Origin of the sequence: Microbacterium sp. oral taxon 186 str. F0373, from assembly GCF_000411455.1 — a bacterium.
Lineage (GTDB): Bacteria > Actinomycetota > Actinomycetes > Actinomycetales > Microbacteriaceae > Microbacterium.
In genome coordinates this window covers 1-57,001 of the sequence record NZ_KE150457.1, presented here as the reverse complement: position 1 = coordinate 57,001, position 57,001 = coordinate 1, and the positions used below count along the sequence as shown (strand labels likewise).

The 57,001-nt window shown below is 68.5% G+C and carries 49 protein-coding genes and 3 rRNA genes (1 of these 52 cut by a window edge); 41 read left to right on the top strand and 11 right to left on the bottom strand.

All coding sequences use genetic code 11. The annotated features are described in order from the left end of the window. Both HMPREF1529_RS00260 and HMPREF1529_RS00255 read right to left on the bottom strand, forming a co-directional pair. A protein-coding gene (locus tag HMPREF1529_RS00260) for a FecCD family ABC transporter permease (RefSeq protein ID WP_016463246.1) crosses the window boundary here: on the bottom strand, nt 1-640 show its 5' portion. It extends 407 nt beyond the left edge of the window; the window shows 640 of its 1,047 coding nt (coding positions 1-640); it begins with the start codon at nt 638-640; the stop codon falls past the left edge of the window. Then, on the bottom strand, nt 637-1,701 hold the full coding sequence (locus HMPREF1529_RS00255) for an ABC transporter substrate-binding protein (protein WP_016463245.1): 1,065 nt from the start codon (nt 1,699-1,701) through the stop codon (nt 637-639). Before HMPREF1529_RS00255 ends, HMPREF1529_RS00260 begins: the two co-directional genes overlap by 4 nt. Nucleotides 1,702-1,854: 153 nt before the next feature. Here HMPREF1529_RS00255 and miaB point away from each other — a divergent pair, with 153 nt between their 5' ends. From miaB to dapF, 3 genes are all read left to right on the top strand, one after another. Then, nucleotides 1,855-3,405 carry a tRNA (N6-isopentenyl adenosine(37)-C2)-methylthiotransferase MiaB gene (gene miaB / locus HMPREF1529_RS00250; RefSeq protein ID WP_016463244.1) on the top strand — a complete coding sequence of 517 codons (1,551 nt, stop codon included), beginning with the start codon at nt 1,855-1,857 and terminating at the stop codon, nt 3,403-3,405. An 8-nt stretch (nt 3,406-3,413) separates the two neighbouring features. Then, the gene (miaA, locus tag HMPREF1529_RS00245) at nt 3,414-4,328 is read left to right on the top strand and encodes a tRNA (adenosine(37)-N6)-dimethylallyltransferase MiaA (RefSeq protein ID WP_005048872.1); all 915 of its coding nucleotides are present in this window, start codon (nt 3,414-3,416) and stop codon (nt 4,326-4,328) included. A 69-nt stretch (nt 4,329-4,397) separates the two neighbouring features. Next, nucleotides 4,398-5,261, top strand: coding sequence for a diaminopimelate epimerase (gene dapF / locus HMPREF1529_RS00240; protein ID WP_016463243.1), 864 nt, complete (start codon nt 4,398-4,400; stop codon nt 5,259-5,261). Between the two features lie 22 nt (nt 5,262-5,283). On the opposite strand, the gene HMPREF1529_RS00235 is transcribed toward dapF, so the two are convergent. Continuing rightward, nucleotides 5,284-5,925 carry a class I SAM-dependent methyltransferase gene (locus tag HMPREF1529_RS00235; RefSeq protein WP_005048876.1) on the bottom strand — a complete coding sequence of 214 codons (642 nt, stop codon included), beginning with the start codon at nt 5,923-5,925 and terminating at the stop codon, nt 5,284-5,286. Nucleotides 5,926-5,994: 69 nt separating this feature from the next. On the opposite strand from HMPREF1529_RS00235, the gene hflX reads away from it, so the two are divergent. Continuing rightward, on the top strand, nt 5,995-7,518 hold the full coding sequence (hflX, locus tag HMPREF1529_RS00230) for a GTPase HflX (RefSeq protein ID WP_005048878.1): 1,524 nt from the start codon (nt 5,995-5,997) through the stop codon (nt 7,516-7,518). Nucleotides 7,519-7,525: 7 nt separating this feature from the next. Here the strand turns inward: hflX and HMPREF1529_RS00225 are convergent, their stop codons facing one another. After that, complete coding sequence (locus HMPREF1529_RS00225; RefSeq protein WP_005048880.1) at nt 7,526-9,442, bottom strand: alpha/beta hydrolase family protein; 1,917 nt, start codon at nt 9,440-9,442, stop codon at nt 7,526-7,528. Nucleotides 9,443-9,591: 149 nt separating this feature from the next. Here HMPREF1529_RS00225 and HMPREF1529_RS00220 point away from each other — a divergent pair, with 149 nt between their 5' ends. Beyond that, complete coding sequence (locus HMPREF1529_RS00220; RefSeq protein WP_232212020.1) at nt 9,592-10,566, top strand: methylenetetrahydrofolate reductase; 975 nt, start codon at nt 9,592-9,594, stop codon at nt 10,564-10,566. 10 nt (nt 10,567-10,576) lie between these two features. On the opposite strand, the gene HMPREF1529_RS00215 is transcribed toward HMPREF1529_RS00220, so the two are convergent. Beyond that, on the bottom strand, nt 10,577-11,584 hold the full coding sequence (locus HMPREF1529_RS00215) for a hypothetical protein (protein WP_005048884.1): 1,008 nt from the start codon (nt 11,582-11,584) through the stop codon (nt 10,577-10,579). 2 nt (nt 11,585-11,586) lie between these two features. Continuing rightward, on the bottom strand, nt 11,587-12,252 hold the full coding sequence (gene lexA / locus HMPREF1529_RS00210; protein WP_005048887.1) for a transcriptional repressor LexA: 666 nt from the start codon (nt 12,250-12,252) through the stop codon (nt 11,587-11,589). Nucleotides 12,253-12,562: 310 nt separating this feature from the next. On the opposite strand from lexA, the gene HMPREF1529_RS00205 reads away from it, so the two are divergent. From HMPREF1529_RS00205 to HMPREF1529_RS00180, 6 genes are all read left to right on the top strand, one after another. Then, nucleotides 12,563-12,943 (top strand): LysM peptidoglycan-binding domain-containing protein, encoded by a 381-nt coding sequence (locus HMPREF1529_RS00205; protein WP_016463242.1) that lies wholly within the window; start codon nt 12,563-12,565, stop codon nt 12,941-12,943. Nucleotides 12,944-12,977: 34 nt separating this feature from the next. Beyond that, the gene (locus HMPREF1529_RS00200) at nt 12,978-14,084 is read left to right on the top strand and encodes a histidinol-phosphate transaminase (RefSeq protein ID WP_005048892.1); all 1,107 of its coding nucleotides are present in this window, start codon (nt 12,978-12,980) and stop codon (nt 14,082-14,084) included. A gap of 58 nt (nt 14,085-14,142) precedes the next feature. Then, nucleotides 14,143-14,754, top strand: coding sequence for an imidazoleglycerol-phosphate dehydratase HisB (gene hisB, locus HMPREF1529_RS00195; protein ID WP_005048894.1), 612 nt, complete (start codon nt 14,143-14,145; stop codon nt 14,752-14,754). Next, complete coding sequence (gene hisH, locus HMPREF1529_RS00190; protein ID WP_005048896.1) at nt 14,751-15,449, top strand: imidazole glycerol phosphate synthase subunit HisH; 699 nt, start codon at nt 14,751-14,753, stop codon at nt 15,447-15,449. The genes hisB and hisH overlap by 4 nt, the downstream gene beginning before the upstream one ends. A gap of 63 nt (nt 15,450-15,512) precedes the next feature. Continuing rightward, nucleotides 15,513-16,259 carry a bifunctional 1-(5-phosphoribosyl)-5-((5-phosphoribosylamino)methylideneamino)imidazole-4-carboxamide isomerase/phosphoribosylanthranilate isomerase PriA gene (gene priA / locus HMPREF1529_RS00185; RefSeq protein ID WP_005048898.1) on the top strand — a complete coding sequence of 249 codons (747 nt, stop codon included), beginning with the start codon at nt 15,513-15,515 and terminating at the stop codon, nt 16,257-16,259. Continuing rightward, the gene (locus tag HMPREF1529_RS00180; RefSeq protein WP_016463241.1) at nt 16,243-17,037 is read left to right on the top strand and encodes an SseB family protein; all 795 of its coding nucleotides are present in this window, start codon (nt 16,243-16,245) and stop codon (nt 17,035-17,037) included. The genes priA and HMPREF1529_RS00180 overlap by 17 nt, the downstream gene beginning before the upstream one ends. A gap of 15 nt (nt 17,038-17,052) precedes the next feature. Here HMPREF1529_RS00180 and HMPREF1529_RS00175 read toward each other — a convergent pair whose 3' ends face one another. Beyond that, nucleotides 17,053-17,451 (bottom strand): DUF1844 domain-containing protein, encoded by a 399-nt coding sequence (locus tag HMPREF1529_RS00175; protein WP_005048902.1) that lies wholly within the window; start codon nt 17,449-17,451, stop codon nt 17,053-17,055. Nucleotides 17,452-17,685: 234 nt separating this feature from the next. Here HMPREF1529_RS00175 and infC point away from each other — a divergent pair, with 234 nt between their 5' ends. From infC to pheT, 10 genes are all read left to right on the top strand, one after another. Continuing rightward, entirely contained in the window at nt 17,686-18,354 is a 669-nt protein-coding gene (infC, locus tag HMPREF1529_RS00170; RefSeq protein ID WP_005048905.1) for a translation initiation factor IF-3, read from the top strand. Between the two features lie 75 nt (nt 18,355-18,429). Further along, nucleotides 18,430-18,624 carry a 50S ribosomal protein L35 gene (rpmI, locus tag HMPREF1529_RS00165; protein ID WP_005048908.1) on the top strand — a complete coding sequence of 65 codons (195 nt, stop codon included), beginning with the start codon at nt 18,430-18,432 and terminating at the stop codon, nt 18,622-18,624. A gap of 30 nt (nt 18,625-18,654) precedes the next feature. Further along, a complete protein-coding gene (gene rplT, locus HMPREF1529_RS00160) occupies nt 18,655-19,035 on the top strand; it encodes a 50S ribosomal protein L20 (protein WP_005048911.1) in 381 nt (126 codons plus the stop codon). A gap of 76 nt (nt 19,036-19,111) precedes the next feature. Continuing rightward, nucleotides 19,112-19,912 (top strand): TrmH family RNA methyltransferase, encoded by an 801-nt coding sequence (locus HMPREF1529_RS00155; RefSeq protein ID WP_005048914.1) that lies wholly within the window; start codon nt 19,112-19,114, stop codon nt 19,910-19,912. An 88-nt stretch (nt 19,913-20,000) separates the two neighbouring features. Next, nucleotides 20,001-20,789 carry an amino acid ABC transporter ATP-binding protein gene (locus HMPREF1529_RS00150; RefSeq protein WP_005048918.1) on the top strand — a complete coding sequence of 263 codons (789 nt, stop codon included), beginning with the start codon at nt 20,001-20,003 and terminating at the stop codon, nt 20,787-20,789. A 64-nt stretch (nt 20,790-20,853) separates the two neighbouring features. After that, nucleotides 20,854-21,768, top strand: a complete 915-nt coding sequence (locus HMPREF1529_RS00145; protein WP_005048921.1) for a glutamate ABC transporter substrate-binding protein — start codon at nt 20,854-20,856, stop codon at nt 21,766-21,768. Nucleotides 21,769-21,852: 84 nt separating this feature from the next. Continuing rightward, on the top strand, nt 21,853-22,500 hold the full coding sequence (locus HMPREF1529_RS00140; RefSeq protein ID WP_016463240.1) for an amino acid ABC transporter permease: 648 nt from the start codon (nt 21,853-21,855) through the stop codon (nt 22,498-22,500). Beyond that, entirely contained in the window at nt 22,497-23,447 is a 951-nt protein-coding gene (locus HMPREF1529_RS00135) for an amino acid ABC transporter permease (protein WP_232212019.1), read from the top strand. The genes HMPREF1529_RS00140 and HMPREF1529_RS00135 overlap by 4 nt, the downstream gene beginning before the upstream one ends. 57 nt (nt 23,448-23,504) lie before the next feature. Further along, the gene (gene pheS, locus HMPREF1529_RS00130; protein WP_016463239.1) at nt 23,505-24,545 is read left to right on the top strand and encodes a phenylalanine--tRNA ligase subunit alpha; all 1,041 of its coding nucleotides are present in this window, start codon (nt 23,505-23,507) and stop codon (nt 24,543-24,545) included. Continuing rightward, a complete protein-coding gene (pheT, locus tag HMPREF1529_RS00125; protein ID WP_005048931.1) occupies nt 24,545-27,070 on the top strand; it encodes a phenylalanine--tRNA ligase subunit beta in 2,526 nt (841 codons plus the stop codon). The genes pheS and pheT overlap by 1 nt, the downstream gene beginning before the upstream one ends. A 17-nt stretch (nt 27,071-27,087) precedes the next feature. Here the strand turns inward: pheT and HMPREF1529_RS00120 are convergent, their stop codons facing one another. Next, nucleotides 27,088-28,218, bottom strand: a complete 1,131-nt coding sequence (locus HMPREF1529_RS00120) for an AAA family ATPase (RefSeq protein WP_016463238.1) — start codon at nt 28,216-28,218, stop codon at nt 27,088-27,090. Nucleotides 28,219-28,315: 97 nt separating this feature from the next. On the opposite strand from HMPREF1529_RS00120, the gene HMPREF1529_RS00115 reads away from it, so the two are divergent. From HMPREF1529_RS00115 to HMPREF1529_RS00075, 9 genes are all read left to right on the top strand, one after another. Further along, nucleotides 28,316-29,086, top strand: coding sequence for an ABC transporter ATP-binding protein (locus HMPREF1529_RS00115; protein WP_005048936.1), 771 nt, complete (start codon nt 28,316-28,318; stop codon nt 29,084-29,086). Beyond that, nucleotides 29,068-30,648, top strand: a complete 1,581-nt coding sequence (locus tag HMPREF1529_RS00110) for a hypothetical protein (RefSeq protein WP_016463237.1) — start codon at nt 29,068-29,070, stop codon at nt 30,646-30,648. Before HMPREF1529_RS00115 ends, HMPREF1529_RS00110 begins: the two co-directional genes overlap by 19 nt. Beyond that, entirely contained in the window at nt 30,645-31,625 is a 981-nt protein-coding gene (locus HMPREF1529_RS00105; protein ID WP_016463236.1) for an NAD-dependent epimerase/dehydratase family protein, read from the top strand. Before HMPREF1529_RS00110 ends, HMPREF1529_RS00105 begins: the two co-directional genes overlap by 4 nt. Nucleotides 31,626-31,845: 220 nt before the next feature. Then, the gene (argC, locus tag HMPREF1529_RS00100) at nt 31,846-32,895 is read left to right on the top strand and encodes an N-acetyl-gamma-glutamyl-phosphate reductase (RefSeq protein WP_016463235.1); all 1,050 of its coding nucleotides are present in this window, start codon (nt 31,846-31,848) and stop codon (nt 32,893-32,895) included. Beyond that, entirely contained in the window at nt 32,892-34,049 is a 1,158-nt protein-coding gene (gene argJ / locus HMPREF1529_RS00095) for a bifunctional glutamate N-acetyltransferase/amino-acid acetyltransferase ArgJ (RefSeq protein ID WP_005048946.1), read from the top strand. The genes argC and argJ overlap by 4 nt, the downstream gene beginning before the upstream one ends. Continuing rightward, nucleotides 34,046-34,948, top strand: a complete 903-nt coding sequence (gene argB, locus HMPREF1529_RS00090; RefSeq protein ID WP_016463234.1) for an acetylglutamate kinase — start codon at nt 34,046-34,048, stop codon at nt 34,946-34,948. Before argJ ends, argB begins: the two co-directional genes overlap by 4 nt. 56 nt (nt 34,949-35,004) lie before the next feature. Beyond that, complete coding sequence (locus HMPREF1529_RS00085) at nt 35,005-36,243, top strand: acetylornithine transaminase (protein WP_036282871.1); 1,239 nt, start codon at nt 35,005-35,007, stop codon at nt 36,241-36,243. Further along, nucleotides 36,240-37,163: an ornithine carbamoyltransferase gene (gene argF / locus HMPREF1529_RS00080; RefSeq protein ID WP_016463232.1), complete on the top strand. Its 924-nt coding sequence runs from the start codon at nt 36,240-36,242 to the stop codon at nt 37,161-37,163. Before HMPREF1529_RS00085 ends, argF begins: the two co-directional genes overlap by 4 nt. Nucleotides 37,164-37,188: 25 nt before the next feature. Then, nucleotides 37,189-38,277, top strand: a complete 1,089-nt coding sequence (locus tag HMPREF1529_RS00075; protein ID WP_016463231.1) for a DUF418 domain-containing protein — start codon at nt 37,189-37,191, stop codon at nt 38,275-38,277. 5 nt (nt 38,278-38,282) lie between these two features. Here the strand turns inward: HMPREF1529_RS00075 and HMPREF1529_RS00070 are convergent, their stop codons facing one another. Continuing rightward, complete coding sequence (locus HMPREF1529_RS00070) at nt 38,283-39,347, bottom strand: hypothetical protein (RefSeq protein WP_232212018.1); 1,065 nt, start codon at nt 39,345-39,347, stop codon at nt 38,283-38,285. A 233-nt stretch (nt 39,348-39,580) separates the two neighbouring features. Between HMPREF1529_RS00070 and argH the strand changes: the two genes are divergently transcribed. After that, entirely contained in the window at nt 39,581-41,017 is a 1,437-nt protein-coding gene (gene argH, locus HMPREF1529_RS00065) for an argininosuccinate lyase (protein WP_005048958.1), read from the top strand. A 47-nt stretch (nt 41,018-41,064) separates the two neighbouring features. Next, nucleotides 41,065-41,712: a SatD family protein gene (locus HMPREF1529_RS00060; RefSeq protein ID WP_005048961.1), complete on the top strand. Its 648-nt coding sequence runs from the start codon at nt 41,065-41,067 to the stop codon at nt 41,710-41,712. 14 nt (nt 41,713-41,726) lie between these two features. On the opposite strand, the gene HMPREF1529_RS00055 is transcribed toward HMPREF1529_RS00060, so the two are convergent. Beyond that, on the bottom strand, nt 41,727-42,320 hold the full coding sequence (locus HMPREF1529_RS00055; RefSeq protein ID WP_016463230.1) for a hypothetical protein: 594 nt from the start codon (nt 42,318-42,320) through the stop codon (nt 41,727-41,729). Nucleotides 42,321-42,423: 103 nt separating this feature from the next. Between HMPREF1529_RS00055 and tyrS the strand changes: the two genes are divergently transcribed. The 6 genes from tyrS to HMPREF1529_RS00025 all read left to right on the top strand — a co-directional run bounded on the left by tyrS (nt 42,424) and on the right by HMPREF1529_RS00025 (nt 49,844). After that, the gene (gene tyrS, locus HMPREF1529_RS00050) at nt 42,424-43,755 is read left to right on the top strand and encodes a tyrosine--tRNA ligase (protein ID WP_016463229.1); all 1,332 of its coding nucleotides are present in this window, start codon (nt 42,424-42,426) and stop codon (nt 43,753-43,755) included. A 28-nt stretch (nt 43,756-43,783) separates the two neighbouring features. Continuing rightward, the gene (locus HMPREF1529_RS00045) at nt 43,784-44,554 is read left to right on the top strand and encodes a DUF4184 family protein (protein WP_005048970.1); all 771 of its coding nucleotides are present in this window, start codon (nt 43,784-43,786) and stop codon (nt 44,552-44,554) included. A gap of 24 nt (nt 44,555-44,578) precedes the next feature. Further along, a complete protein-coding gene (locus tag HMPREF1529_RS00040) occupies nt 44,579-45,646 on the top strand; it encodes a LacI family DNA-binding transcriptional regulator (protein WP_016463228.1) in 1,068 nt (355 codons plus the stop codon). A gap of 141 nt (nt 45,647-45,787) precedes the next feature. After that, nucleotides 45,788-47,335, top strand: coding sequence for a multiple monosaccharide ABC transporter ATP-binding protein (mmsA, locus tag HMPREF1529_RS00035; protein ID WP_005048976.1), 1,548 nt, complete (start codon nt 45,788-45,790; stop codon nt 47,333-47,335). Further along, entirely contained in the window at nt 47,332-48,675 is a 1,344-nt protein-coding gene (gene mmsB, locus HMPREF1529_RS00030; RefSeq protein ID WP_005048979.1) for a multiple monosaccharide ABC transporter permease, read from the top strand. Before mmsA ends, mmsB begins: the two co-directional genes overlap by 4 nt. Nucleotides 48,676-48,722: 47 nt before the next feature. Then, nucleotides 48,723-49,844 carry a substrate-binding domain-containing protein gene (locus HMPREF1529_RS00025; protein ID WP_005048981.1) on the top strand — a complete coding sequence of 374 codons (1,122 nt, stop codon included), beginning with the start codon at nt 48,723-48,725 and terminating at the stop codon, nt 49,842-49,844. A 55-nt stretch (nt 49,845-49,899) separates the two neighbouring features. Here the strand turns inward: HMPREF1529_RS00025 and HMPREF1529_RS00020 are convergent, their stop codons facing one another. Beyond that, on the bottom strand, nt 49,900-51,168 hold the full coding sequence (locus HMPREF1529_RS00020; RefSeq protein WP_016463227.1) for a CoA transferase: 1,269 nt from the start codon (nt 51,166-51,168) through the stop codon (nt 49,900-49,902). A gap of 590 nt (nt 51,169-51,758) precedes the next feature. Between HMPREF1529_RS00020 and HMPREF1529_RS00015 the strand changes: the two genes are divergently transcribed. From HMPREF1529_RS00015 to rrf, 3 genes are all read left to right on the top strand, one after another. Then, nucleotides 51,759-53,281 (top strand): 16S ribosomal RNA (locus tag HMPREF1529_RS00015). A 385-nt stretch (nt 53,282-53,666) separates the two neighbouring features. Continuing rightward, nucleotides 53,667-56,773, top strand: a 23S ribosomal RNA gene (locus HMPREF1529_RS00010). Nucleotides 56,774-56,882: 109 nt separating this feature from the next. Then, nucleotides 56,883-56,999 (top strand): 5S ribosomal RNA (gene rrf, locus HMPREF1529_RS00005). The 16S, 23S and 5S rRNA genes sit together here, the layout of an rRNA operon. The last annotated feature ends 2 nt before the right edge of the window (nt 57,000-57,001 follow it).

The following is a 57,001-nucleotide window of genomic DNA, read 5'->3' as shown; positions in this document are numbered from 1 at the left end:
CGATGGCGAGCAGCACGTGGTTCCATCTCATCCCCTCGAGGGAGCCGAGGAGCCAGAACATCACGCCGCGCGTGGCATCGGAGTCGGCGAAGGCGAACACGATCAGCGAGGTCACCGCAGAGAAGAAGTGCGTACCGGCCACGCCCGCAAGGATCACGCCCGACGTTCCCGCCGCTGCGGCGCGCGCGAGCACCAGCACGAGCGCGAATGCGACGAGGGCGCCGATGAATGCACCCGCGGACAGCCCCAGCGCACCGGAGCCGAGGCCGAGCACCGCGACCAGAACCGCTCCGGTGGACGCGCCGGACGAGACGCCGAGGATGAACGGGTCGGCGAGCGGGTTGCGCAGCAGCGCCTGCATCACGACGCCACACAGCCCCAGCCCGGCCCCGCAGGCGGCCGCGACGAGCGCCCGGGGCAGCCGGTCCTCCCAGACGATCGCGTTCGCCGCCGGTCGCACCGGGATGTTCGCCAGACCGAGGTTGTTGAGGATGATGTCGCGCACGCTCACGAGGGAGACGTCGGCCGCTCCAAGCGTCATGGCCGCCGCGATCGACGCGACGAGGGCGACGACACCGAGCGCGATCACCAGCGCGGCCGGCAGTCGAACGGTGCGCCGCGGCGTCAGGCCCGCGGTCATCCGCGGCCCTGCTGCGCGTCCCACCAGGCGCGGATCTTCTCGAGCCCGTCGACGAAGCGGATGGAGGGGTTGAGCTCCGCGCCGTGGAGGGCGATGATCGCGTTCGTCGAGACCGCCGGAATGGTGCGGGCGAGAGGATCGCCGGTGAGGAAGGCCATCTTGTCGTTCAAGCGGTCGCCGGGGAACCGGTCGCGCTGCAGGTCACCCACCACCAACACGCTGGGCTGAGCCTCGACGAGCGATTCCCAGCTGACGGCCGGCCAGTCCTCGACGCGGTCCGCGTAGACGTTGGTCATACCGGTCATCGACGCGAGCAGCTGGGTCGATCCGCGGCCGCCGCCGACGTACGGCGTCTTCGTGTCGGCGAACCAGAATGCGACGGTGCGACCGGACAGATCCATCCCCGCGATGGCGGCGGCGGCGCGGCGTTGGAGGCCTGCGATCAGGGCATCGCCGCGGCTGGGCACGTCGAAGATCTCCGCGAGCTCTCGGATCTCCTGGTAGAGGGTGTCGACGGTCAGCGCCGTCGAGCGTTGTCCGGTGCCGCCGTTGATGCTCTTGCCGTTGTCGCAGTCGGTCGGCGACAGGTAGGACGGGATGCCGCTCGAACTCAGGCGATCGCGGGTGACGACGCCACCGTCCTTGAAGTGGCGCCCGAACGACGCGGTCACGAAGTCGGGTTCGGCGCCCATCAGGACTTCGTACGTCGGTGCGTTGTCCGCGAGGCGCGGCACGCGCGCGTTCGCCTCCGCGAGGGAGGGCAGCACGGGATCGGTCCACGACGCCGTACCCACCATGCGCTCTTCCAGTCCCAGGGAGAGCAGGATCTCCGTCGAGTCCTGATCGAGCGAGACGGTGCGCTCGGGTGCGGCCGCGAAGGTGACCGCGACGCCGCAGTTCTCGATCGTCAGCGGGTACGCGGTGCGGCCCTCGCCCACCGCCCCCGTCGACACGGCCGGCAGCGGCTCCGAGGCACCGCAACCCGTGAGGGCGGTGAGGGTCGCGACCGCCGCGGCGGTGAGGGCGATCGTGCGCAGGGCGCGCGGAAGGTGGGCTGCCATGGGACTCCTTCGGTTCTCCGAGCCCCGTGGATGCGGGGTGACGCAGGAAAGGCTACCCTAACTCGGTGCGGGATCCCGTGCGAGATCCCGTGCGGGGCTCCGCGCGCCCGTCCCCGGCCCCGTTCCCGCGGCGGATCGTAGAATGAACGCATCATGACTTCTCCGTCCGCCACGCCCACGCTGATCGCGCCTTCGGTCGCCGCCGTCACCGCCGACGGCCGCACCCGCACCTACGAGGTGCGCACCTTCGGCTGCCAGATGAACGTCCACGATTCCGAGCGGCTGTCGGGCTCGCTGGAGAGCGCGGGATACGTCCGCGCCGAGGCCGGCGCCGAGGCCGATGTCGTCGTGATCAACACGTGCGCCGTGCGCGACAACGCGGCCGGCAAGCTCTACGGGACCCTGGGGCACTTGAAGAGTCGCAAGGACCGCCACGAGGGCATGCAGATCGCCGTCGGCGGATGCATGGCGCAGATGGACAAGGACGCCGTGCTCGACAAGGCTCCGTGGGTCGACGTCGTCTTCGGCACGCACAACATGGGCGCGCTCCCGAGCCTGCTCGAACGTGCGCGGCACAACGGCGAGGCCGAGCTCGAGATCCTCGAGGCGCTGGAGGTGTTCCCCTCTACCCTTCCGACCAAGCGCGACGCCGTGCACAGCGGATGGGTGTCCATCTCGGTCGGCTGCAACAACACGTGCACGTTCTGCATCGTGCCGAGCTTGCGCGGCAAGGAGAAGGACCGCCGCCCGGGCGACATCCTCAGCGAGATCCGGCTCCTCGTCGAGGACGGCGCCGTTGAGGTCACCCTCCTCGGCCAGAACGTCAACAGCTACGGCGTCGAGTTCGGCGACCGTCAGGCATTCGGCAAGCTGCTGCGCGCGGCGGGTCAGATCCCGGGCCTGGAGCGCATCCGCTTCACGAGCCCGCACCCGGCGGCCTTCACCGACGACGTCATCGACGCCATGGCCGAGACCCCGCAGGTGATGCCGCAGCTGCACATGCCGCTGCAGTCGGGGTCCGACCGCATCCTGCGCGCGATGCGGCGCTCGTACCGCAGCGACCGCTTCCTCGGCATCCTTGACCGCGTGCGTGAGCGCATCGCGCACGCGGCGATCTCGACCGACATCATCGTCGGCTTCCCGGGCGAGACCGAGGAGGACTTCGAGGCCACGATGCGCGTCGTAGAGCAGGCGCGTTTCGCGAGCGCCTTCACGTTCCAGTACTCGATCCGCGAGGGCACCCCGGCAGCCACCATGCCGGACCAGGTGCCCAAGGCCGTCGTCCAGGAGCGCTACGAGCGCCTGGTCGCCCTTCAGGAACGCATCAGCCTCGAGGAGAACCAGGCCCAGATCGGCCGCGAGCTGCAGGTGCTGGTCTCGACCGGCGAGGGCAAGAAGGATGCCGAGACCCGCCGCCTCACGGGGCGCGCCGAGGACAACCGTCTCGTGCACTTCGAGCTGCCCGAGGGCTCTGTCGTCCCGCGGCCCGGCGACGTCGTCACCGTGACGGTCACCCACGCCGCTCCCTTCCACCTGCTCGCCGACAGCACCGACGGCGCCCCGCTGCGCATCCGCCGCACCCGCGCCGGGGATGCGTGGGACCGTGCGCAGGCCGAGTCCTGCGGCGTTCCCGCGCCCGCGGGCGCGGAGGGCGGCGCGCCGCGCGCGGTGTCGCTGGGCCTTCCGACGCTGCGTCTGGGCTGATCCGCCGCGTGGCCTCCCGTCTCTGGGCCGTCGTCGGAGCGACGGGTACCGGCAAGACCGACCTGTCGCTACGCCTCGCCGAGGCGCTGATCGCCCGCGGGCGGTCGGCGGAGATCGTCAACGCCGACGCGATGCAGCTCTACCGCGGGATGGACATCGGTACCGCGAAGCTGCCGGTCGCCGAGCGCCGCGGCATCCCTCATCATCTCTTCGACGTGCTCGAGGTCACCGACGAGGCCGCCGTCGCGGCGTATCAGGATGCCGCGCGCACCGCGATCGGCGACATCTTCGACCGTGGTGGCGATGCCATCCTCGTCGGCGGCTCGGGGCTGTACGTGTCCAGCGTCGTCTACGACTTCCGTTTCCCGCCGCACGACGACGCGGTGCGCGAGCGGCTCGAACAAGACCTCGCGCAGGACGGCCCCGGCGCCCTGCTCGAACGCCTCCGCCTCCTGGATCCGACGACGGCCGAGCGCATCGACGCCCGCAACGGGCGTCGGATCGTCCGTGCGCTCGAGATCGCTCTGCAGGGCGACCGCGGACACGGCGCGGCACTGCCCGAGGAGCCGGTGCTGTGGCATGAGCCCACGACGCTCGTCGGCGTCGAGCTCGAGCGCACGCAGCTGGTCGCACGCCTCGACGAGCGCGTGGAGCGCATGTGGCGCGAGGGTCTCCTCGCCGAGGTCGAGGCGCTCCGCGCGCGGGGCCTCGAGCGCGGGGTCACGGCCAGCCGTGCCATCGGGTACGCCCAGGCCGTCGACCAGCTCACCGGACGCATCGACCAGGCCGACGCGATCGCACAGACCCAGGCGCTGACACGGCGCTACGCGCGGCGCCAGGTGTCGTGGTTCCGTCGGTACCCCGGCATTCACTGGGTCGCGCCCGACGCGGACGCCGCCGCGCTGGCAGACTCGATGGCGTGAGCGCCGTCGAGACCCGGAGCTTCGGGGGCTGACGGCGACCCGTCCGGGTGCGGACCGTAGACTGACCGGGTGGCAGAGCCGATCGCATTCACCAAGGGTCACGGCACCGGCAACGACTTCGTGATCGTCCCGGATGACGAGGGCGTCCTCGAGCTGTCGGACTCTCAGGTCGCCGCGCTCTGCGACCGCCGTTTCGGCATCGGCGGCGACGGCATCCTGCGCGTCGTCCGCAGCGCCCGCATACGCGAGGGCGAAGCGACGGCGGATGCCGAGTGGTTCATGGACTACCGCAACGCCGACGGATCGGCCGCCGAGATGTGCGGCAACGGCACGCGTGTCTTCGCGAAGTACCTCGTCGACACGGGTCGCGCCGACATCGACGCGGCACCGCTGCGCATCGGCACGCGCGCCGGCATCAAGACCCTGACGCGCAGCGACCTCGGGTTCGAGGTGGACCTCGGCGTCTTCGCCATCGACGGCGAGACCGTCGTCAAGGCGCGGGGACTCGACGTCGCCCGCCCCGGCCAAGGCGTCGACGTCGGCAACCCGCACGTCGTCGTGGCGCTCTCCAGCGCGGGCGAGCTCGAGGAGCTCGACCTCACGGTGCAGCCGTTGCTGCATCCGGAGCCGGTCGCCGGGGCGAACGTGGAGTTCGTGGTGCCGGCCGATCCGCTCGTCAAGAACGGCGTCGGCAGCATCCGCATGCGGGTCTTCGAGCGCGGGGTGGGTGAGACGCTCTCCTGCGGCACGGGTGTCGCAGCAGCGGCGCTCGCCGTCCGCCATTGGGCCGGACCCGCGGCGCCCGATCGTTGGAGTGTCGAGGTGCCCGGCGGCGTCCTCGGCGTTCGCATCGTCGCCGACGCCGACGGCGACCACGTGCTGCTGTCGGGTCCGGCGACCCTCGTCTACTCGGGCGAGGTGCGCCTGGCCTGACGCGCGGTCGATCGCGGGCGACTCAGGGCAGTTCGATCGCGCCGGTCGGCACGGCGCCGTGCCGGCGCACCTTCAGCACCCGGAAGCCGCGTCCGGTCGCCGCACGCGTCACCGAGTATCCGTCGTCGAATGTCGCCGCCAGCCACCGCTGCAGGGAGTCGGACCCGAGGTTGCGCTGCACGACCAGCCACGCGTCGCTGCGTTCGTCCAAGCGCGGCAGCCACGTCTCCAGCAGACCGTGAAGCTCGTTCTTGCCGACGCGGATGGGGGGATTGGACCGGATGCCGCGGAAGCGGACGTCGCCCGGAACATCCTCGGGACGCACCGCGTTGATGTTGGTGAGACCCCACTCCTGCGCGTTTCGTCGCACCAGGTCGAGAGCGCGGTCGTTCACGTCCACCGCCCACACCGTGGCGTGCGGCGACTGCACGGCGAGGCTGAGCGCGATCGGCCCCCAGCCGCAGCCGAGGTCGAGCAGGTGGCCGCCCGGAGGGGGCGGCGGAGTATTCGCGAGTAGCACCGCCGTCCCGCCGTCGACGTGGTCGGGGCTGAACACCCCGCCCGCGGTCGTGACCTCGCCGGTGCGCCCGCCGAGGGACACGCGGATGCGACGGAGGTTCTCGGCGCTGGACGGGGAGGCGCTGAAGTAGTGGTCACTCCCCATCCTGCGAGCGTACCGGAGCCACCGGCCTGTGCGGGAGGCTAGACTGCAAGGCTGACCTGGAAGGAATCCATGACCCACACCACCGAGACCACCGACGCGCACGGCGAGGACACGCCGCTCGATCCGGTGGATCGCGTGCTGGCACGTGCCGAGGGCCGCTCCAGCGCGAACGTCTTCGGTGCCGCCCAGGCGCTGCAGGATGCCGCGACCGTCGCCTATGGCGACACCGACGGCGATCAGTGGGACCGTGAGGAGCGCGCGGCGCTGCGCCGCGTGCCGGGTCTGTCCACGGAACTCGAAGACGTCACGGAGGTCGAGTACCGCCAGCTGCGGCTGGAGAACGTCGTGCTCGTCGGGGTGTACCCCCAGGGCTCGCAGGAAGACGCGGAGAACTCCCTGCGCGAGCTCGCCGCGCTCGCCGAGACCGCCGGCGCGGTCGTGCTCGACGGGGTGCTGCAGCGACGTCCGCACCCCGACCCGGCGACCTACATCGGCCGCGGCAAGGCGGCGGAGTTGCGCGACCTCGTCGCCGCGGTCGGCGCCGACACCGTCATCGCCGACACCGAGCTCGCTCCGAGCCAGCGTCGCGCGCTGGAGGACGTCGTCAAGGTCAAGGTCATCGACCGCACCACCGTCATCCTCGACATCTTCAGCCAGCACGCCAAGAGCCGCGAGGGCAAGGCGCAGGTCGAGCTCGCCCAGCTTGAGTACTTGCTTCCGCGACTGCGCGGATGGGGTGAATCGATGAGCCGTCAGGCCGGTGGCCAGGTCGGCGCCGGAGGCGCCGGCATGGGCTCACGCGGACCGGGCGAGACCAAGATCGAGCTCGACCGCCGGCGCATCCGCACGAAGATGGCGCAGCTGCGCAGGCAGCTGCGCGACTTCGCGCCCGCCCGCGAGGCCAAGCGCAGCGAACGCAAGCGCAACACGATCCCGTCCGTCGCGATCGCCGGCTACACCAACGCCGGCAAGTCGAGCCTGCTCAACCGGCTCACGAGCGCCGGCGTGCTCGTGGAGAACGCGCTGTTCGCGACGCTGGACGCGACGGTGCGCCGTGCCCAAGCGGCCGACGGGCGCGTCTACACCCTGACCGACACGGTCGGCTTCGTGCGGAACCTGCCGCACCAGCTCGTCGAGGCGTTCCGCTCCACGCTGGAAGAGGTGGGCGACGCCGACGTGCTGGTACACGTCGTGGACGGCTCCCATCCCGACCCCGCGGCGCAGCTCGCGACCGTACGCGATGTGATGGGCGACGTGGGTGCGCGCTCGACGCGCGAGATCGTCGTCTTCAACAAGGCGGACCTCGTCGACGACGACGCGCGGCTGGTGCTGCGCGGTCTCGAGCCGAGCGCGCTGTTCGTGTCGTCGCGGACGGGGGAGGGCATCGATCAGCTGCGCACCGTCATCGAGGACGCCCTGCCGCTGCCGGCGGTCGAGGTGCGCGCACTCGTGCCGTATGAGCGTGGAGACCTCATCAACGCGGTGCACGAGTCGGGGCACATCGTCTCGACGGCCCACGAGGAGGGCGGTACCGCCGTGCACGCGCACGTCTCGGAGCGGCTCGCGGCGGAGCTCGCGCCCTACGCGCTCTGACGCACGCCTAGCCTGCCGTCAGCTCTATCGCCGGCACGCCGGGCGTCGGAAAGCCGAACACCTGGCCGAGGAAAGCGAGCTCGCTCTCCAGCGCGTGCACGACTGCCTCAGCGCCGCGGAACCCGTGTCCCTCGCCCTCGTAGAGCACGTAGGCGTGCGGGATGCCGCGCGCGGCGAGAGCGTCGCGGATCGCTTCGGCCTGCGACGGAGGCACGACCGCGTCATCCGCACCCTGCAGCAGCAGCACGGGCACGCGGAACCCGTCGATATGCGTCAACGGGGAGCGCTCGATATAGAGCTCCTCGGCCTCCGGCAGGGGCCCGATGAGTCCGTCGAGATACCGTGACTCGAAATCGTGCGTATCGGCGGCCAGGGTTCGGGCGTCGCCGACGCCGTAGCGGGAGATGCCCGCGCGGAACACATCGGTGCGCGCGAGCGCCGCGAGCACCGTCCAGCCGCCTGCCGATCCGCCCTTGATCGCCAGGCGGCCGCCATCGGCGGCGCCGGTGGCGGCAAGGCCGGAGGCGGCTGCCGCGACGTCCGCCACGTCGACGACGCCCCATTGTCCGCGCAGACGCTCCCGGTACGCGCGGCCGTATCCGGTCGAGCCGCCGTAGTTCACCTCCAGTACTCCGATGCCGCGACTCGTGAAGAACAGCGTCTTCGCATCGGCGACGCCGCCCTCGTGGCCGGTCGGTCCGCCGTGCACCAGCACGAGATAGGGCGGGCGCTCTGCATCGGATGCCGCGACACGCGGATGGTGAGGGGGGTGCACGAATGCGTGCACCGTCCCCGTCGGACCCTCCACGGAGAACGGGCGCGTCTCGGGAAGCCACGCATCGAGATCCTCACCCGCGATCTCCGCACGGTGTCCGACGATGAGGTCGACGTGCACCGTCGCCCCCTCCGCATCGAACTCCACCAGCCAGATGCCGCTCACGCCCGGTGCCATGCCGGAGACCAGCGCCCGGCGGCCGACGACCGCCTCGACGGCGAGGGATGCGGTGGCGGGGATGTCGATCACGGTCTCGGTGCCCGCGGCATCCCGCCAGACGAGCTCATCCGAGCCGTTGGTGCGGACAGCGATCACCCCGCCGTCGGACGTCACACCGAACCAGCGGCTGCCGAGTGACCACAGCGGGCCCCCCGTGTCCGCATCGGCCGGGGCGAGAGGCGCCCGCGGCAGGTCGGCATCCAGGCGTAGGCTCCAGAGGTTCCACCGACCCGTCGCATCGTCCAGGTACAGCAGGTCGTCCTCGTCGGTCCATTCGGGCTGGAGCGCTGCCGTGCTGCCGTCGGTCACGTCGGTCCACTCGACCACGGCGCCGTCCTCGAGACGACCGATACGCAGGGTCGTGCGGTCCCACGGCATGTCGGGATGATTCCAGGCCACCCACGCGAGCCGGTCCCCGCGCGGGGACAGCGCGGGCTGAGCCACGAAATCGCTGCCCGCGACGAGGTCGTTTGCTCCCGCACCGTCGAGGTCGATGCGCACGATCGCTCGCTCGCGGCCGCCGCGCTCGCGGATGCCGAGCAGCATCCCGCCGGTCGCGCGAAGTCCGCCGTAGCGGACATCCGCATCGTCCGTCAGGGGACGAGGGTCCGAGCCGGGCTCCTGCACCCACACCTGCTGGTCGCGGCGTTCGACGAAGAACAGCCGACCGGCATCGTCGACCGCCCACGACCCGCCGCCGTACTCGTGGACGCCGGATCGGGCGTTCCACGGCGCCGGCAGGACGAGGTGCACCGTGCCGGTCGCATCGCGCCGGAACACGGCCGTGCGGCCGGCCTCTTCGGCCACCGACTGCGCCCACCACACCTCGTCGCCCACGAGCGCAGCGCCGTCGACCCGGGGAGAAGCCGAAGAAGCCCACGCGGCGGTGAACGGGGAGGGCCAGGATCCATAAGGGTGCACATCGACCATGGCTGCCACGCTACGCGTGTGCGACCTGCCACGTCGGCAGGCACGTGCCGTCACACGCGGGTGAGGGCACCGCCGTGGCTCTAAAGTGGGGCATCGAGGCCGGGGCCGACCGGCCGCACGACCCCGACCCGAGAGGGAACCGAGCGAAGATGGCCCACGAACCTCGCGTCGGCGCTCCGGCGGCCGCCGTCACGGCCTCGCCGCGGGTACCGTTCTCGTTCGAGATCTACCCTCCGCGCACCCCCGAGCAGCTGCCTGCTCTCTACGAGACCATTCGCGTGCTCGCCGCCGCCGGTCCGCGCTTCATCTCCGTGACGTTCGGAGCGGGCGGCTCGACGACCGACCGCTCGCTCACCGTGCTGACGCACATCCTCCGCGAGACGACCGTTCCGCCCGTCGCGCACGTGACCTGTGTCGGCAGCAGCTACGCCGAAGCCACGACGGTCATCCGCGACTTCCTCGATGCCGGCATCACCCGCTTCCTGGCGCTGCGGGGCGACCCGCCCGTCGGCATCGGCGAGGACGACATCGTGTTCGGCGATCTGGAGTCGGCCGCTCAGCTCGTGCAGCTGATCGGCCGGGTGCAGGCGGAGCGCTCGCCGTATCGGGAGCGTGAGATCCCCGGGCTTCCGGGAGCCGTGCAGGTCACCGACGGCGACCGCGTCCAGATCGCCGTCGCGGCGTTCCCGAACGGTCACCCGCGTTCGCGTCACCGCTACGAGGACATCGACGCACTTCTCGCCAAGCAGGCCGCCGGGGCGACGTCCGCCCTGACACAGCTCTTCTTCCACGCCGACGAGTACCTCGACTTCGTCGAGCGCGCCCGTGCGGCCGGGGTCGTCATCCCGATCGTGCCCGGGATCATGCCCATCACCTCTCCGGGGCGACTGCGCCGAGTGCTCGAGCTCACCGGAGATGCGCGCCCCGACGCTCTCGCCGCGGCGCTCGAGTCGGCTCCGGATGCCGCCGCGCAGCGCGCCGTCGGCCTCGCCCATGCCGCCGACCTCGCGCGGTCCGTTGTCGCCGGCGGCGCCGACGGCATCCACCTCTACGCCTTCAACAACCACGACACCGTTCTGGGCGTGCTGCGCGCCGCAGAGCTGATCTCCGAAGCGAGCCCCTGACGCCGTCCGCTCAGTCGGAGGACTCGTCCGCCGCCGCGCGGCGAAGACCCCAACGACTCCACGCGCGGCGAAGAGCCGCCGCGCGCACGGACTGACCGGCGAGCCACGCGCCGGCGGCGACGGCGAGAGCGATCGCCAGAGCTGCGCCGGTCGCGCCGACCGCCGCCGCCAGCAGCTGGTCGAAGACGGCGGCGGCCGCGGCCGGCGTCAGCGCCGTCCCGGCTGCGGCGGACGACACCGCCGCCCGCCCCGCGGCAGCCGCGATCAGCAGCGCCCCGAGGCACGCCGCCGCCGCGAGTGCGGCCCGCCGGAGGGCGTTCAGGCGTCGCCGCGCGAGCGCGATCCCGCTGAGGAACAGGATGACGGTAGCGACCGGCATCCACCATCCCACCGTCACGCCGAGCGCATATCCCGTTCGAACGGCGGCGAGGGTGTCTCCGGAGCCGATGACCACGACGTGATCGACGGAGGGGATGAGCGTCGCCCACGCCACGCCCTGCGCGCTCAGACGTTCCTTCACGCCCGCCACCACGGCGCCGACCTGGATGCCGAGTCCGGCCTCGGTCTGCACCACGACGCCGGCGCCATCGGAGGTCGCGGCGAGCGTGAGCGCGCGATGAGACTGCCGGAGAAGCTGTTCCCACAGCGACCCGAAGCCGTCTGAGCGGATCGCGTCGGCGATCGTGTCGTGCACGAGAGTCTGCACGGCGGCGGCGGCAGGCGCTTGCAGTCGCCGCAATGCGTCCGCGGCCCGGTCGCCGACGCCCAGCCCGATGATGCCGTCGACGATCGAGCCGGTGAGGGCGTCGGCGTCGAGCCTCGCGTCCACCGCGTCGGCGGATGCCGCGATCAGCGCGTCCTGCACGGTGGTCGAACGGGCCAGCGGCACAAGCGTCGCGGTGAACGCGTCTTCGTCGACCAGCTGCACCCGCGCCCAGACGCTCAGGATGGACAACGGGAGGCAGACGACGGCCAGGACGATCGCGACGGCCGATGCGAGGGCGCGCGCCCGCGACATGATCAGATCGCGCGCAGGACGGCCACGACGCGACCGAGGACCACCGCGTCGTCGCCGAGGATGGGCTCGAAGGAGGAGTTGCGGGGGAGCAGCCACGTGTGGCCGTCCCGCTGCCGGAAGGTCTTCACCGTCGCTTCGCCGTCGAGCATCGCCGCGACGATGTCGCCGTTGTCCGCGGTCGGCTGCGATCTCACGACGACCCAGTCGCCATCGCAGATGGCGGCGTCGATCATCGACTCGCCGCTGACCTTGAGCATGAACAGGTCGCCCTTGCCGACGAGCTGGCGGGGGAGGGGGAAGATCTCCTCGACCTGCTGGTCTGCCGTGATCGGCACGCCCGCCGCGATGCGCCCCACCAGAGGGACCAGCGCCGCATCGCCCACGGCCGGAGCGAGGTCGGCGGGATTCTCGGCGGCGGCACCCGGCAGGTCGATGAGAACCTCCATCGCGCGCGTCTTGCCGGCGTCGCGGCGGAGGTAGCCGCTCAGCTCCAGCTGGTTGAGCTGATGGGTGACGCTGGACAGCGACTTCAGGCCCACGGCGTCGCCGATCTCGCGCATGCTCGGCGGGTAGCCGTGGCGCGCGATGGAGGTCTGGATCACCTCGAGGATCTTCAGCTGCTTGTCGCTGAGGCTCTTCCGCCTGCGTGTCTGAGGCTTCTCGGCCATGTCGCGCGCTCCTTCGATCGCGTCCCCGGAAGGCAGAGCCTTCGAATGTCGGAGGTTGGTGATGGGGTCGTCTTGTCGAAACCGTATCCGGTTTTCGCACGGTCGGACGGCACGCGTGCGCGTGTCGGATTCGATTCATCTGCGAGAACCGTATCGCTTGACACTCGAACACTATCGAAGATAGGTTCGGAACAGAGATTCGCATCCGGCTCTCCCGGCCGAGAGGCGGATGCGAATCTCGACTCGAATCTTCGAGGTGACGCTCTCACCCCCGACGCCGCGGCGCGGGACACGTCTCAAGGAGGAACCCATGACCACGATCGACATCCTCGGCGCCTCGCCCCGCGGCCGTGTCATCGCGGCGGCCCCCGCCACCCGTCTGCGCCTGACGGTTCGTGGTCGCCGGGTGCTCGCCTTCCTCGCCTCGATCCCCGTCATCGTCGCGCTCGGTATCGGCATCGTGTCCGGCGGCGGCGCGCTGGCCTCCAATGAGGGATCCTCGGGAGTCACGTTCACCCACGTCACGGTTCAGCCGGGCGACACGCTCTGGTCGATCGCACGCGCGGTCGCACCTGACGTCGACCCGCGCGACGCCGTCGACGCGATCGTTCGACTCAACGCCTTGGACTCGGGCAGCCTCGATGCCGGACAGAGCATCGCGATCCCGGCCGAGTACTCCGCCGGCCACTGATCAGCCTCGTCCGCTCAACACGGCGACCTCTACGATGGTGAGGGTGAGCGTTCGACTCGATGACCTTCCCCTCAGAGACGACCTGCGCGGCCTGACGCCCTACGGCGCTCCCCAGGCTCCGCTGCCCGTCGCGCTGAACGTCAACGAAAACACGCATCCGGTGCCCGAAGCGGTCGCGGACGACATCCTCGACAGCATCGCCCGTGCGCTCCGGGAGGTGAACCGCTATCCGGATCGCGAGTTCACCGCCGTGCGGGAGGGCTTCGCGGAGTACCTGGGTCATGGCCTGTCGGCCGCGCAGATCTGGGCGGCGAACGGATCGAATGAGGTTTTGCAGCACCTTCTGCAAGCGTTCGCCGGCCCCGGTCGGACGGCCTTCGGTTTCGCACCGACTTACTCGATGTACCCGCTGCTTACTCGTGCCACTGGCGCGACGTACGTGAGCGGGACGCGCGGCGTCGACTACACACTCGCCCCCGAAGACGCGGCCGCTCAGGTCGACCGGGCGCAGCCGGATGTCGTCTTCCTGTGCGCGCCGAACAACCCGACCGGAACGCCACTCGGACTCGATGTGATCGAGGCCGTCTATGACGCCGCACCCGGCATCGTGATCGTCGACGAGGCCTACCAGGAGTTCGCGCCCCGTGATTCCCGGTCGGCGCTGACGCTGCTGCCCGATCGGCCGCGGCTGGTCGTTTCTCGCACGATGAGCAAGGCCTTCGCGTTCGCCGGCGCTCGCGTCGGCTACCTCGCCGCCGACCCCGCCGTCATCGATGCCCTGCGTCTGGTGCGGCTGCCCTACCACCTCAGTGCGCTGACGCAGGCGGCGGCATCGGCCGCGCTGCGTCACGCACCGGCGATGCTCGCGATGGTCGACGAGATCGTCGCTCAGCGCGACCGTATCTCCGCGACACTCGACGCGCTGGGCTACCGCCCCTTCGAGAGCTGGACGAACTTCGTGCTCTTCTCCGGTGTGGAAGATCCTGCGGCGACGTGGCAGGGGCTCTACGAACGCGGTGTTCTGATCCGCGACGTCGGCATCGCCCACAGTCTGCGTGTCACCGCGGGCACCGCGGAGGAGTCGACGGCGTTCCTCGATGCGCTCGCCTCCCTCGGTCCGGGCGGTGCCGGCGCGCACTGACGGTGATCGCGGGGGTAACACGCCGGGCCGGCGCGCGCGCTCTCGGTAGACTCGGCTCATGAGCACCCCGGCCCTCCGCACGGCATCCCTGCGACGCGCGACCAGCGAGTCCACGGTCGAACTCGACCTCGACCTCGACGGCACCGGGCGCAGCAGCATCGACACCACGGTGCCGTTCTTCGACCACCTGCTCACGGCCTTCGCAAAGCACTCGCTCACCGATCTCACCGTGCGCGCCTCGGGAGACACCGACATCGATGCACACCACACCGTCGAAGACACCGCGATCGTCCTGGGGCAGGCGATCCGCCAGGCGCTCGGCGACAAGAGCGGCATCTCGCGCTACGGAGACGCGCTCGTTCCCCTGGACGAGGCGCTGGCCCAGGCTGTGGTCGACATCAGTGGGCGCCCCTATCTCGTCCACACCGGGGAGCCGGTCGGGTTCGAGCACCACCTCATCGGCGGCCACTTCACCGGTTCACTCGTGCGCCACACCTTCGAAGCGCTCGCTTTCAATGCTGGTCTGACGATGCACGTCACGGTGCTCGGCGGACGGGACCCGCATCACGTCGCCGAGGCCGAGTACAAAGCGTTCGCGCGGGCCTTCCGACAGGCGAAGGCGCTCGACCCCCTGGTCCACGGCATCCCCAGTACGAAGGGCGCCCTATGACCGACGCCACCGCAGGGCTCGAGGCCGGTACCCGCATCGAGGAGCGGCCTCTCGTGGCTGTGCTCGACTACGGGTCGGGCAATGTCCACTCCGCGGTGAAGGCTCTCGTCGCCGCGGGAGCCGATGCGCGGCTCACGGCCGATCGTGGTCTGATCCACGACGCCGCAGGTCTGGTCGTCCCCGGCGTCGGAGCCTTCCGGGCCGTGATGGAGTCCCTGCGCGCCACGCGCGGCGACGAGATCATCGAACGTCGTCTCGCCGGAGGTCTGCCGGTGCTGGGCATCTGTGTCGGCATGCAGGTGATGTTCGAGCACGGTGTGGAACGCGGTGACGACACCGAGGGGCTCGGCGAGTGGCCCGGCGCGGTCACCGAACTCGACGCGCCGGTGCTCCCGCACATGGGCTGGAACACGGTGCGGGTGGGCGAAGGCTCGACTCTTTTTCGTGGCCTGGAGCACGAACGGTTCTACTTCGTGCACTCCTACGCCGCCCAGCACTGGTCGCTCGAGGTCACGCGGCCGTTCCGTCAACCCGCCCTCACCTGGTGCGACTACGGCACGCCGTTCCTCGCCGCCGTCGAGAACGGGCCGCTGTCGGCGACGCAGTTCCATCCCGAGAAGAGCGGCGAGGCCGGCATCCGGCTTCTCGCGAACTGGATCTCCTCGCTGCCGCAGGACCTCACCCGCACCCGGTAGTAGTCTCTCTGCTTGTGTGTCCTCGTGTCCGCGCATGGCGGGCACTGAACCCTTCCTGGAGCCATGAACGATTTCGCGTCGACCCCCGAACTGATCCTCCTGCCCGCCGTCGACGTCGCCGACGGCAAGGCGGTACGTCTGACGCAGGGTGAGGCCGGCACCGAGACCAGCTACGGCGATCCCGTCGACGCGGCGTTGGCCTGGGCGCGCGACGGCGCCCAGTGGATCCACCTCGTGGATCTGGATGCCGCCTTCGGGCGCGGCAACAACTCCGCCGTGCTGCGCAAGGTCATCAAGCAGCTCAAGGGCGTGCAGGTGGAGCTGTCCGGAGGAATCCGCGACGATGCGACCTTGGAGGCCGCCCTCGAGTCGGGGGCGAGCCGCATCAACCTGGGCACCGCGGCGCTGGAGAACCCCGAGTGGGCGGCGGATGTGATCGGCCGCTACGGCGACGCGATCGCGGTCGGACTCGATGTGCGTGGAACCACGCTCGCTGCGCGCGGGTGGACGCGCGACGGCGGCGACCTCTGGCAGGTGCTCCAGCGCCTCGAAGACGCCGGGTGCAGCCGTTACGTCGTCACCGACGTCACCAAGGACGGCACGCTGAAGGGCCCGAACCTCGAGCTGCTGCGCGAGGTCACCACCCGCACCGTCAAGCCGGTCGTCGCCTCGGGGGGCATCTCGAACCTCGACGACATCGCGGCCCTGCGCGAGCTCGTTCCGCTCGGCGTCGAAGGCGCGATCGTGGGCAAGGCACTCTATGCGGGGGCCTTCACCCTCGCCGAGGCGCTGGATGTCGCCGCAGGCTGAGAGTCCCGACGACGCCGCCGCCCACGCCTGCGCCGCGGATTCCGCAGGCGTCCCCTGGGAGGGGCGCTCCTTCGAGCCCAATCCGCACGCCGGCGACGACGGCTCTGCAGACCCTGCGCTGCTGTCGGCGCTGCTGAGCTTCCGCCGGGGCGAGGGTGATGCTCGTGCGGTCGTCGACGCCTATCGGACGGCACGCCTGTTGATCCCGCTGGTCGCCGAGGCCGGCGATGTGGGCGTCGCCCCGTCCGGCCACACCGTCGACAAGACGCAGGAGCTGTCCATCGTGACGGTCGCCGCGCCCGACGGGCGGCGTGTGCTGCCGGTGTTCACCTCGGTGGGCACGATGGCGGCGTGGGATCCGAAAGCGCGACCGGTGCCGGCCGACGGCATCCGTACCGCCTTGGCCGCCGCTGCCGACGATACGGACCTGATCGTGATCGACCCGGCATCCGAGACCGAGTTCGTTCTGCGTCGCCCCGCGGTGTGGGCCCTCGGTCAAGGGCTGGCCTGGGAACCCGCGCACACCTCGCCGGAGGTCTATGCCGGGCTGCAGGACTCGATCGGCTCCGAGCTGGGCGTGCTCGACCTGTCGGTGGCGCCGGGGGATCCGCAGGCGCGTCTGCGCGGCCCGGAACTGATCGTCCGTCTGCAGCTCGTGGATGGGCTCGACCAGTCTCAGCTCGACGCCACCCTGCAGCGGCTGGCGGCGCGGTGGGCCGCCGATGATCGCATTGCGGTGCTGGTCGACTCGCTCACGGTCAAGCTCGTCCGCGGCTGAGCGCCGCGCCGGGTCTCACGTGACGGGTCCGGTCCACTTCTCGCCCGGGCCCTTGCCGATCGGGTCGGGGATGACCGAGGCCTCGCGGAACGCGAGCTGCAGCGAGCGCAGTCCATCGCGCAGTGACCGCGCGTGCATGTCGCTGATCTCCGGCGCTCCGGCCGTGATCAGCCCCGCCAGGGCGTTGATCAGCTTGCGTGCCTCGTCGAGATCCCGCTGCGTCTCGGGATCGTCCGCGAGACCGGTCTTGACGGCGGCCGCGCTCATGAGATGCACTGCGGCCGTCGTGATGACCTCCACCGCCGGCACGTCGGCGATGTCGCGGGTGGCGGCGGCGGAGGCACGCTCCTGTTCCTCCCATCGGGCGAGCCGTTCGGCCTCGTGACGGTCGGGGGAGGAAGGAATCGTGTCCACGTGCTGCTCTCTGCTAGACTGTGCGGGCGCCGGAGTGTTCTGCTCCGGAACGAAAGAGGATCACATCCCACCCGCGCTTGCCGCTCCAGGCTACCGGGTCACGCGCTCCGCCTCGTCCGTCGAGGTTGTCGCACCGAGCAATCGGTGCGGGTGAGGGTGCAGGAACGAAGCCGACGTGCGCGTCGTGCGGGGTGGACGTGACGATCTTCCGCCCGAGACACATCCCTGTGTCCGGTGGCACCCACCCGTACGACTAAGGAGTTCCGCATCAGCGATCCCCGCACCAATGACCGCATTCGCGTTCCCGAGGTCCGCCTCGTCGGACCCGCGGGTGAGCAGGTCGGCGTCGTCCGCATCGAGGTCGCTCTGCGCCTCGCTCAGGAAGCAGATCTCGACCTCGTCGAGGTCGCCCCCAACTCGAAGCCGCCCGTGGTCAAGATCATGGACTACGGCAAGTTCAAGTACGAGGCGGCGCAGAAGGCGAAGGAAGCGCGTCGCAATCAGGCGAACACGGTTCTCAAAGAGGTCCGTTTCCGACTGAAGATCGAAGCGCACGACTACACGACCAAGCTCAAGCGTGCCGAAGGCTTCCTGCAGGCCGGTGACAAGGTCAAGGCCATGATCCTCTTCCGAGGCCGCGAGCAGTCGCGTCCGGAGCAGGGTGTGCGGCTGCTGCGCAAGTTCGCCGAGGACGTCGCCGAGTACGGAACCGTCGAGTCGAACCCCACGATCGACGGACGCAACATGGTCATGGTCATCGCCCCGCACAAGAACAAGTCCGAGGTGAAGACCGAGCAGAACGCCCAGCGTGCTGCGAACAAGGAGGCGGCGCGCCAGGCGCGCGGCACCACGGGCGCCGAGCCCGAGGCCGCCCCCGCCGCCGAGCCCGCTCCCGCGGAGTAAGGCCGCCGGCCGGAGGCACAGCCTCCCGGCCCCCAGAGCTCCCGCCCCGCGGGAACCACAACGAAGGATAGAGACATGCCGAAGCAGAAGACCCACTCGGGTGCCAAGAAGCGCTTCAAGGTCACCGGTAGCGGGAAGATCAAGAAGCAGCAGGCGAACCTCCGCCACAACTTCGAAGGCAAGCCCACCAAGCGCACGCGCCGCCTGTCGGCCGATAAGATCCTGGCTCCCGGCGACGCGAAGGTCGCCAAGAAGCTCCTCGGCATCTGAGCGCTGACGCAGACGAGAAAGTAGAAGAAAATGGCTAGAGTCAAGCGGGCCGTCAACGCCCACAAGAAGCGTCGCGTCATCCTCGAGCGCGCATCCGGTTACCGCGGGCAGCGTTCGCGCCTGTACCGCAAGGCCAAGGAGCAGGTCACCCACTCGCTGGTCTACGCGTACCGTGACCGCCGCAAGCGCAAGGGCGACTTCCGCCGCCTGTGGATTCAGCGCATCAACGCCGCGGCCCGTCAGAACGGCATCACCTACAACCGCTTCATCCAGGGCCTCGGCCTGGCGGGCGTGCAGGTCGACCGTCGCATGCTGGCCGAGCTGGCCGTCAACGAGCCGGCCACCTTCGCCTCGCTCGTCGAGACCGCGAAGAAGGCGCTGCCGGCGGACGTGAACGCGCCCAAGGCGTAATCACTGCCCACACAGCACGAGAAGGGGGTGTCCTCCGAACGGGGGACGCCCCTTCTTCATTCCCTAGGATGAGATCGTGCTCGAAAATCCTCGTTCTCCCCGTGTGCGCGCCGTCGCCAAGCTGACCAAGCGCAGCGCCCGACAGGAGACCGGGCTGTTCCTGCTGGAGGGACCCCAGGCGGCCCGCGAGGCTCTCGCCTTCCGCCCCGACACCCTCGTCGAGCTCTTCGCCACGCCCACGGCGATGGAGCGACATCAAGACATCCGGGATGCGGCCGCGGACGCAGGCCTGGACATCGTCTTCACGACCGAGGCGGTGCTGGATGCGATGGCCGACACGGTGACCCCGCAGGGGATCGTCGCCGTCGCGCGACAGTCGCCGACGTCACTCAAAGACATCTTCGCCGCATCGCCGACCCTCATCGCGATCTGCGAAGAGGTACGCGATCCGGGCAACCTCGGCACCATCATCCGCGCCGCCGACGCCGCCGGTGCCGATGCCGTCGTGCTGACCGGACGCACGGTCGATCCCTACAACCCCAAGGTCGTGCGCGCCACGACCGGCTCGCTGTTCCACGTGCCCGTCGCCGTCGCCGCGGAGCTGCCGGCCACCGTCGAACGGGCACATGCGGCGGGCCTGCGCATCGTCGCCGCGGACGTCGGGGGAGAGGACTTCCTCGCCCGCCGAGACGTGCTCGCCGCACCCACGGCCTGGCTGTTCGGCAACGAGGCACGGGGCCTGGACGACGATGCGCTGGCGCTCGCCGACCTCTCCCTGCGACTGCCGATCTACGGTCGCGCCGAGTCGCTGAATCTCGCCACCGCGGCGAGCGTCTGCCTGTACGAGACGGCCTTCGCACAGCGCGGCGATCGCTGACGCGAATTGTTCCGGGTCGGCTACGACTCGGTCAAGATCCTGTGCATAAGTTGGTCGTCTTCCACAGGATCTGCCTAGGCTGGCCCGCATGTCGATTCCGAATGCGACCCCGGCGACGTCCAACATCACCGTGCGCCGCGGGGATCCCCTCGTCGTGGTCAGCAACGTCGAGAAGCACTACGGCGACTTCCACGCGCTGAAGAACATCGATATGACGGTCAACCGCGGTGAGGTCGTCGTGGTGATCGGCCCCTCCGGCTCGGGCAAGTCGACGCTCTGCCGCACGATCAACCGCCTCGAAACGATCACGAGCGGCACGATCACCATCGACGGCAAAGAGTTGCCGAAGGAGGGAAAGGCGCTCGCGGCTCTGCGTGCAGACGTGGGCATGGTGTTCCAGTCCTTCAACCTCTTCTCCCACCTCACGATCCTCGAGAACGTCACGCTCGGCCCCATCAAGGTCAAGAAGATGAAGAAGGCGGATGCCGAAGCCGAAGCCAAGGTGCTGCTGGAGCGCGTGGGCGTCGGGCATCAGGCATCCAAGCTGCCGGGACAGCTTTCCGGCGGTCAGCAGCAGCGTGTCGCGATCGCCCGGGCGCTGGCGATGAAGCCCAAGGTCATGCTGTTCGACGAGCCCACCAGTGCGCTCGACCCGGAGATGATCAACGAGGTGCTCGACGTCATGGTCGGTCTCGCCCAGGACGGCATGACGATGATCGTCGTCACGCACGAGATGGGGTTCGCGCGTAAAGCGGCCGATCGAGTGGTCTTCATGGCCGACGGCCAGATCATCGAGCAGGCACGCCCCGACCAGTTCTTCACGGCCCCCACGAGCGACCGGGCGAAGGACTTCCTCTCCAAGCTGATCACGCACTGACCGAGACGTCCGCGCCTGGCACCGGCGCGGTCAACGAGAGATGGATACGAAACAGGAGGATCACATGCTGAAGAAGAACAGAATCGCCGGCAGCATCGCGGGGATCGCCCTCGCCGCGCTCGCCCTCACCGCGTGCAACAGCGGTACGCCCGGCGCGGAGCCGGGCTCCACCGGCGGTGCCTCGGGTGCCGCCGAGAATCCCTGGACGGTCGCCACCGACGTGACGATCGAGGGCAGCCCCACCTTCGACAAGATCAAGAGCTCCGGCACCGTCACCGTCGGCGTCAAGGAGGACCAGCCGGGCCTGGGTTACCTGGACCCGGTGACCAACACGCGCAGCGGCTTCGACGTCGACATCGCGCGCTGGATCGCCGCCTCGCTCGGCGTCGCCGAGGACAAGATCCAGTTCCAGCCGATCGCCTCGGCCAACCGGGAACAGGCCCTCGTGAACGGTGACATCGACTACTACGTCGGCACCTACTCGATCACCGACAAGCGCAAGCAGCAGATCTCCTTCGCCGGTCCGTACTTCATCACCGGACAGGGCCTGCTGGTCGCCGCCGACAACGACAAGATCACGGGCAAAGACTCTCTGACCGCGGACGACACCGTCTGCTCGGCGACCGGCTCGACCTCGATTCAGCGGATCAAGGATCAGACTCCCGCCAAGACCAAGGAGTACGACACCTACTCGGCGTGCGTCGAAGACCTCAAGAACGGTCAGGTCGACGCGGTCACGACCGATGAAGCGATCCTCATCGGGTACGCGGCCCAGGCTCCCGACAAGCTCAAGGTCGTCGGCGAACCGTTCAGCGAGGAGCGCTACGGCGTCGGCATCGCCAAGGGCGACACCGCGCTGCAGACGTTCATCAACACGATGTTCACCGACGGGGGGTCGACCTGGCAGGCGATCTTCGACAAGAACCTCGGCGCCTCCGGTGTGAAGGCGACGCAGCCCCCGGTCGACGCCGCGAGCTGAGCGGGGCCGGCGGCAGCGACGAGTGCGCTGCCGCCGGCATCCGGCACCGAGACGACGACAACGAGAACGACGGAAGGCGGGGCGGTGGAGATCATCACCAACAACCTCGATCTCTGGGGTGAGGCGCTCAGAGGAACGATGGTGCTGTTCATCGGCGGGGGCATTCTCGCGCTGGTGCTCGGTTTCGTCGTCGGTGCCATGCGGGTCTCGCCGATCCCCGCGGCGCGGGCGGTGGGCACGGTCTACGTCAACTGGATCCGCAACACACCTCTGACCCTCGTCATGTTCTTCTTCGCGTTCTGCCTGCCGATCCTGCTGCGTGAGCGCATCGATGCGATCCTGCTGGCGACGATCGCCCTCGGCGTCTACACGGCGACCTACGTCGCCGAAACGCTGCGCTCGGGGATCAATACGGTCCCGGTGGGGCAGGCTGAGGCCGCGCGCGCACTCGGGCTCACGTTCGGTCAGGTGATGACGCTCGTCGTCCTGCCGCAGGCGACGCGCTCGGTCATCCCGCCCATGATGAGCGTGCTCATCGCGCTGTTGAAGAACACGACGGTCGCCGCCGGCTTCTCGGTGCTCAATCTCGGCTCCGTGCGCAGCAACCTCAGCGAGCGCGGCGAGAACCAGCTCGTGACACTTCTGTGGGTCATGGTCATCTTCGTCGCCCTCGTGCTGCTGCTCGCGTGGCTGCAGCGGGCGATGGAGCGCAGATGGAAGGTCGCCCGATGAGTTCCGTCCTCTATGACGTCCCCGGGCCGAAGGCGATCGCCCGCAACCGCGTGCTCGGTGCGGTGACGATCGTCGTGATCGCGGCGGCGGCGGGATGGGTGATCTGGCGCTTCGCCGCCACCGGTCAGTTCGCCGCCGACAAGTGGGAGATCTTCACCTACGGGACGATCTGGCAGCGTCTGCTCGACGGTGCCCTCGCGACGCTCGCCGCCTTCGCGGCGGCGGCGGCGGGTGCGCTCGCGCTGGGGTTGGTCCTCGCAATCGGGCGTCTGTCGGATCGTGCCTGGATACGCACGCCCGTCGGGTGGGTGACCGAGGTTCTCCGCGCGGTTCCGGTGCTCGTGTTCATGATGCTCCTCTATTACGGACTTCCCGTTGTCGGCATCCGCATGGAGCCCTACTGGGCGGTCGTGATCGCGCTCGTCGCCTACAACGGCTCCGTCCTCGCCGAGGTGATCCGTGCCGGCGTCGAGTCGCTGCCGCGCGGCCAGAGCGAGGCCGGCTACGCGATCGGTCTGCGCAAGGCCGGGGTGCTCCGCCTCATCCTGCTGCCCCAAGCGATCCGCGCCATGATGCCCGTGATCGTCGCCCAGCTGGTCGTCACGCTCAAGGACACCGCGCTCGGCTTCATCATCACCTACCCCGAGCTGCTGTACGTCATCAAGCTGCTCGGCTCGAACGCGGTGTACAGCTCACCGCTGATACAGACGGCCATCGTCGGCGGCACGATCTACGTCGCCATGTGCCTGGCGTTGAGCTACGTCGCGTACCGCATCGAGCAGCGCACGAAGCGGCGTCAGCAGCAGCAGGCCGCGGAAGGAGGCGCGCTGCACCACCCGGTGGGCGCAACGACCGACACCCAGTTGATCGGTCTGCAGCAGGCGACCGATCGCGCCACGGGCAACGAGGGCGGCGGGCCCGGCCGTCTGCCGCGCCGACCGCACTGATCGGCGGGGATCAGCGCGGCGGGGAGGGTTGCCCGCCCCCCGGTAGACTCCTCTCTTGTGTCTGACGCACCCGAGATCACTCCAGAGAACGTCGATGCCGCTGTCGCGGACGCGCTGTCGGCGGTCGCCGCGGCAGGCTCCACGCTCGAGCTGAAGACCGCTCGTGCCGCTCACGCCGGCGAGGGCTCGCCACTCGCCCAGCTGAACGCCCAGCTGCGCCATGTGCCGAACGATCAGAAGGCGGCGTTCGGCAAGCTCGTCGGCCAGGCTCGCGGCCGCCTCGCGCGGGCGCTCGCCGCCCGCGAGGAGGAGCTCGCAGCCGCGGAGTCCGCTGCCCGGCTCGAAGCCGAGCGGGTCGACATCACCGCGATCTCACCGCGAGCGCGTGTCGGGGCCCGGCATCCCGTGTCGCTTCTGCAGGAGGAGATCGCCGACCTGTTCGTCGGCATGGGATGGGAGATCGCCGAGGGGCCCGAGCTCGAGCACGAGTGGTACAACTTCGACGGCCTGAACTTCGACATCGACCACCCGGCGCGCCAGCTGCAGGACACCTTCTTCGTCGATCCGATCGCGCGGCACCTCGTGCTGCGCACGCAGACCAGCCCGGTGCAGATGCGATCGATGCTCGAGCGCGACCTTCCCATCTACGTGCTCTCGCCCGGACGTGTTTACCGCACCGACGAGTTCGATGCGACGCACCTGCCGGCCTTCCACCAGTTCGAGGGCCTCGTCGTAGACAAGGGCATCACGATGGCGAACCTCAAGGGCACGCTGGATCACGCGGCGAAGGTGCTCTTCGGCGCCGAGGCGAAAACGCGTTTTCGCACCAACTACTTCCCCTTCACCGAGCCGTCCGCGGAGCTCGATCTCTGGCATCCCACGTTCAAGGGCGGGCCGCGCTGGATCGAGTGGGGCGGCTGCGGAATGGTCAACCCGAACGTGCTGCGCGCGGCCGGGATCGACCCCGAGGTCTACTCGGGGTTCGCGTTCGGAATGGGCATCGAGCGCACGCTCATGTTCCGCTCGGACGTGCAGGACATGCGTGACATGGCCGAGGGCGATGTCCGCTTCAGCGAGCAGTTCGGAATGGTGGTCTGATGCGCGTCCCTCTGTCGTGGCTGCGTGAGTACGTCGAGCTTCCCCAGGGCGCCACGACCGACGACGTCTTCGCGGCGCTCGTGTCGGTGGGCTTCGAGGAGGAAGAGGCGATCGGCTTCGAGATCAGCGGACCGGTCGTGGTCGGCCAGGTGCTCTCCTTCGAAGCGGAGCCGCAGTCCAACGGCAAGACGATCCGCTGGTGCCAGGTGGATGTCGGCGCGGCGAACGGTGGTGTCCGCGGCATCGTCTGCGGCGCGTCCAACTTCGTCGAAGGGGACAAGGTCGTCGTCTCCCTGCCCGGTGCCACCCTTCCGGGGCCCTTCCCGATCTCCGCGCGCAAGACCTACGGTCACGTCTCGGACGGCATGATCGCCTCGGCCCGCGAGCTCGGGCTGGGTGACGAGCACAACGGCATCCTGCGGCTCGTCGAGCTGGGCCTCGATCCGGAGGTCGGCACCGACGCGATCGCCCTGCTGGGCCTCGACGACGTCGCCGTCGACGTCAACGTCACCCCTGACCGTGGCTACGCCCTGTCGATCCGTGGCATCGCCCGTGAGTACTCGCACGCGACCGGTGCCGCCTTCTCCGACCCCGCCGCCCACGCGTGGGACGACGTCCAGCCCGGCTCCGGATTCGCGATCGTCGTGGACGACCGTGCGCCGCTGCGCGGCCGCGTCGGGGCCAGCGAGTTCGTCGCCCGCGTGGTTCGCGGGGTCGACCCGGCGCGGCCGACACCGCCCTGGATGGTGGCGCGGTTGGCCCTCGCCGGCATCCGCTCGCTCGGCATCCTGATCGACATCACCAACTACGTCATGCTGGAGCTCGGCAACCCGATCCACGGGTACGACCTCGACAGGCTGCAGGGCGGCATCACCGTCCGGCGCGCCGGCGAGGGGGAGAAGCTCACAACCCTCGACGGCAAAGAGCGCACGCTCAGCGCCGAGGACCTGCTCATCACCGACGATTCCGGCCCCATCGGCCTCGCGGGTGTGATGGGTGGCGGGACGACGGAGATGACGGATGCCACGCGCAACGTGCTCGTCGAAGCCGCGATCTTCGACCCGGTGACGATCGCTCGCACGGCTCGTCGTCACAAGCTGCCGTCGGAGGCGTCGCGCCGTTTCGAGCGCGGCGTCGATCCGCTGCTGCCGTTCGTGGCCGCCCGTCGCGTCGCCGACCTCATGGTCGACCTTGCCGGCGGCGCCCTCGACACCGAGCTCGGCGGCGCGCTGTTCGGCGAGGTCTTCGTCGCCGGCATCGAGCTGCCTCACGGGTTCGTCTCGGAGCTGATCGGTGTCGACTACACGGATGCCGAGATCACGAGCGCCCTCGAGATGGTGGGCTGCGAGGTGCTGCCGGGCGAGGAGCTCGACGGCGTGACCGACGGCTGGCACGTCATTCCGCCGACGTGGCGCCCCGACCTCACCGACAAGTGGACGCTCGCCGAGGAAGTGGCCCGCATCCACGGTCTGGAGCGCATCCCGTCGGTGCTGCCCACGCCCCCGTCCGGGCGCGGACTGACACCGGTGCAGAAGGGTCGCCGTCGCGTGGCCAACGCGCTCGCCGCCGCCGGATTCGTGGAGACGCCCTCGTTCCCGTTCTCGACCGCTGAGGCGAACGCTCTGCACGGGTCGGCGTCGGGCGAGCCGATCGCATCGGTCAAGCTCGCGAACCCGCTCGACGGTCAGGCGCCCTACCTGCGCCGTTCACTGATCCCGGGCCTGTTGCAGGTCGCACACCGCAACCAGGCCCGCGGCTTCGGCGATCTCGCCCTGTTCGAGACGGGCCTCGTGTTCACGCCGGAAGAGGGCGTCGCGTACGGCACCGACACCGTGCCGCCGCTGGCGATTCGTCCCGACGACGACACGCTCGCCGCGCTCAACGCCGCGTTGCCGCCGCAGCCGCGCCACGTTGCCGTCCTGCTCACGGGCGACATCGTTGCCAAGCAGCCCGGGAAGCCCCCGATCCCGGTGGATCTGTCGGATGTCCTCGGCGCCGTCCAGACCATCGCCGCAGGGGCGGGCGTGCGTATCGATGTCGCGCAGGGGCAGCGTGCGGCGCTCCACCCCGGCCGCGCCGGAATCCTGACGGTCGACGGCGAGGAGGTGGGCTACGTCGGTCAGGTGCTGCCGCAGGTGGCCGCCGATGCCGACCTGCTGGGCGCGGTCTACGTCGCCGAACTCGATCTCGACCGCGTCCTGCGCCTCGCCGGCGCACCCGACGTGGCGCCCTCGCTGTCGGGATACCCGGCCGCGACGCAGGACGTCTCGCTCGTGGTCGCAGACGGCGTCGTCGCGGGAGATGTCGAGACGGCGCTGCGCGAGGGCGCGGGCGCGTTGCTGGAGGCCGTTCGCCTCGTCGACGACTACCGGGGCACAGGGCTCGCCGAGGGCACCAAGAGCCTCACGTTCGCGCTGCGGTTCCGGGCACCGGACCGCACGCTCACCGCTGCCGAAGCCACGGAGGCCAAGCTGGCCGGCGTGGCGGTGGCCGCCGAGCGTTTCGGGGCGAGCATCCGGGAGTAGTGCGCCTCGGGGTCCGTTCACCGCGACCCCCAATGCCAGGCGGGAACGTCCATGAACCCTTGGCCGACGACGGCCGTGCCGTTCTGATCCTTGCGCAACTCGACGCGAGCCGTCGCCGGGAGTGCCTCGACCAGCTCCCGCGCGTGCGAGACGACGAGCACCTGCGTGTGCTGGGCGGCATGCTGGATCAGCCGGGCGAGGGGCGCGAGCAGCGACACATGCAGGCTCGCCTCCGGCTCGTTGAGCACCAGCAGCGGCGCGGGCCGCGCCGGCAGGAGGGCCGCGCACAACAGGAGATAGCGCAACGTTCCGTCCGACAGTTCCGCCGCCTCCAGCGGGCGGAGCAGGCCGCTCTGGTGCAGGACCAGACGAAACAGGCCCTCGTTCGCCTGGACCTCCACGCGGGACCCCGGGAAGGCGTCGCGGACGGCCCGGTCCAGGGCGTCGCCGTGGCCGGCATCCACGATCGTCGCCCACGTGGCCGCCAGCGTCGCCCCGTCGTGCGACAGCGTCTGGGTGCGCGTCCCGACCTGCGGCCGGCGCGCGGGAGCCTCGGCATCCACGCGGAAATGGTCGTAGAAGCGCCACCCGCCCATCGTGCGTCGCAGCGCCAGCAGCTCGGGCGCGGTATCGCCGTCGGCCAGGTCGGTCACGATGCTCTCGTAGGGCGCGAGACGCTGGTCGAGCTCGGTCCATCCGCCCTCGCGCACACGTGTGCTCTGTCGCCGCCGATCGATCAGCAGCGCGGCGGGTTTGGCCACCGGACCGGCGAAGACCTGCTCGCGTTTGATCTCCGGGTCGCGGGCGAACGGGTTGGCGACGGAAGGGTCGGACTGCGGGATGCCGAGGTCGATGAGGTAGCCGAGCTCGTCGGAGGAGAACCCCAGCCTGAGGGCGATCGGGCCACGGCGCACCGTGCCCTGAGTGCCGCCGTTCTCCGGACCCGCCCACAAGACGGACGGCAGTCCTCCCTCGCGCGCCACGGCACCGACCACCTCGCCACGCGCTGCGGCGGCGAGAAGGCGCAGTGCGCGGTAGAGGTTGGACTTGCCCGACCCGTTGGGGCCGGTGATGACGGTGAGCCCGCCCAGAGGCACCACGACATCCCGGAGGGAGCGGTAACCGGCGACGGCGAGGGTCTGCAGCATGCGGTCATGGTGGCAGACCCGTCCGACACCGCGGGCGTCCGGCGGTCCGTCCACGGGGGTGTTACCGGCCACAGGGGTCGGGCTAGGCTCGGTGGGGATGACTGATACGCAGATGGTGCCCGCCCTGCAGCTTGCAGGCCTCGTGAAGCGCTTCGGCGACAAGACCGCGGTGGGCGGCGTCGACCTGGTCGTTCCCGCCGGATCGTTCTACGGACTGGTCGGGCCGAACGGAGCCGGAAAGACCACGACGCTGTCGATGGCCACCGGCCTCCTGCGTCCCGACGCCGGCGGCGCCTGGGTGCACGGTGTCGACGTGTGGGCCGATCCGGTGCGCGCCAAGGCCATCATCGGAAACCTCGCCGACGGCGTTCGTCTGTTCGACCGTCTCACGGGCGAGCAGCTCATCACCTACACGGCGATGATGTTCTCGGTGCCGCGCGAGCAGATCGCCCCCCGTGTGGCCGATCTCATCGCACTGATGGACCTGGGTGAGGCGGCCGGGACGATCGTCGCCGACTACTCCGCCGGCATGACCAAGAAGGTGGCTCTGGCCTGCGCCCTGGTGCACGCTCCCCGCCTGCTCGTGCTCGACGAGCCGTTCGAATCGGTCGACCCCGTCTCCGCGGCCAACATCGAGGACGTCCTGCGCTCCTACACGTCATCGGGCGGCACGATCATCATCTCCAGCCACTCGATGGACCTCGTGCAGCGCATGTGCGACCACGTCGCCGTCATCGCGGCCGGTCGTGTCCTGGCCGCCGGCACGGTCGATGAGGTGCGCGCGGGCGAGAGCCTGCAGGACCGGTTCCTCTCCCTCGTGGGAGGCCGCCACACCTCGGAGGGACCGCAGTGGTTGCGACAGTCCTGAGGCTGAGATACCGCATCCTCGGCAACACCCTCGCGCGTCGTCCCTGGCAGCTGGTCGGCTTCTGCTTCGGCATCCTGTGGGCGATCGGCATCCTCACCTCCGTGATCGCAGGGCTCGTCGCCGTCGCGGTGTTCCAGAGTCTGGACGGTGCGCGCGCCGTCGCGATCATCGGCGGATCCGCCCTCCTGCTGGGGTGGGTCCTGGGCCCCGTGCTCGTCACGGGCATGGACACGACGGTGGATGCCGACAAGCTCGCCCCGTTCCCTCTCAGCACGCGGCAGATCATGCTGGCCCTCACCGCCACCGGTCTCACCGGCATCCCCGGCATCGCCACCGCGATCGCGGCACTCGCGACGATCGCCCTCTGGGTCCGGTGGCCGCTCGCCGCGGCCATCGCTCTCGTGTCCGTCGCCCTGGCGGTGTTGACGTGCGTCGTGGCGTCCCGGCTCGTGTCCGCGCTCTCGGGCGCCATGGGGGCAAACCGACGCGGGCGGGAGTTCATCGGCACGATCGTGCTCGTCCTGCTGATCATGGCCGGGCCCATCGTGACCGGCACCCTCGCACTGACGTCGACGGCCGGCGTCCGCGAGCGGATCCCCGAGGTTGCGGGCGTGCTCGGCTGGACGCCGATCGGCGCCGCATGGGCCGTTCCCGCCGACGTCGCGGCCGGACAGTGGGCAGCTGCGGCAGCGCGGCTGCTCATCGCCGTGGCGACGCTCGGCGTGCTGTGGCTGCTGTGGGCCCGCGCTCTGCGCGGTGCCGTCACCGCGCCCCGGCAGCGTACCGCCAAGGTCGCGCGTTCGGGATCACTCGGCCTGTTCGGGCGTATGCCCACCGGGGGAGTGGGAGCGACGTGGGCGCGGTCGCTGACGGCCTGGCTGCGCGACCCGCGGTACCTGCGGCAGCTGCTCATCGTGCCGCTGTTCCCGCTGCTGTTCGCGTTCACGGGCGGCATCGACGGCTTCATGTTCTCCAGCTCCGCGGTGCTCGTGGCGCTCGTGCTGTGCCTGGCCGGGTACACCGACGTCTCCTACGACGGCACGGCCTTCGCGTCGGTGCTCGCGACCGGCATCCGCGGACGCGACGACCGTCTCGGCCGCATGCTGGGGGCGGCGAGCATCGGCATCCCCCTGATCGTGCTGCTGGCGGTGGTGACGACGGCGGTGGGCGGGCATCTCGCGCACCTGCCCGGCATCCTCGGGGCCTCTCTCGGTCTGGTCCTCGGCGGCTACGGCGTCTCGGCGGTGTCGTCGGCCCTTCTCGTGACCCCCGTCGCCGCCCCCGGCGACAGCCCGTTCAAGAGCGTGCCGGGTCAGACGTTCCTGACCGGTCTGCTCGTGTTCGTCGTGATGGGCGCATGCCTCGTCATCGGAGCGCCGGCCATCGCGTTCGCCGTCACCGGGTTCATCACCGGCGCGGCCGTCTGGGGGTGGGTGGCGCTCGTCGTCGGCATCGTCGTCGGCGGAGGCGCCGCGGTCCTGGGGGTGTGGCTCGGCGGCCGGACGCTGGATCGCACCGGTGCCGACCTGCTCCAGCGCATCAAGGCCTTCCCGACGACATGACCGATGTCCTGATCCTCGGCGGCACCGGCTGGCTTTCGGGCCGGATCGCCCGGCGCTGGCAGGATGCCGGTGCCGCCGTGACCGTCCTCGCCCGCGGTGCCCGCGACGCGCCGTCCGGCACTCGGCTGGTGGTCGCCGACCGTGACCGCGACGATGCGTATGCCGCCGTCGCGGACCGGGAGTGGGCCGAGGTCGTCGACATTTCCTCGTCAGCCGCCCACGTGCGTGCCGCGACCGCTGCGCTCGCGGAGCGGACGCGGCACGGGACGTACGTGTCGAGCGTCTCCGCCTACGCCACCGACGACACTGCGGGCGCCGACGAGTCCGCCCCCCTCGCGGCGGCCGCCCAGCCCGGCGACCCGTACGACTACCGACGCGAGAAGGCCGCCGCCGAGCAGACCGTGCGGGCGGCGCTCGGCCACCGGGCGGCCGTGGTGCGCCCGGGCCTGATCGCCGGCCCGGGCGATCCCACCGACCGCTTCGGCTACTGGGTCGCCCGCTTCGCCGCCGCCGCGGATGAGCCGGTGCTGATCCCCGACGTGCCCGGTGCGCGCGTGCAGGCGATCGACGTCGACGACCTGGCCGACTTCGTGGTCGAAGTCGGCCAGGCGCGGTTCACCGGTGCCGTCAACGCCGTCGGCGACAGCCTTCCGCTGGAGGCGGTGCTCGCCGCCGCGCGCAGCATCGCCGGCCACACTGGTGCGCTCGTCCCGGCATCCGCGCCGTGGCTCGCCTCCCGAGGAGTCGGGTACTGGGCGGGGGAGAGATCGCTTCCGCTGTGGCTGCCCGATGACATGCCCGGCTTCGCCACCCGCTCCAACGCGGCCTACCGTCTGCTCGGCGGCCGGCTGAGGCCGCTCGAGGACGTGCTGCAGCGCGTGCTCGCCGACGAGCGCGAACGGGGTCTGGACCGTTTCCGTTCCGCCGGACTCACCCGCGCCGACGAGCGGGAGATTCTCGACGCCCTCGCGGAGTGACGGCGTCGATTTGCGACGACGACGCGCCGCGCGATAGCGTCTCCGCATGCACGCCGCCGCTCCTGTCACCGTCCCCACGGTGCTGCGTGCGCGCCGACGTCAGGCCGGCCGCCGACTCTAGGCGACCCCGCGAGCTCCCTGTCGCCGTGACGGGTCGAGTCGCCGGTGTCGCCGCTTCGAGCCCACCGTTTGCCGACTCACGTCACAATAAGGTTGAACAATGACCCTTTCGGTCGCCGTCTCCGGCGCTTCCGGCTATGCCGGCGGCGAGATCCTGCGCCTCCTCGCCGCCCATCCCGACGTCCACATCCGCACCGTCACCGCGCACAGCAACGCGGGCGATGCGCTCATCCAGCATCAGCCGCACCTGCGTTCGCTGGCCGGTCTCACCCTGCAGCCGACGACGCCCGAGGTGCTCGCCGGCCACGACGTCGTCTTCCTCGCCCTCCCGCACGGCCAGTCCGGTCAGTACACCGATGCGCTCGCCGACACGCCGCTGGTCATCGACGCCGGTGCCGATCACCGCCTGACCTCCTCTGCGGCGTGGGACGCGTTCTACGGCGGCGCCTTCCACGAGCCCTGGACGTATGGCGTGCCGGAGCTGATCGTCGGTGCCGGTGGACAGAAGCAGCGGGAGCGTCTCGTCGGCGCCTCCCGCATCGCGGCCCCGGGCTGCAACGCGTCCACGGTGGCGCTGAGCCTCGTTCCCGGCGTCGCTTCCGGGGTGATCGATGCGCGCGACATCGTCAACGTCCTCGCGGTCGGCCCGTCGGGCGCGGGAAAGAGCCTGAAGACGAACCTGCTCGCCTCCGAGATCCTCGGCACCGCCAACCCGTATGCCGTCGGCGGCACGCACCGCCACATCCCCGAGATCCAGCAGGCGCTCTCGGTCGTCGGTGCGGCTGATGCCCGCATCTCGTTCACGCCGGTGCTGGTGCCGATGGCCCGCGGCATCCTTGCCACCTCCACGGCGCCGATCGTGGACGGCGTGACGGATGCCGAGATCCGCTCGGCCTGGGAGAGCGCGTACGACGGTGAGACGTTCGTGCAGCTGCTCCCCGAGGGCCAGTTCCCCCGCACGGCGGACGTGCTGGGCGCCAACACCGCCCTCATCGGCCTCGCGATCGATCGCGCCGCGAACCGCGTCGTCGTCGTGACCGCCGTCGACAACCTCGTCAAGGGCACCGCCGGTGCCGCCATCCAGTCGATGAACATCGCCCTGGGCCTTCCCGAGGCCACGGGTCTGACCGTGAACGGAGTGGCACCGTGAGCGTCACCGCCCCCGCAGGATTCGCCGCCGCCGGTGTCGTGGCCGGCCTCAAGTCGACCGGCAAGCCCGATGTCGCCGTCGTCGTCAACCGTGGCCCGCTGAACGTCGGCGCCGCGGTCTTCACCAGCAACCGCGCCAAGGCGAACCCGATCCTGTGGTCGCAGCAGGCCATCCAGGACGGCGCCGTCGAGGCGATCGTGCTCAACTCGGGCGGCGCGAACTGCTTCACCGGCGCGTTCGGCTTCCAGACGACGCATCAGACGGCCGAGAAGGCCGCCGAGCTGCTCGGTGTCAGCCCCGGCGATGTGCTCGTGTGCTCGACCGGGCTCATCGGCACGGGCGACGAGGTCTTCCGCGCGAAGGTGCTCGACGGCACCGAGCGCGCGATCGCCGCGCTGTCGGACGATGGCGGAGACGGCGCGGCGCGCGCGATCATGACGACCGACACCGTGCCGAAGATGGCGGTGGTCACAGCTGAGGGGTGGACCATCGGAGCGATGGCGAAGGGTGCGGGGATGCTCGCTCCCGGCCTTGCCACGATGCTCGTGGTCATCACCACCGACGCGGTGCTGTCTGCCGCGGAGGCCGATGCGCACCTGCGTGCCGCCACCCGGGTGAGCTTCGACCGGCTCGACTCCGACGGCTGCATGTCGACCAACGACCAGGTCACCCTCATGGTCAGCGGAGCCAGCGGGCTCGCGCCGGATGCGGAGGCGTTCCGCGCGGCACTGATCCAGGTGTGCACCTCTCTTGCCCGACAGCTCCAGGCGGATGCCGAGGGTGCGAGTCACGACATCACCATCCGGGTCGTGGGTGCGGCATCCGAGGACGACGCCGTCGAGGTGGGGCGCTCGGTCGCGCGTAACAACCTCTTCAAGGCCGCGATCTTCGGAAACGACCCCAACTGGGGCCGCGTGCTGGCCGCGATCGGCACGACGCAGGCGGCCTTCGACCCCTACGCCGTGGATGTGAGCTTCAACGGGGTGCGACTGTGCAGCGCGGGTGCGCCGGACCGTCCCCGCGAGGAGGTCGACCTCACGCCGCGTGCGACGGACGTGCTCATCGACCTCAAGGCGGGCGCGGCCGCGGCGACGATCCTCACGAACGATCTGACGCACGACTACGTGCACGAGAACAGCGCGTACAGCTCATGACCGGCAAGATTCAGCAGACCACGCCCGAGGAGGCCGCCGAGAAGGCCGCCGTCCTCATCGAGTCGCTGCCGTGGCTGCAGCGCTTCCGCGAGCAGATCATCGTGATCAAGTACGGCGGCAACGCCATGGTCTCCGAAGAGCTGCAGGACGCGTTCGCGCAGGACATCGCGTACCTCCGGTTCGTCGGTGTCAAGCCGGTCGTCGTGCACGGGGGAGGCCCGCAGATCTCGCAGATGCTCGATCGGCTCGCCATCCCCAGCGAGTTCAAGGGCGGCTACCGGGTGACCTCGACCGAGGCGATCAGCGTCGTGCGGATGGTGCTCACCGGTCAGGTGAACCCGCAGCTGGTCGGGCGCATCAACGCGTTCGGGCCTTTCGCCGTCGGGGTGTCGGGGGAGGACGCGGGGCTCTTCCAGGGGCGGCGGCGCGGCGTGGTGATCGACGGTACCGAGCACGATCTCGGCGCCGTCGGCGACGTCGTCCGCGTCGACCCGCAGCCGGTGCTCGACCAGCTCGCCGCCGGTCGGATCCCGGTGGTCTCGTCGATCGCACCCGACCTCGATAACCCCGGGCACTCGTTGAACGTCAATGCGGATGCCGCGGCAGCCGCTCTGGCCGTCGCGCTGGGCGCGGCGAAGCTCGTCGTGCTCACGGATGTCGCGGGCCTCTACGCCGACTGGCCGAATCGCGACTCGCTGGTCTCGCATCTGACCGCCGATGAGCTGCGCGCGATGATGCCGCGGCTGGAGTCGGGCATGATCCCGAAGATGCAGGCGTGCCTCGACGCCGTCGACGGCGGCGTCGACACAGCGGCGATCATCGACGGACGCCAGCCCCATTCGGTGCTGGTCGAGGTCTTCACGGAGCAGGGAATCGGAACAGAGGTGGTGGCGCAGTGAGCGGCGTACAGAACGTGAGCGTGCAGGAGTCGGATCTGCTCGAGGGGACGAGCGCGATGTGGCAGGACGATGCCGGGCGCGACCTCGTGCGCAACGCCGGCGACCGGATGGCCCTGTTCGTCCGCGGCGAGGGCTCGTCGCTTTGGGACGCCGACGGGCGCCGCTACCTCGACTTCCTCGGGGGCATCGCCGTCACCTCGCTCGGTCACGCACACCCCGTCTTCGTGGAGGCCGTGTCGCGCCAGGCCGCCACGCTGTCGCACGTGTCGAACTTCTTCGCGACACCGCCGCAGCTGGCGCTGGCCGCCGAGCTGAAGCGCCTGTCGGGTGCCGGAGACACCGGACGCGTGTACTTCGCGAACTCGGGCGCCGAAGCGAACGAGGCCGCCTTCAAGCTCGCCCGCCTGCACGGCGCGGCGACGGACGCGCGCGCCGCGCGCCCCCGCATCCTGGCGCTGAAGGATGCGTTCCACGGCCGCACGATGGGAACGCTCGCCCTCACCGGAAAGCCGTACATGCAGGCACCGTTCCTGCCGATGGTCCCCGGGGTCGAGTTCCTCGACTCGACGGTGGAAGCCCTCGAGGCGGCCATGGGCGACGACGTGGCAGCCCTGTTCGTCGAGCCCATCAAGGGTGAGGCGGGTGTCGTCCCACTGCCGGAGGGATACCTCACCGCAGCACGCGAGATCACCGCGCGTCACGGTGCGCTGCTGATCGTCGATGAGATCCAGACGGGCGCGGGTCGCACCGGTGCCTGGTTCGCCTTCCAGCGCGAGGGGATCACGCCCGACGCGATCACCGTCGCCAAGGGCATCGGCGGCGGCTTCCCGATCGGGGCGCTCATCACCTTCGGCGCCGCCAGCGACCTCTTCTACCCGGGCACGCACGGCTCGACCTTCGGCGGCAATCCGCTCGCGACGGCGACCTCCCTGGCCGTGCTCGGCGAGATCGACCGCGCCGGCCTGGTCGAGAACGCGGCCGTCCGCGGCGCGCAGCTGCGCGCCGCGATCGAGGCCATCCCGTCGCCGCTGGTCGAGGGATGCCGTGGCGCGGGCCTGCTGCTGGGCGTCGCGCTGCGGCATCCCGTGGCCGGTGCGGTCGTGGCCGCCGCACAGCAGCACGGACTCATCGTCAACGCCGCCAACGACAGCACGATCCGCATCGCGCCCGCGCTGACCATCGGCGACGTCGAGATCGACGAGTTCATCGACCTGTTCACCCGCTCCCTCGCGACCGTCGCCGACGCCCTCGTGCTCGACGCGTCCGACCCCTCGACCCCGGAGGCCTCCGCATGACCCGACACCTGCTCCGCGATGACGATCTCACCTCGGCCGAGCAGGCCGAGATCCTCGATCTGGCCGTCGCCCTGAAGAAGGATCGCTGGAAGCTCAAGCCCCTCGAGGGCCCCCAGACCGTGGCGGTCATCTTCGACAAGAGCTCGACGCGCACGCGCGTGTCGTTCGCGGTCGGAATCGCCGATCTCGGCGGATCGCCGCTGATCATCTCGACCGCCAACAGCCAGCTCGGGGGCAAGGAGACGCCGTCCGACACCGCGCGGGTGCTGGAGCGCCAGGTCGCGGCCATCGTGTGGCGCACCTACGCGCAGGCGGGCCTGGAGGAGATGGCGCGCGGCACGACGGTGCCGGTCATCAACGCCCTCAGCGATGACTTCCACCCGTGCCAGCTGCTCGCCGACCTGCTCACCATCCGCGAGCACAAGGGCGAGCTGAAGGGTCTGACCCTCACGTTCTTCGGCGACGGCACCTCCAACATGGGTCACTCCTATGTGCTGGCCGGCGTCACCGCCGGCATGCACGTGCGCGTCGCCTCGCCCGCCGCGTATGCCCCCCGCGCCGACGTCATCGCCGATGCCGATCGCATCGCCGCGACGACCGGCGGCTCGGTCACGCTCTTCACCGATCCCGCCGAGGCGGCCGCCGGCTCCGACGTCATCGTCACCGACACCTGGGTGTCGATGGGCAAGGAGGAGGAGAAGATCCAGCGCGTCCACGACCTCGGTGGATACAAGGTCACGCAGGAGACGATGGACCTCGCCGACCCCGACGCGATCTTCATCCACTGCCTCCCCGCCGACCGCGGCTACGAGGTGGATGCCGAGGTCATCGACGGACCGCAGAGCGTGGTCTGGGATGAGGCGGAGAACCGGCTGCACGCCCAGAAGGCCCTGCTGGTCTGGCTGCTGCGCCAGCAGTGATCGGGATGCGGACGGTGGGACGACGATGACGGCCCCCCGTCCGCTCCGCGCGCGCACGCTGGATGGCGACGGCAGGCTCGCCGGCGTCGATCTCGCGCGGGGTCTCGCGGTGTTCGGGATGTTCGCCGCGCACCTGTTGGTGATCGCGCATTTCGATGCTGCGCAACCCGCGGCGTGGGTCGATCTCGTCAACGGGCGGTCCTCGATCTTGTTCGCGACGCTCGCGGGGGTCTCGATCGCTCTCATGACCGGTGCGCGGGCGAGCGCGGGCCGCACGCCCGCGACGGGTCGCACGCTCGTCGTCGCCCGGCGCCGCCTGGTCGTGCGGGCGGCGATCATCTGGGGCATCGGGATGCTGCTGAATGCCACGGGTGTCCCGGTCTACGTGATCCTGCCGGCCTACGGCATCCTGTTCCTCCTCGCGGTGCCGCTGCTGCGCCTGCCGGCATCCACCCTCTGGGTCCTCGCCGGCGTCGTCGGCGTCGGCGCCCCCTGGGTGCTGCCGCTGGCGGATCGGGCGCTCGTGGCCGCCGGGGCGATCGGCGGCGATCTCGTTCTGCTGCTGGGCTGGCACTATCCCTTCCTCCTGTGGGCGGCCTTCCTGATCGCGGGTCTGGCTGCCGCACGCTCCGACCTGCGCGCCCCGCGCACGCTGCTCGCGCTGGTCGCGGGCGGCGCGGCGTGCGCGATGGCCGCCGCCGCGGCATCCACGGTCATCGACCTGCCCGAGGACTCGTACCTCGGACGGGTGCTGGCCGACGGCGCGCACTCCGGCGGTGTGCTCGAGGCGGTCGGATCGGGCGGCTTCGCGCTCGCCGTCATCGGCCTGTGTCTGCTGATCTGTCGCACGCCTGCGCGCATCGTGCTGCTGCCCGTGCGCGCCGTGGGGTCGATGCCGCTCACCGCGTACGTCGGGCAGATCGTCGCGTGGGCCGTGTGGGCATCCCTTGCCATGGGCGACGTCGGCGACTTGTCGGGCTTTCGCGACCTGCAGCCGTTCTGGCCGTTCGTCGGCGCGACGCTGGTCTTCTGCACCGCGTGGGCCCTCGTCCTCGGCCGGGGCCCCCTGGAACGCGCCCTGGCATACGCCACCCGCGCGGTCATCCCCGGTTGAGCCGTTCATCCGTCCCCTCCCGCCGCATCTGCAGCGGCGACACGACCCCACGGGACGGATGAACGGCGAAGATCGCCGCGAGCCAACGCTGCGGCGATCTTCGCGGCAGCGGGCGCAGCGTCCCGATGCAGGTCTGCGGCCGTCAGGCGCACGACCTCCCATCCTGCGGCCACGCAGGCCGCGTGCTTCTCGATGTCGCGCTGCCATTGCTTCGGCGATCGACGGTGGTGATCGCCCTCGTACTCCACGAGGACGCCGTGGTCCGGGAAAGCCAGTTCGGTGAAGCCGATGGGTCTGCCGTCCACGCCGAACACGTCGACGTCGAGGAGGGGTTCGGGTAGCTGCCGACGCGCGCACGCGAGACGTATCCGCGTCTCCGGTGGTGAGGCCGCCCCGACCCGGATCAGCCCCAGCGCCGCGCGCAGTCGCGCAGCACCGACGCGGCGGCCGGCCTCCATCGCCTCCACCAGGTCGTCGCGCGTCGCCAAGGCGTCAGCGGGTGTGCCGCGATGCATCCCCCGTCGCCGCGGGATGTGCACGATCGCGTCGCCCAGCTCGACGAGCTCTGCCGCCGACAGCAGCGGAGCCACCTGCGCCCACACCGATGCCGGCGCGGCCACGCGCAACCCGCGCCGCACGCCGGTCCTCGTGAGTTCGGCGCGCAGCTGATGGCCCCGCACCCCCACGCCCTTCGGTGCTCGCCGCTCGCCGAGCACGGCGACGTCGATCGCTTCGGCGCCGCGACGCAGCAACCGCAGCGGAAGCGGCAGATCCCAGATCACCGCTGCCGTGACGTGGGTGTACAGGATGCCGGGGACCGCCCGAGTCGCATACGCGCGCGCCGCACGGTGGATCGTCAGGCGCAGCCGCGCATTCTCGTTCGCAGCGGGCGACGCGTCATCGTCCACCGCAGCCGCGGACTCCGCTGGAGGCCGCGATCGCACGCCCCGGAACGGCGCGGTCAGATCGCGCGCGCGGAGCCGGCGCGGCGACACCCCGGCATCCTGCGCCTGCGCGACGGAGAATGACTCCGGAAGGCTGTCGGGCAGCGGCGACGGGCGACGACTCATCATCGCAGCGTGCCGCGCCTCCTCCCGCGCGACGGGTCGGGCGGCGGTATCTGTGCATACGTGAGCAGCGGGGCGGTGTGGGGAGGGGTCCGCGGCTCGCTCATCCGTCTCGTCTGGTCGCATCGGATGCCGCGATGCGGCGCGTCGGTACGGATGAACGTGCTGCGGCGGGCTCTGCGCCGCGCGGAGCGCACCGGGCGGAGCGTCGGCACGGTGCTCGCTAGGCTGGTGCGGTGAGCGAAACGACACCGCACGGCACGAACGACGGCGCACTCTGGGGGGCACGCTTCGCGTCGGGGCCCTCACCGGAGCTCGCGACCCTCAGCCGCTCCACCCACTTCGATTGGGTGCTCGCGCCCTATGACATCGCCGGTTCGCACGCGCACGCCGCGGCGCTCGCCGCCGCCGGGTACCTCACCGCCGACGAAGAGGCACGGATGCACGCCGGGCTCGATGCCCTCGCGGCGGCGATCGCCGACGGCTCACTGGTCGCCCAGCCGACGGATGAGGACGTGCACGGCGCGCTGGAAGCCGCCCTCATCGCCGAGATCGGTCCGGCGCTCGGCGGCAAGCTCCGCGCGGGTCGGAGCCGCAACGATCAGATCGCCACCCTCGTGCGGCTGTACCTGCTCGACCACGCCCGCGTGATCGCCCGCGATCTCCTGCGTGTCATCGACGCCATCGTCTCGCAGGCCGAGGCGCACGCCGAGGCGATCATGCCGGGGCGCACCCACCTGCAGCACGCGCAGCCGATCCTGCTGGCCCACCACCTGCAGGCCCACGGCTGGCCGCTCGTGCGTGATCTCGAGCGGCTCCGCGACTGGGCGGCGCGCGCGTCGGTCTCGCCTTACGGCGGGGGAGCGCTCGCCGGTGCGACACTCGGCCTCGACCCCCAGCTGGTCGCCGACCGGCTCGGACTCGCCCGTCCGGCGGAGAACTCCCTCGACGGCACGAGTTCGCGTGACGTGGTCGCCGAGTTCGCCTTCATCGCGGCCATGATCGGTGTGGATCTCTCGCGTTTCGCGGAAGACATCATCATCTGGAACACCCGCGAGTTCGGCTTCGTCACGCTCGACGACGGCTACTCCACGGGCTCCAGCATCATGCCGCAGAAGAAGAATCCCGACATCGCCGAGCTCGCTCGCGGCAAGGCGGGACGCCTGATCGGCAACCTGTCGGGTCTTCTGGCGACGCTGAAGGCGCTGCCGCTGGCCTACAACCGCGATCTGCAGGAGGACAAGGAGCCGGTCTTCGACTCGGTCCTGACGCTCGAGACGGTGCTGCCCGCGTTCGCCGGCATGGTGGCGACGATGCGTTTCGACACGGCGCGCATGGCCGCCCTCGCCCCGGCCGGATTCTCGCTGGCCACCGACGTGGCCGAGTGGCTCGTGAAGCAGGGCGTGCCGTTCCGTGACGCACACGAGATCTCCGGGTCGCTCGTGCGCGCGTGCGAGGAGCGCGGAATCGGACTCGAGGATGCCGATGATGCTCTGCTCGCGGAGGTGTCGACGCAGCTGACCCCGAACGTCCGCGAGGTGCTGACGATCGAGGGGTCGGTCGCGAGCCGCACCGGCGCCGGAGGCACCTCAGGTGTCCGCGTGGCGGAGCAGCGCGCCGAGCTCATCGCCCGCTCGCAGAGCGCCGCACGCGCACTGATCGATCTCGAATAGCAGTCATATACTGATATTTTCTGAATATCAGCGATATGCTTCTTTTCATGAGTGTCGCTGTGATCGCCGACATCGTCGGATCGCGTGGTCTTCCCGATCGGGCTGCCGCCCAACGCGCTCTGGAAGAGGCGATCGCCCGCGTCGAGCGGGACGTGCCCCTGGCGGAGCGACAGCTCACCGCGACGGTGGGTGACGAGCTGCAGGGCGTCTACCCCTCTCTGGATGCCGCCATGGCGGCCCTGCTGCTGATTCGGCTCGCGCTGCCCGACGATCTCGACTGTCGGTTCGGCATCGGGATCGGAGCGCACAGCGACGTCCCCTCCCGCGTAGGGACGCTCGCCGAGGGGCCGGCGTGGTGGGCTGCGCGGGAAGCGATCGATGCCATCCACGCCGCGCAGGCGCGCACGATCCCGGGCGCGCGCACCTGGGTCGTCGCCGATGCTGGAACCGCCGTCGACGTCCGAGTGGCCAACGCCTACCTCCTCGCGCGGGACCAACTGGTGACCGCCATGGCGCCGCGCACCCGCCGGCTTGCCTATGGACGGATCCTCGGGGTGACGCAGGCGGAGCTCGCGGCCGCGGAGGGCATCACCCAGTCGGCGGTTTCTCAGGCCCTCGGGGTCGCGGGGGTCGCCGCCCTCGTCGAGGGGTACACGCAGCTGCGCGCCGACCCGACACCGTCATCCGACGTGTGAGCCCCCGGCTCACGTCACCAGACCGCGAGCCAGACGACTCCCGCGACGGCGCACGCCCACAGCAGACTCGCCATCGTGCCGACGATGAATCTCTCGCGTGCGGCCGGTGTGGCCAGCTCCGTGAATCGTCCGACGCCCTTGAGCGCCACGACGATGGCGACCGCTCCGGGAAAGCCGGCGAGGATGCCGAGGGCCGCGCACGCCCGCTCGAGGTAGCCGATCGTCGTGCCGCCGCGCAGGATCTCCTCCTCGTGGACGGCATCGGTATCGCGGCCGGACATCATCTCGACGAGGATGCCGCCGCGCGGGCCCTCTGTCGTTCGGCCGCCGTCGGCGACCGACAGCACCCAGCGCGTGAACGGGTTGCCGCCGACGACCGCAAGCGCGGTGCCGAGGATCGCCAGCGCAGCGGCGGCCAGGACGGGCAGGTGCGCCGGCAGGATGCTGAGGGTGACGAGTGCGAGCACGACGATCGCGGCCGCGGCGATCAGCACCGGGCCTCGCGGACGCCGAAGTGAGATCACGACGAGGATCAGGGCTGCGCACAGCGCGATGAACAGCACGATCACGCCGATCAGCGTGACGATCGCCGGGGTGTCGGGATCCATGTCGTCAGTCTCCCATGGGGCGCGGACGTCGCCGCGGCGGCGCGGACGCGAGCCCCATCGGTGCGATCGGGGCTCGGCATCCGCCGCTGATAACCTGGGGCGCGTGTCTGAAACCGTCTCCGTGAGTGCTTCCGCGCCCGCGCGTGCGCTGGCCCCTGCCAACGACTCCTCGTTCGAGAACGTCTGGGACGAGATCGTCTGGCGAGGCCTGGTCCACGTGTCCACCGACCAGACCGCTCTGCGCGATCTGCTGGGCGGCGAGCCGATCACGTACTACTGCGGTTTCGATCCGACGGCGCCGAGCCTGCATCTGGGTAACCTCGTGCAGCTGCTGCTGATGCGTCGCCTGCAGCTGGCCGGCCACCGTCCCCTCGGTCTCGTCGGCGGATCGACGGGCCTCATCGGCGACCCCCGGCCGACGGCGGAGCGCACGCTCAACACGAAGGACACCGTCGCCGAATGGGTGGGCAACCTTCGCGCCCAGGTCCAGCGGTACCTCAGCTTCGAGGGCGACAACGCCGCGCGCATGGTGAACAACCTCGACTGGACCGCGCCGATGAGCGCCATCGACTTCCTGCGCGAGATCGGCAAGTACTACCGCGTCGGCACGATGCTGAAGAAGGATGCCGTCGCCGCGCGGTTGAACTCCGAAGCGGGCATCAGCTACACCGAGTTCAGCTACCAGATCCTGCAGGGGATGGACTACCTCGAGCTGCATCGCCAGTACGGCTGCGTGCTGCAGACCGGCGGGTCCGACCAGTGGGGAAACCTCACCAGCGGCACCGACCTCATCCACCGCGTCGAAGGTGTCTCGGTGCACGCGATCGGCACGCCCCTGATCACCAACAGCGACGGCACGAAGTTCGGCAAGAGCGAGGGCAATGCCATCTGGCTGGATGCCGAGATGTGCAGCCCATACCGGATGTACCAGTTCTGGTTGAACACCGACGACGCCGACGTCATCGAGCGACTGAAGATCTTCACGTTCCTGTCCCGGCAGGAGATCGAGCAGTACGAGCAGCTGGTGGCCGCGGAGCCGTTCCGCCGTGCCGCGCAGAAGCGTCTCGCGCTCGAAGTGACCACGACCGTGCACGGGCCGCAGGCCACGGCCGCCGTGATCGCGGCATCCGAGGCCCTGTTCGGCGCGGGCGAGCTCGAGGCGCTGGATGCCGCCACACTGCGCACCGCGTTGGAGGAGCTGCCGCACGCGACGATCCCGGCCGGCACCACGGTGGCCCAAGCCCTGGTGGAGACGGGACTGTGCGCGAGTCTCGGGGAGGCGCGCCGCTCGATCGCGCAGGGCGGGGTCAGCCTCGACGGGGTCAAGGTCGATGACGAGTCCACCGCGATCGCGGGTGCGCTGCCCGGCGGGGTGGCCGTGCTCCGCCGCGGCAAGAAGACCCTCGCGGGGCTCTTCGTCGCTCCTGCGGCCTGACCGGGCCCGACACCGCGCCGGAGGTCGCATGCCGTTCACTGTCTCGCACGCCGTGGTGGCGCTGCCGTTCGTGCGGTCGCCGCTGCTTCCGGCGGCGATTGCGATCGGCGCGATGACGCCCGACCTGCCGCTCTTCGTGCGTGGCACGCCGGTGTCGTACCAGCTCACCCATACGAACCTCGTGGTCTCGACCCTGATCGCCGCCGCTCTGACGGCGCTGTGGTACCTGCTGCTGCGTCCCGCGGTGCGTGCACTGTCGCCGTCGTGGCTCGCGGCGCGGTTGCCGGTGGAGTGGGATCGCGTCGGCGTGCCGCCCTGGTGGGGCCGCCGAGCGCCCGCGGTCTCCGTTCTTCTGGCAGCGCTCTCGCTGCTACTGGGGGTGGCAACGCACATCGCGTGGGACGCGTTCACGCACGAGGGGCGGTGGGGCACCCAGCTGTTCCCCGCGCTCGACGAGCAGTGGGGGCCGCTCCTGGGGCTCAAGTGGCTGCAGTACGGCTCCACCGCGTTCGGGTTGATCGTGCTCGCTCTCGCCGCCGCGCTGTGGCTGCGTCGACGCCGTGCGGAGCCGGCGACGACCGGCATCCCGCCGATCGTTCGGTATCTGTGGTGGCTCTCGCTGCCGCTCGTGCTGCTGGCGGCGTGGATCCTCGGCCTCGCCGTCTATGGTCCCCTCACGCCCGAATGGACGGTGCGCCACCTGGCGTACCGTGTGCTTCCGCCCGCCTGCGCCCTCTGGGGTGCGGCCACCCTCGTTCTCTGCGCCGTCATCACGGTTCGCCGCCGTCGCGCGGCGTGACGCGTTGCGCGTCACCGCGGTAATGTGAACGTGCACATCGAAGGCGAGGGCACCGTGTCGGCTGGCGAGGAGAAAGCGCGCAGCGCGAGCATCCGCGACGTCGCGCGCGCCGCCGACGTCTCGTATCAGACCGTCTCGCGCGTGCTGAACGGCCACCCGTCGATCCGGCCCGAGACCAAGCAGCGGGTGCTCGACGCCATGGCCGACCTGCGATATCGGCCGAACCAGGCGGCGCGTGCCCTCGTGACCAGCAGGTCGCAGACTCTCGGGGTCGTGCTGGGCTCGCGGGGCGAGTACGGTCCGTCATCCAGCCTCGCGGCTCTCGAGGATGCCGCGCGCGAACGTGGCTACTGGGTGAACTCCGCCTATCTGCGCGATACGCGCCCCGAGACGATCGCCGCCGCCGTCGAGCATCTGCGTCGGCAGTCGGTCGAGGGCATCATCGTGCACGCTCCGCAGGTGCGGGTGTTCGACGTGCTCGCCGAACTCGATGTCGACATCCCCTACCTCGGGCTCCACAGCGCCGAGCGGGGGATCGCGGAACTCGCCGAGGATCAGGTGCGCGGCGGCATGCTCGCCACCGAGCATCTGATCTCGCTGGGACACACCGAGATCGTGCACGTGGCGGGTCCGCAGGATTGGATCGAGGCGGAGAGCCGCATGCAGGGCTACCTGCGGGCTCTGTCGGACGCTGATCTGCCGACCCGCCCCCCGATCCTCGGCGATTGGACCGCCGACTTCGGCTACCGCGCCGCCGTGGAGCTGTCGCGCCGTCTGGACTTCACCGCGGTGTTCGCCGCCAATGACGCCATGGCGCTCGGGATGATCCACGGTTTCCGTGATCTCGGCATCGATGTCCCGCGCCAGGTGAGCGTCGTCGGCTTCGACGACATCCCCCTCGCCGCGCATGCGTGGCCGCCCCTGACGACCGTCCATCAGCAGTTCGCCGGGCTGGGCGAGCGCGCGATGGCGGCGCTGCTGCGTGCCATCGGAGAGCCGGAGGTCCCCACGGATGCCGCGAGCGGCATGAATCTGGAGCCCTCGCTCGTGGTGCGGGAGTCGTGTGCCGTCGCCGTCACGGCGAAAAGATGACGCTTCGATAACGGCGCCCTTCCGCGATTGACAACCCCGGTCGGAGGGTGCACGATGTTCAAGCGATGTGAACGGTCACATTGGGCTTCGGAGCGAAGCCCGCTCAACGAAGACAAGCTGACGACGAGGAGGTCGCGCACCATGCCGGATGCAGTGCCGATCCTGGAGATGCGCTCCATCACCAAGGAGTTCCCGGGTGTGAAAGCGCTCAGCGACGTGTCGATCACCGTCGCCGCGGGCGAAGTCCACGCCATCTGCGGCGAGAACGGTGCCGGGAAGTCCACGCTCATGAAGGTGCTCTCCGGGGTCTACCCGTACGGCACCTACAGCGGCGACATCTGGTACCGCGGCGAGGTCGTCCAGTTCAAGGACATCCGCGCGAGCGAGAACGCCGGCATCGCGATCATCCACCAGGAGCTCGCGCTGATCCCCGAGCTCTCGATCACGGAGAACCTCTTCCTCGGCAACGAGATCCAGCGCGGCGGCGTCATCGACTGGAGCACCGCGCGTCTGCGCGCCGTCGACCTGCTGGCGCGGGTGGGGCTGCGCGACGACCCCGACACCCAGGTCAAGCATCTCGGCGTCGGCAAGCAGCAGCTCGTCGAGATCGCGAAGGCTCTCGCGAAGGACGTCAAGCTCCTCATCCTCGACGAGCCCACCGCAGCGCTGAATGAGGACGACTCGCAGCACCTGCTCGATCTGATCCTGTCCCTCAAGGGCAAGGGAATCTCCTCGATCATCATCAGTCACAAGCTCAACGAGATCGAGCAGATCGCCGACTCCATCACGATCATCCGCGACGGCCGCACGGTCGAGACGCTCAATGTCGCGACGGGCGCGGTGGACGAGGACCGCATCATCCGCGGCATGGTGGGTCGCTCTCTGGAGAGCCGCTTCCCCGACCGGACGCCGCACATCGGCGAGGTCTTCTTCGAGGTGCGCGACTGGACGGTGCGCCACCCTCAGATCCCCGAGCGCCTCGTCGCCAAGCATTCCAACCTCTACGTCCGTCGGGGAGAGATCGTCGGCATCGCCGGACTCATGGGTGCGGGGCGCACCGAGCTGGCGATGAGCCTGTTCGGCCGCTCCTACGGCACGTACGAGTCGGGACAGATCCTCATCGACGGCAAGGAAGTCTCGATCAAAGACGTCCAGTCCGCGATCGACCACGGCATGGCCTACGTGAGTGAGGACCGCAAGGTGCTCGGGCTGAACCTCCTCGACACGATCAAGCGCTCGATCGTCGCCGCAAAGCTGAAGAAGATCGCGCGCAACGGCGTCATCGACCCCTACGCCGAGAACGACATCGCCGACGACTATCGCAAGAAGCTGCGCATCAAGACGCCCAGCGTCGACGTCGGCGTCTCGAAGCTGTCGGGCGGCAACCAGCAGAAGGTCGTGTTGGCGAAGTGGATGTTCACCGACCCCGAACTGCTGATCCTCGACGAGCCGACGCGCGGGATCGACGTCGGCGCGAAGTACGAGATCTACGCGATCATCCAGCAGCTGGCGGCGCAGGGCAAGGGCGTGATCCTCATCTCGAGCGAGCTGCCGGAACTGCTCGGCATCTCCGACCGCATCTACACGATCTTCGAGGGGCAGATCACCGATGACCTGCCCGTCGCCGACGCAACCCCCGAGAACCTCATGCGCAGCATGACCTCCGCACGACAGAAGGCACAACGATGAGCACCGAGACGGTACCCACCAAGCGTTCAGGCGGCATCTCCGACCTGAAGAAGATGTTCGGCGGGGGCACATCGTCCCTGCGACAGTTCGGCATCCTGGCGTCGCTGATCGCCATCATCCTGATCTTCCAGATCTGGACCGGCGGCACGACGCTCTCTCCCCAGAACCTCATCAACGTCGTCAGCCAGCAGTCCTACATCCTGATCCTCGCGATCGGCATGGTGATGGTCATCATCATGGGACACATCGACCTGTCCGTCGGGTCGGTCGCCGCCTTCGTCGGCATCATCGTGGCGCAGTCGATGAGCGAGTGGAACATGCCCTGGCCTGTGGCGATCCTCATCGGGCTCGTCGTCGGCGCGCTCGTGGGCGCGTGGCAGGGGTTCTGGGTCGCGTATGTCGGAGTGCCGGCGTTCATCGTGACGCTCGCGGGCATGCTGATCTTCCGCGGTGGCAACCAGTGGATCGGGCAGTCGACCACCACGCCGGTGCCGCCGGAGTACAGCTACATCGGTTCGGGCTACCTGCCCGAACTTCCGATCGCCGTCGATTTCAACGTGCTCACGATGCTCCTCGGCCTCGTCGGCGTGGCGTGGATCGTCTACAACGAGTGGCGTCTGCGGCGTCAGCAGGCCAAGATCGGTGCGGACTCCGCTCCGGTCTGGGTGTCGGGCGTGAAGGTCGTCATCCTCTCGGCCGCGATCCTCTGGGCGGCGTGGCTGTTCGCCACGGGACGCCCGGGCACGAGCTTCCCTATCTCCGGCGTGATCCTGCTGGTGCTGGTCGTGATCTACTCGTTCGTCACCAACCGCACGGTGTTCGGCCGTCACATCTACGCGGTCGGCGGCAACCGCCTCGCGGCGGCGCTGTCGGGCATCAAGGACCGCCGCGTCGACTTCTTCGTCATGATGAACATGTCGGTGCTCGCCGCCGTCGCCGGAATGATCTACGTCGGGCGTGCCACGGCATCCGGCCCGCAGGACGGCAACGGCTGGGAGCTCGACGCGATCGCGGCCGTGTTCATCGGTGGCGCCGCGGTCTCCGGCGGCATCGGCACGGTGATCGGCTCGATCATCGGCGGGCTCGTCATGGCCTTCCTCAACAACGGTCTGCAGTTGATCGGCGCCCAGGCCGACGCGATCCAGATCACCAAGGGCCTCGTGCTCCTGTTCGCCGTCGCCATCGACGTCATCAGCAAGCGTCGCGGCGGTCCTTCCATCATCGGTCTGCTCCTGCGCCGTCGCGACAAGAGTGCAGCCGTGATCACAGACGTCCCCGCCGTCATCCCGACGTCGGGCACGAACGAGTCGAGCCAGCCGGCCGACCTCCCCAAGGTGTAGGTCCGGGAACGACTCGCCTCACCCTCACCAGAGAAAGTGATGAATCAATGAAGAGAATCGCTCTTGCGGCAGCCTCACTGGCCGCCGTCACGGCACTCGCGCTCACGGGCTGCTCGAGCTCCGGGCGCGGCGGCGACGCGACCGCATCGGCGGGGGCCGCCGCCGGCTTCGCCGCGGACGCCTCGATCGGCATTGCACTTCCCGACAAGACGTCGGAGAACTGGGTGCTCGCCGGTGACCTGTTCAAGAACGGCCTCGAGCAGGCCGGGTTCAAGGCCGACGTGCAGTACGCGCCGGCATCCAACACGGTCGCCGAGCAGCAGAACCAGATCTCCTCGATGATCACCAACGGCGCCAAGGTCATCGTCATCGGTGCCAAGGACGGCAAGCAGCTCGGCACGCAGCTGCAGCAGGCGGCGGATGCCGGTGTCACGGTGATCGCCTACGACCGCCTCATCGAGAACACGCCGAACGTGAACTACTACGTCGCGTTCGACAACTTCAAGGTCGGCGAGCTGCAGGGTCAGGCCCTCCTCGACGGTCTGCAGAAGCGTTCGGGCCACGGCGCGCCGTGGAACATCGAGCTGTTCTCCGGCTCGCCCGACGACGCCAACTCGGCGGTCTTCTTCAACGGCGCCATGAAGGTGCTGCAGCCGAAGATCGACGACGGCACGCTGAAGGTCGTGTCGGGCCAGACCGCCATCCAGCAGACGGCGACGCAGGGCTGGAAGGCCGAGAACGCGCAGAGCCGGATGGACTCGCTGCTCACGGCCAACTACACCTCGGCGACCATCGACGGCGTGCTCTCGCCGAACGACACGCTGGCTCGCGCCATCATCACCTCGGTGAAGCAGGCCGGCAAGAACATCTCGCAGTTCACCGTCACCGGTCAGGACTCCGAGGCCGAGTCGGTCAAGTCGATCATGGCGGGGGAGCAGTACTCCACCATCAACAAGGACACCTCGCTCCTCGTCGCCCAGACGATCAAGATGATCCAGTCGCTCCAGAAGGGTGAGACGCCCGAGGTCAACGACACCACGCAGTACAACAACGGTGTCAAGGTCGTCCCGGCCTACCTGCTGCCGCCGGTCATCGTCACCAAGGAGAACGCGGCCGAGGCCTACGCCAACAGCCCCAAGCTCCTGGACATCGTGAAGGCCGCCCAGTAAGCGACCCGCACGCCCACGACGGCCCCCGTTCTTCGGAGCGGGGGCCGTCGCTGTCTCAGCGGGGGAGCCAGACCGGGGCGCTGGAGCCCCACGGCTGCGGTGGCCGGAACCCCGTCGGTGCCCCCGCGTAGGCCACGGCCGGCCCCGCGGTGACGACATCGTGGCCGCCGACGGTGAAGTGCTGCAGGAACCGATCGGGGTCGACCGGTTCGGCGAGGTCCCCGCCCGCATCGCGCGGCATCCCGAGCAACTCCGCCGCGACGCGTCGGAGGGACGTCTCGACGAGCCAGCTTCCTCCGACCTCGCCGCGACGGCGCAGTGCCGTGAGCACTGCGGCGGCCAGCGCATAGCCTGCCGTGTGATCCAGCGCCTGGGCGGGGAGCGCGCCCGGGGTGCGGCCGTCGGCGGACTCGATCCAGGCGATGCCGGACGCCGCCTGCACGAGGCTGTCGAAGCCGCGTCCGCCCGCGGCACCCCACGCACTGAGTCGGGCCACGATCATGCCGGGATGCCGCGCGCACAGCGCACGGGGTTCCAGGCCCAGTCGCGAGAGCGCAGCTGGGCGGTAGCCGAGAACCACGATGTCGGCGGTGACGAGAAGGCCGTCAAAGCGTCGGCGATCGGCGTCAGCATCGAGATCGAGCAGTGTGCTGCGCTTACCGTGACCGGTGTCCAGATGCTGAACGGCGATCTCGGGTATCCGAGGGGAATCGACGCGGAGCACGTCGGCACCGAGAAGAGCCAGTGTCCGCGTCGCCACCGGCCCGGCGATGACGCGCGTGAGATCGAGGACGCGCACGCCGCGAAGGGGAGCCGAGGCATCGGCGACCGTCGCCTCGAGCGGGCTGTCCGCCATGCGGCGCACGGTGGCCAGCGGCGACGCGCGCAGCCGCTCGTCCGTCTCGGGATCCTCGCGTCGCACCTCGACGCACAGGCCGCCTTCCCGCGTGATGATCTCGACGGCCTCCCGGGTGGGCAACGCGCGCAATCGCGCTCCCACGCGATCCGGGTCGTCGCCGTCCTGCGGCGCATCGAGCAGGCCGAGCGCGCGGCGCAGAGCACGCTCGTGGTGCGGGTAGTTCGCATGCGTGCGCACCCACCCGTCCCTGGTGCGGAAGAACCCCGACAACGGGGCGAAGCCGATGCCCGGCTGCCCCTCCCATCGGAACCACCGCTCGCTCGTGTACGCGACGGTGACCGCTTCGGCATCGACCGTCGCGGGAGGAGTACCAGCAAGAGGCGCCGTCGCCGCGTCGACCCAGCCGACGGCGCGTGTGGCAAGCGTGCCGACGGGCAGCCGTGCGCGCAGCGAGCGAGGTTCCATGAGGGGAGCCTACGACCGGACACAGCGCGCGACACGCCCGGGATGTGGGTGTGATTTGCTGGTTGGTGGTGTGCCGCGTAAGTTATTACTTGTTCGCCCCACAGGGAAGAGCGAAGGGCCGGAAGGCCTCGCCCCCTCAAGCGGAGAACCGAACCCCATCCCAAACCTCTCGGTAGAGAGAACAGGACTTATGGTCTAGGATGGAAACCTCCCTCCTGCACTCCGTTTCAGACGGACGACGGCGGTGGGTGTTGGCAGTCGCGAGAGCGATACTGCCTGCGTGACGATTCTGTCACTCCTGTCATGTTCCTCCGGGCCCATGACGGGCGAGACATCTTGTCCGCGAAGAGAAGTCGCCCCGCGATGAAGGCCGAGAGGCCGGAGCACGGGAGCGTCCGATCCTTGAGAACTCAACAGCGTGCACTTGTCAAATGCCAAATTACCTCGTCCCTGCCTTTTGGTGGGGTGAGATTCCTTTGGATCAAGTCCGGCATTTTGGTGTCGGCATTATGGATTGTCAGTGATGGCATCCTTTTGGTCAGTTCAAACTCGCTGCATTGTCGTTTTCCCGATGGTGTATGCATTTTTTCTTTTTGGAGAGTTTGATCCTGGCTCAGGATGAACGCTGGCGGCGTGCTTAACACATGCAAGTCGAACGGTGAAGCCCAGCTTGCTGGGTGGATCAGTGGCGAACGGGTGAGTAACACGTGAGCAATCTGCCCCTGACTCTGGGATAAGCGCTGGAAACGGCGTCTAATACTGGATATGAACCGTGGAGGCATCTTCAACGGTTGGAAAGATTTTTTGGTCAGGGATGAGCTCGCGGCCTATCAGCTTGTTGGTGAGGTAATGGCTCACCAAGGCGTCGACGGGTAGCCGGCCTGAGAGGGTGACCGGCCACACTGGGACTGAGACACGGCCCAGACTCCTACGGGAGGCAGCAGTGGGGAATATTGCACAATGGGCGCAAGCCTGATGCAGCAACGCCGCGTGAGGGATGACGGCCTTCGGGTTGTAAACCTCTTTTAGCAGGGAAGAAGCGAAAGTGACGGTACCTGCAGAAAAAGCGCCGGCTAACTACGTGCCAGCAGCCGCGGTAATACGTAGGGCGCAAGCGTTATCCGGAATTATTGGGCGTAAAGAGCTCGTAGGCGGTTTGTCGCGTCTGCTGTGAAATCCCGAGGCTCAACCTCGGGTCTGCAGTGGGTACGGGCAGACTAGAGTGCGGTAGGGGAGATTGGAATTCCTGGTGTAGCGGTGGAATGCGCAGATATCAGGAGGAACACCGATGGCGAAGGCAGATCTCTGGGCCGTAACTGACGCTGAGGAGCGAAAGGGTGGGGAGCAAACAGGCTTAGATACCCTGGTAGTCCACCCCGTAAACGTTGGGAACTAGTTGTGGGGTCCATTCCACGGATTCCGTGACGCAGCTAACGCATTAAGTTCCCCGCCTGGGGAGTACGGCCGCAAGGCTAAAACTCAAAGGAATTGACGGGGACCCGCACAAGCGGCGGAGCATGCGGATTAATTCGATGCAACGCGAAGAACCTTACCAAGGCTTGACATATACGAGAACGCTGCAGAAATGTAGAACTCTTTGGACACTCGTAAACAGGTGGTGCATGGTTGTCGTCAGCTCGTGTCGTGAGATGTTGGGTTAAGTCCCGCAACGAGCGCAACCCTCGTTCTATGTTGCCAGCACGTAATGGTGGGAACTCATGGGATACTGCCGGGGTCAACTCGGAGGAAGGTGGGGATGACGTCAAATCATCATGCCCCTTATGTCTTGGGCTTCACGCATGCTACAATGGCCGGTACAAAGGGCTGCAATACCGTAAGGTGGAGCGAATCCCAAAAAGCCGGTCCCAGTTCGGATTGAGGTCTGCAACTCGACCTCATGAAGTCGGAGTCGCTAGTAATCGCAGATCAGCAACGCTGCGGTGAATACGTTCCCGGGTCTTGTACACACCGCCCGTCAAGTCATGAAAGTCGGTAACACCTGAAGCCGGTGGCCCAACCCTTGTGGAGGGAGCCGTCGAAGGTGGGATCGGTAATTAGGACTAAGTCGTAACAAGGTAGCCGTACCGGAAGGTGCGGCTGGATCACCTCCTTTCTAAGGAGCACTGCGCTCTTCGGAGTGACAGAGCCCTGATCAGAGCGAATGTCTCTGCAGGGAGCTCATGGGTGGAACATTTGATGAGGTGTCGGGGATTGAGTCTCGGGTGAGTACGGCCTTCGGGTTGGGAAAGCTCGGGGTGATTGAGTCGGCACATGCACGCTGTTGGGTCCTGAGGGACCGGATGCGCTTTCATCTTCGGATGGGGAGCAGACGAACCTCAGGACTCTTTCTGTTGCCGGCTGGTGCTGGTGCGGGGAGGGTACCGCCCGTACTTTGAGAACTACACAGTGGACGCGAGCATCTTCGAGATGATTTTTCATCTCGTGAAGATGATCTTAAAGATCATTAGTCAATTTTTTGACGATTCGAACTCATGTGATTTCAAGTCTTTAAGAGCAAACGGTGGATGCCTTGGCATCTGGAGCCGAAGAAGGACGTAGCAATCTGCGATAAGCCTCGGGGAACTGATAAGCAAGTTTTGATCCGAGGGTGTCCGAATGGGGAAACCCCGCCAGGGCGCGTGCGTACCTGGTGACTCCCGCCTGAATATATAGGGCGGGTAGAGGGAACGTGGGGAAGTGAAACATCTCAGTACCCACAGGAAGAGAAAGCAACCGCGATTCCGTTAGTAGTGGCGAGCGAAACCGGAACAGGCTAAACCTAGCGTGTGTGATAGCCGGCAGGCGTTGCACGTTGGGGGTTGTGGGACTTTTCAGACATGTCTGCCGATGTGTCGGCGTTACAAGAAGGTATAGACGAACCGCATTGAAAGGCGGGTCATAGAGGGTGCGAACCCCGTAGTCGAAATGCTTCTCTTGGCGCGAAGAGTATCCCAAGTAGCACGGGGCCCGAGAAATCCCGTGTGAATCTGTCAGGACCACCTGATAAGCCTAAATACTCCCAGATGACCGATAGCGGACAAGTACCGTGAGGGAAAGGTGAAAAGTACCCCGGGAGGGGAGTGAAATAGTACCTGAAACCGTTTGCTTACAAACCGTTGGAGCCTCCTTAGTAGGGGTGACAGCGTGCCTTTTGAAGAATGAGCCTGCGAGTTAGCGATACGTGGCGAGGTTAACCCGTGTGGGGTAGCCGTAGCGAAAGCGAGTCTGAATAGGGCGATTCAGTCGCGTGTCCTAGACCCGAAGCGAAGTGATCTATCCATGGCCAGGCTGAAGCGACGGTAAGACGTCGTGGAGGGCCGAACCCACTTAGGTTGAAAACTGAGGGGATGAGCTGTGGATAGGGGTGAAAGGCCAATCAAACTTCGTGATAGCTGGTTCTCTCCGAAATGCATTTAGGTGCAGCGTTGCGTGTTTCTTGCCGGAGGTAGAGCTACTGGATGGCCGATGGGCCCTACAAGGTTACTGACGTCAGCCAAACTCCGAATGCCGGTAAGTGAGAGCGCAGCAGTGAGACTGTGGGGGATAAGCTTCATAGTCGAGAGGGAAACAACCCAGACCACCAACTAAGGTCCCAAAGCGCGTGCTAAGTGGGAAAGGATGTGGAGTTGCCTTGACAACCAGGAGGTTGGCTTAGAAGCAGCCACCCTTGAAAGAGTGCGTAATAGCTCACTGGTCAAGTGATTCCGCGCCGACAATGTAACGGGGCTCAAGCACGCCACCGAAGTTGTGGCATTGACATTTTTGGTAGGCCTTCGTGGTCCAGCCGTGTTGATGGGTAGGAGAGCGTCGTGTGGCCAGCGAAGCGGCGGTGTGAACCAGCCGTGGAGGCTACACGAGTGAGAATGCAGGCATGAGTAGCGAAAGACGTGTGAGAAACACGTCCTCCGAAAGACCAAGGGTTCCAGGGTCAAGCTAATCTTCCCTGGGTAAGTCGGGACCTAAGGCGAGGCCGACAGGCGTAGTCGATGGACAACGGGTTGATATTCCCGTACCGGCGAAGAACCGCCCAAGCTAATCCAGTGGTGCTAAGTGCCCGAATCCTGTCGTATCGATCCCTTCGGGGTGAGAGCTTCAGGGCTAGCGCACGACCCCATGCTGGTGCGGTTAGCGTATTAACAGGTGTGACGCAGGAAGGTAGCCCAAGCCAGGCGATGGTTGTCCTGGTGCAAGTGCGTAGGCCGAGTCATAGGCAAATCCGTGACTCGTTAAGGCTGAGACACGATGCGGATAAAAAGTGGGTGATCCTATGCTGCCAAGAAAAGCATCGACGCGAGGTTCTAGCTGCCCGTACCCCAAACCGACTCAGGTGGTCAGGTAGAGAATACCAAGGAGATCGAGAGAATCGTGGTTAAGGAACTCGGCAAAATGCCCCCGTAACTTCGGGAGAAGGGGGGCCATCCGCTTATATGAGCTTGCCTCAAAAAGGGTGTGGTGGCCGCAGAGACTAGTGGGTAGCGACTGTTTATTAAAAACACAGGTCCGTGCCAAGTCGCAAGACGATGTATACGGACTGACGCCTGCCCGGTGCTGGAAGGTTAAGAGGACCGGTTAGCCGCAAGGCGAAGCTGAGAATTTAAGCCCCAGTAAACGGCGGTGGTAACTATAACCATCCTAAGGTAGCGAAATTCCTTGTCGGGTAAGTTCCGACCTGCACGAATGGCGTAACGACTTCCCAACTGTCTCAACCGCGAACTCGGCGAAATTGCATTACGAGTAAAGATGCTCGTTACGCGCAGCAGGACGGAAAGACCCCGTGACCTTTACTACAGCTTGGTATTGGTGTTCGGTGTGGCTTGTGTAGGATAGGTGGGAGACTGTGAAGCGGTGACGCTAGTTACCGTGGAGTCATTGTTGAAATACCACTCTGGTCACTCTGGATATCTAACTTCGAACCGTAATCCGGTTCAGGGACAGTGCCTGGTGGGTAGTTTAACTGGGGCGGTTGCCTCCCAAAAAGTAACGGAGGCGCCCAAAGGTTCCCTCAACCTGGTTGGCAATCAGGTGGCGAGTGTAAGTGCACAAGGGAGCTTGACTGTGAGACTGACAGGTCGAGCAGGGACGAAAGTCGGGACTAGTGATCCGGCAGTGGCTTGTGGAAGCGCTGTCGCTCAACGGATAAAAGGTACCTCGGGGATAACAGGCTGATCTTGCCCAAGAGTCCATATCGACGGCATGGTTTGGCACCTCGATGTCGGCTCGTCGCATCCTGGGGCTGGAGTAGGTCCCAAGGGTTGGGCTGTTCGCCCATTAAAGCGGTACGCGAGCTGGGTTTAGAACGTCGTGAGACAGTTCGGTCCCTATCCGCTGCGCGCGTAGGAAATTTGAGAGGATCTGACCCTAGTACGAGAGGACCGGGTTGGACGAACCTCTGGTGTGCCAGTTGTTCCGCCAGGAGCACCGCTGGTTAGCTACGTTCGGGATGGATAACCGCTGAAAGCATCTAAGCGGGAAGCCGGCCTCAAGATGAGATTTCCATACCTTCGGGTGAGAGGCTCCCAGCCAGACTACTGGGTTGATAGGCCGGATGTGGAAGCGTGGCAACACGTGAAGCTGACCGGTACTAATAAGCCGATGACTTGATAACACACCGTTTTGGTGCTTGCGTCCACTGAGTGGTTCTCGATGTACGGTCGAGAACACACACAAACATCACTCGTTTGATTGTTGTGTGCTTGATGAAACATCAATAGTGTTTCGGCGGCCATAGCGTGAGGGAAACGCCCGGTTACATTCCGAACCCGGAAGCTAAGCCTCACAGCGCCGATGGTACTGCAGGGGGGACCCTGTGGGAGAGTAGGACACCGCCGGACTT

Bases quoted from the DNA above. Each gene is read 5' to 3' on its own strand.
- HMPREF1529_RS00255 (WP_016463245.1), bottom strand. From the start codon at position 1,701: ATGGCAGCCCACCTTCCGCGCGCCCTGCGCACGATCGCCCTCACCGCC.
- miaB (WP_016463244.1), top strand. From the start codon at position 1,855: ATGACTTCTCCGTCCGCCACGCCCACGCTGATCGCGCCTTCGGTCGCC.
- HMPREF1529_RS00235 (WP_005048876.1), bottom strand. From the start codon at position 5,925: ATGGGGAGTGACCACTACTTCAGCGCCTCCCCGTCCAGCGCCGAGAAC.
- hflX (WP_005048878.1), top strand. From the start codon at position 5,995: ATGACCCACACCACCGAGACCACCGACGCGCACGGCGAGGACACGCCG.
- HMPREF1529_RS00225 (WP_005048880.1), bottom strand. From the start codon at position 9,442: ATGGTCGATGTGCACCCTTATGGATCCTGGCCCTCCCCGTTCACCGCC.
- HMPREF1529_RS00220 (WP_232212020.1), top strand. From the start codon at position 9,592: ATGGCCCACGAACCTCGCGTCGGCGCTCCGGCGGCCGCCGTCACGGCC.
- HMPREF1529_RS00215 (WP_005048884.1), bottom strand. From the start codon at position 11,584: ATGTCGCGGGCGCGCGCCCTCGCATCGGCCGTCGCGATCGTCCTGGCC.
- lexA (WP_005048887.1), bottom strand. From the start codon at position 12,252: ATGGCCGAGAAGCCTCAGACACGCAGGCGGAAGAGCCTCAGCGACAAG.
- HMPREF1529_RS00205 (WP_016463242.1), top strand. From the start codon at position 12,563: ATGACCACGATCGACATCCTCGGCGCCTCGCCCCGCGGCCGTGTCATC.
- HMPREF1529_RS00200 (WP_005048892.1), top strand. From the start codon at position 12,978: ATGGTGAGGGTGAGCGTTCGACTCGATGACCTTCCCCTCAGAGACGAC.
- hisB (WP_005048894.1), top strand. From the start codon at position 14,143: ATGAGCACCCCGGCCCTCCGCACGGCATCCCTGCGACGCGCGACCAGC.
- hisH (WP_005048896.1), top strand. From the start codon at position 14,751: ATGACCGACGCCACCGCAGGGCTCGAGGCCGGTACCCGCATCGAGGAG.
- priA (WP_005048898.1), top strand. From the start codon at position 15,513: ATGAACGATTTCGCGTCGACCCCCGAACTGATCCTCCTGCCCGCCGTC.
- HMPREF1529_RS00180 (WP_016463241.1), top strand. From the start codon at position 16,243: ATGTCGCCGCAGGCTGAGAGTCCCGACGACGCCGCCGCCCACGCCTGC.
- rpmI (WP_005048908.1), top strand. From the start codon at position 18,430: ATGCCGAAGCAGAAGACCCACTCGGGTGCCAAGAAGCGCTTCAAGGTC.
- rplT (WP_005048911.1), top strand. From the start codon at position 18,655: ATGGCTAGAGTCAAGCGGGCCGTCAACGCCCACAAGAAGCGTCGCGTC.
- HMPREF1529_RS00150 (WP_005048918.1), top strand. From the start codon at position 20,001: ATGTCGATTCCGAATGCGACCCCGGCGACGTCCAACATCACCGTGCGC.
- HMPREF1529_RS00145 (WP_005048921.1), top strand. From the start codon at position 20,854: ATGCTGAAGAAGAACAGAATCGCCGGCAGCATCGCGGGGATCGCCCTC.
- HMPREF1529_RS00135 (WP_232212019.1), top strand. From the start codon at position 22,497: ATGAGTTCCGTCCTCTATGACGTCCCCGGGCCGAAGGCGATCGCCCGC.
- pheT (WP_005048931.1), top strand. From the start codon at position 24,545: ATGCGCGTCCCTCTGTCGTGGCTGCGTGAGTACGTCGAGCTTCCCCAG.
- HMPREF1529_RS00120 (WP_016463238.1), bottom strand. From the start codon at position 28,218: ATGCTGCAGACCCTCGCCGTCGCCGGTTACCGCTCCCTCCGGGATGTC.
- HMPREF1529_RS00115 (WP_005048936.1), top strand. From the start codon at position 28,316: ATGACTGATACGCAGATGGTGCCCGCCCTGCAGCTTGCAGGCCTCGTG.
- HMPREF1529_RS00105 (WP_016463236.1), top strand. From the start codon at position 30,645: ATGACCGATGTCCTGATCCTCGGCGGCACCGGCTGGCTTTCGGGCCGG.
- argC (WP_016463235.1), top strand. From the start codon at position 31,846: ATGACCCTTTCGGTCGCCGTCTCCGGCGCTTCCGGCTATGCCGGCGGC.
- argB (WP_016463234.1), top strand. From the start codon at position 34,046: ATGACCGGCAAGATTCAGCAGACCACGCCCGAGGAGGCCGCCGAGAAG.
- HMPREF1529_RS00085 (WP_036282871.1), top strand. From the start codon at position 35,005: ATGTGGCAGGACGATGCCGGGCGCGACCTCGTGCGCAACGCCGGCGAC.
- argF (WP_016463232.1), top strand. From the start codon at position 36,240: ATGACCCGACACCTGCTCCGCGATGACGATCTCACCTCGGCCGAGCAG.
- HMPREF1529_RS00075 (WP_016463231.1), top strand. From the start codon at position 37,189: ATGACGGCCCCCCGTCCGCTCCGCGCGCGCACGCTGGATGGCGACGGC.
- HMPREF1529_RS00070 (WP_232212018.1), bottom strand. From the start codon at position 39,347: ATGAGTCGTCGCCCGTCGCCGCTGCCCGACAGCCTTCCGGAGTCATTC.
- HMPREF1529_RS00060 (WP_005048961.1), top strand. From the start codon at position 41,065: ATGAGTGTCGCTGTGATCGCCGACATCGTCGGATCGCGTGGTCTTCCC.
- HMPREF1529_RS00055 (WP_016463230.1), bottom strand. From the start codon at position 42,320: ATGGATCCCGACACCCCGGCGATCGTCACGCTGATCGGCGTGATCGTG.
- HMPREF1529_RS00045 (WP_005048970.1), top strand. From the start codon at position 43,784: ATGCCGTTCACTGTCTCGCACGCCGTGGTGGCGCTGCCGTTCGTGCGG.
- mmsA (WP_005048976.1), top strand. From the start codon at position 45,788: ATGCCGGATGCAGTGCCGATCCTGGAGATGCGCTCCATCACCAAGGAG.
- mmsB (WP_005048979.1), top strand. From the start codon at position 47,332: ATGAGCACCGAGACGGTACCCACCAAGCGTTCAGGCGGCATCTCCGAC.
- HMPREF1529_RS00025 (WP_005048981.1), top strand. From the start codon at position 48,723: ATGAAGAGAATCGCTCTTGCGGCAGCCTCACTGGCCGCCGTCACGGCA.
- HMPREF1529_RS00020 (WP_016463227.1), bottom strand. From the start codon at position 51,168: ATGGAACCTCGCTCGCTGCGCGCACGGCTGCCCGTCGGCACGCTTGCC.